We start from the raw sequence: 57,671 nt of genomic DNA, 5'->3' as shown, positions 1-57,671 counted from the left end.
TTTCTGAAATTATTTCTGGAATAAATTGCGCTGTATTCAAAGTCTAAAATTTGCATCAAAGATAAAACTATTTCTATGAAATTTATGCCAACTTTTTAAGTACATTTTCTTTGCAACACCATTATTAGTTGAAATTACTGTAAAAGAAAATAAGAGTGCATTATTAATTACGAAATGGGTATTTTTGCATTTATGAAAAATAAAGTTTTTTTATTATTAAATGGAGAAAAGCCAAAAGAACTGCCCAATTTATCTAATTACGATACAATTTGTGTAACCGATGGCGCTTATCAATATTTAAAAGTAAAAATATTACACCTAATTTTATTAGTGGCGATTTTGATTCTTTAGAAGAAATTCCAGAAGATATTGAGGCAATACAAACCTCGAATCAAGATTTTACAGATTTTGATAAAATGCTACAAATTCTTTCTGACAAGGGTTTTTATAAGATTGATGTTTTTGGCGCAAGTGGCAAAGAACAAGACCATTTTTTAGGAAATTTACACACAGCGCTTCAATGGAAAGAGAAATTAAAACTTACTTTTTTTGATAATCATGGCTATTATTTTTTAGCTGAACCCAATACCTTTATTAGTAATTGTTTGCACAAAACAGTTTCATTATTTCCTTTTCCAACAGCTACAAATATCACTACAAAAGGACTTCAATACCCTTTAAATAATGAAGATTTAGATTTTCGTAAAAGAATTGGAACTCGAAATAAAGCAATTGAAAACAATATAAACATTACTTTTAATAGTGGAGATTTGTTTATTTTTATCAATCATTAAAAATTATGGAAAGAAAAATAAAATTACTGTGGGATTTTAGAGGAGAAGATGCCAAAGAAACCGCAAAACATCATACCATTCATTTAAAAGAATTTGCGGAAGCAGAAAACTTCCTTTCTCAGAAATTAATATTATTGAAAAAAATCCCATGTTTTCTTCAGCATTTATTATTGTTAATGAAAGCAATATGAAAATTTACAGAGATGCTTTAAAACCACATCGTGGAGAAATTTCAGAATAATTTCTAGACATAAAAAATCTATCTTCGCAGTCACTTATTTTGGTATATCCAACAACCAACATTGTTTATTTTTCACAGATTTAAAGGTTAAAAACGAACCCTTACTTTTAAAAGACTCTTTAAATTAAAATCGAAGCAAATTTTATAATACCTTTGCCTTAGAAAGAAGTTCTTTTATTTAATTTCATCGTACGATATGGTTTTACTTAGCTGTAGATTAATAGGGAATCTGGTGCAAATCCAGAGCTGTCGCGCAACTGTAAGTAACATTTAAAGATTTTTATCCTTGTGGTCCACTGTTTTTAACGAAATGGGAAGGACGATAAAAATTGTTACAAGTCAGGAGACCTGCCATTATCGATATGACTTTGCTTTCGCGATTTGAAGTGATTTGTCTATTCTGATGCCTTTTAACATTTAGATGCTATTTTTTTTAGCTATCTATGTGTGTTTGTGCGCCATTATTTTTCGACTTATTATTTTTATTTCTCGACAAGCAAAAGAAGTTTTTAATAGAACTTTTAAGTAATTATTAATTCATTATTTAAAAGTAAAAAATGAAAACACACATTTTAGGCTATCCGCGAATTGGTAGCAAAAGAGAGTTAAAGAAAGCTTGCGAACAATATTGGGCAGGCAAAATTTCTGAAGAGGAGTTAGAAAAAGTAGGTAAAAGTATTAAAAACTACAATTGGAACCTACAACAAGAGGCAGGAATAGATCTAATTTCCAGCAACGATTTTTCTTTTTACGACCAAGTTTTAGACATGTCTCTTACTGTTAATGCTGTACCTGAAAGGTATAAAAAACTACATTTTAAATCGAAATTAGATTTATATTTCGCAATGGCACGAGGACATCAAAAAAACAATATAGATGTACCTGCAATGGAAATGACAAAATGGTTTGACACCAACTACCACTATATTGTTCCTGAATTTAAAAAAGACCAACAGTTTAGTCTTTTTTCAACAAAAGTTATAGACGAATACAAAGAAGCAAAAAAACAAGGAATTAATACAAAACCTGTTTTAATTGCACCTGTTTCTTACTTACTATTAGGTAAAGAAAAAGAACAAGGTTTCAATAGAATCGATTTAATAACAAACTTATTACCTATTTACTTTAAAATTTTAACTGAGTTGGAAGAATCTGGAGCCGAATGGATTCAATTTGACGAACCCTTTTTAGCTTTAGACTTAACAGAAAAAGAGCAACACACCGTAAAACAGGTTTATAAACAAATACAAGAAAAATTTCCAAAACTTAAAATTATTGTAGCCACCTATTTCGAAGGCTTGCAAGACAATTTAAACCTTGCAGTAAACCTTCCTGTTGAAACTTTACATATAGATTTGGTAAGAAACCCCAATCAACTAAAAGAAGTGTTAGATAATACTCCAAAAAAAGTATCTATTTCTTTAGGTATTGTTGATGGTAGAAATGTTTGGAAAAACGATTATCGAGAATCGTTAGCTACGATAAAAAAAGCAGTAAATGTATTAGGGCAAGAAAGAGTTTTTATAAGCACAAGCTGTTCTTTATTACATGTTCCTTGTGATTTAGATAGCGAAAATAACGAAGAAGTATTGACTTCAGAAATAAAAAATTGGCTTGCCTTTGCGAAACAAAAAATAACCGAAGTGGTTACTCTAAAACAATTATTTTTAGATGATAACAGTGAGAAAAACAAAAATACCATTCTAAAAAACCGCAAGGATATAGAAAGTAAAAAAACATCGCCTTTAATAAACGACCCAACAGTTAAAGATAGAGTGGCTAGTATTTCTAACAAACATACTAAGAGACTTAACCCTTTTCCATCTCGAAAAATATTGCAAAATAAAGCACTTAACCTTCCACTTTACCCTACAACAACCATTGGGTCTTTTCCGCAAACAAAAGAAGTGCGTTCTTGGAGAAATAAATTTAAAAAAGGAGAAATTAACCAAAAAGAATATGAAGAATTGCTAAAGAAAGAAACCGAAAAAGCAATAAATTGGCAAGAAGAAATTGGTATTGATGTTTTGGTTCACGGAGAGTTTGAACGTAATGACATGGTAGAATATTTTGGTGAAAAATTAAACGGATTTGTTTTTACAAAATTTGGCTGGGTACAAAGCTATGGCAGTAGATGTGTAAAACCACCTATTATTTTTGGAGATGTTTCTAGACCAAAACCCATGACCGTAAAATGGACACGTTACGCACAAAGTTTAACTTCTAAGTTGGTAAAAGGAATGCTTACAGGTCCAGTAACTATCTTGCAATGGAGTTTTGTAAGAAACGACCAAGATCGCGCAGTTACCTGCAACCAAATTGCACTGGCAATAAGAGATGAAGTTAAAGATTTAGAAAATGCAGGCATTCAAATAATTCAAATAGACGAACCTGCAATAAGAGAAGGGCTGCCACTAAGAAAAAATAATTGGCAAAACTACCTAAAATGGGCTATAAATGCTTTTAAAATTGCATCTTCAGGAATTAATGATGAAAGACAAATTCATACCCATATGTGTTATTCTGAATTTAATGATATTATACAAAACATTGCAGATATGGATGCAGATGTAATTACCATCGAATGTTCTCGCTCTCAAATGGAGTTATTAGATGCTTTTGCAGATTTTAATTACCCTAATGAAATAGGTCCTGGTGTTTACGACATTCATTCGCCAAGAGTACCTCATAAAGATGAAATGGTTTTACTGCTAAACAAAGCGAAAAAAGTGATTCCAGAAGAATTACTTTGGGTAAACCCAGATTGTGGCTTAAAAACAAGAGGTTGGGATGAAACAAAAAAAGCTTTAACAGAAATGGTTACAGCTGCCAAAATTTTAAGAGAAAAAACATTTAGTAATATCGTGTAATTTTAGAAACCCACTTTACTAAAAAAGCTGTAAAGTGGGTTTTGTACCATTTATTATTTAAAATTACTGTAAAAAAAAATGATAATTTAAAAACAAAATGACAACAAAAGAGAGAATTAAAAATTCTGAAACAAGGCAATTTAAAGCTGTTTTTCCGAACACCACAAACCATTACGACACACTTTTTGGTGGAACCGCTTTATCTTTAATGGACGAAGTTGCTTTTATTACTGCAACAAGGTTTAGCAGACAAAAAATGGTTACAGTAAGTAGCAATAGAATAGACTTTACCAAACCCATTCCTGCGGGAACGATAATAGAACTAATTGGTAAAGTATCGCACATTGGAAAAACCAGCTTAAAAGTAGAAGTAAATATTTATATAGAACAAATGTATAGTTACCAAAAAGAGCATGCAATTTTTGGAGAGTTTACCTTTGTAGCTATTGATGAAAATAAAGATCCTGTAAAAATTACACAGTAGCTGTAACTATTAACTAATTAAAAATTTACAAACCTCACTATAAAACTGTTTCGGATTTTCGGCATGCGCCCAATGACCTGCGTTTTTTATTTCTACAATTTTAGAATTCGGAAAATGAGCCTCAATAATGGGAGCTTCTTTGCCTGTAATATAATCCGATTTTTCACCTTTTAAAAACAAGGTTTCTTTTTCGAAAACAGTAAATGGCGGTAACGCTTCCCCAACTTCAGGATTGTTTTCTGTGAGCGATGGTAAATTAAAACGATAAGCCAACTGTCCTTTTTCTTTCCAGTAAATATTTTTCATCAAAAATTGTCGTACACCAACGTCAGGAATTCGTTTCGATAATTTTTCATCTACCAGTTTTCTAGAGTTTTCAACAGAAAAATCAACAGAATTTAACCCTGCTAAAATGGCATTGTGGTGTGGCTCGTACATTCTTGGCGAAATATCTACAACCACTAATTTATTTACCAAATTAGGGTATGTTACTGCAAATAACATTGCTGTTTTTCCGCCCATAGAATGTCCTATTAAAAAAACATTTTCTAATTGGTAATGCTGTATGTAATTGTGTAAATCTTCCACTAAAACCTCATAATTAAATTCGTCTTTATGAAAGCTACGTCCGTGATTTCTTTGATCTACTAAATGTACTTGAAAATCTTCTGAAAACTGGTTTCCTAAAGTCTTCCAGTTATCGCTCATTCCAAAATAACCATGTAGAATTAACAATGGCTTTCCTTCTCCTTTTATGGTTGAATGTAATATTGAGTTGTTTTTCATTTTTTATTGATTTTCTAGAAAACACGTAGTTTTTTTCTGCTACTGCTACTGCTACAAAATATTAGTAATTTTTAACCTCATAGAAATATAGAAATCATAGGTTTGTAAACTGTAATTGAAACTGTGACTGCCTACTAAAGACTGCCTACTGAAGACTGCTGACTGCTGACTGCCTACTAAAGACTGCTAACTATTTCAATCTGTGCAAATACATATTTACGACATTCTCTAATCCTAAATACAAGCTTTCTGCAATTAAGGCATGTCCTATAGAAACTTCTGCCAAATGCGGTATATTTTCTTTAAAAAATTGAATATTATCTAAACTCAAATCATGCCCTGCATTAATACCTAACCCTAATTTGTTTGCTAAAATAGCAGCTTCTGTATATGGTTTTACGGCATTTTTATTTCCCAATTCAAATTGAGAGGCAAATTCTTCTGTATATAACTCAATTCTATCGGTTTCTGTTTTTGCTGCAGCTTCAATTAATTTTAAATCAGTATCTATAAAAATAGACGTTCTTATTCCGTTTTGCTGAAATTCTTGAATTACTTCCTTTAAAAAATCTTGATATTTTATGGTGTCCCAACCAGCATTCGACGTAATTGCATCTACAGCATCTGGCACTAGAGTAACTTGTGTTGGTTTTGTTTCTAACACCAAATCTATAAAACTTTTAATAGGGTTTCCTTCGATATTAAATTCTGTAGTTACTATTTTTTTTAAATCTCTTGCATCTTGATAACGAATGTGTCGTTCATCTGGTCTTGGGTGAATGGTAATTCCTTCTGCACCAAAACCTTCGATATCTGTGGCCACTTTTAATAAATTTGGTACATTTCCGCCACGAGAATTTCTTAAAGTTGCAATTTTGTTAATATTTACGCTTAACTTTGTCATTATCTAAAATTAGTTAGCAAAGATAAACCATTAAATCATTTTATCCTATATTCGTAAAGAATGAACATTACAGATTACATATTAAATGAAACAAAAGCGTTGAGCTTGCAAAGTAGCGTAAAAGAGGCGAAAGATTTGTTTGATAATTTTCCTATTACACATTTTCCTGTGATAGAAAACCACAAATTATTGGGTTCTTTTGCAGAAGATGATATACACACTATCGAAAACAACAACAACGAATTAGTTGCTTACAGTTACTTACTAAATTCGTTTTTTGCAGATGAAAAAGCTACTGTTTTAGAACTTTTAAAAATTTTTGCAGATAACGATACCAATATTATTCCGGTTTTAAACAAAGAAAAAGAATACATTGGTTATTACGATTTATGTGACGTTTTAGATGTTTTTTCTACAAGTCCTTTTATGGTAGAAGACAGCGAAACGCTTATTATAGAAAAGGTAGAAAACGATTATTCTATGAGTGAAGTTTGCCAAATTGTAGAAACCAATGGGGCGAAATTGTTAGGCATTTATATCTCTGAAAGAAAAAACGATTTTGTACAAGTAACTTTAAAGATAATTACAGAAGATATTAACGAAATTATGCACACTTTTAGAAGATACGATTACAAAATAATATCTACACACGAGAATGATATTTATTTAGAAGATTTAAAAAACAGATCAGAATATCTTCAGAAATATTTAGAAATGTAATTTTAGAAGTTTAAGAAATAAAAATAAGAACTAAATTTTGAAGAAAGTAGCAGTTTACGGACAATCATATTCAATTTCGGCAGAAAAGGAAATTCAAATTTTACTTGAAGTTTTAGAAGAAAATAATATTGTTTGTTTTATTGAAAAGAAATTTTATGATTTATTAATTAAAGGAAACATTTTAGATAAAAAATACCCAACATTTTCTCATTTTTCTGATTTAAATAGTTCTTTCGAAACCATGTTTACTTTAGGTGGCGATGGTACTATATTAAGAGCCGTTACTTATATTCGAGACTTAGGAATTCCGCTTTTAGGAATTAATACTGGAAGGTTGGGTTTTTTGGCAACAATTAATAAAAAAACCATTAAAGAAAGTGTAGAATTAATTTTAAAAGGAGAATATTCGCTACAAGAAAGAACACTCTTATCTGTAAAAACAGCACCAAAAACAGAACAATTTTCTGAACTAAATTTTGCTTTAAACGAAGTTACCATTGCTCGCAAAAACACCACTTCTATGATTGGGGTTACCACCAATTTAAACAACGAATATTTAACCAATTACTGGGCAGATGGCTTAATAATTGCCACTCCAACAGGCTCTACCGGTTATTCTTTAAGTTGTAATGGTCCCGTAATTTCGCCAGATTCTAAAAATTTAGTAATCACCCCCATAGCACCTCATAACTTAAATGCAAGACCTATGGTTATTTCCGACGAAACCACAATCGAATTAGAAATAGATTCTAGAGAAAAAGAGTTTTTAATTTCTTTAGATTCTAGAATTACTTCTGTACCAGAAAACACGAAAGTTTTTATAGAAAAAGCAGCATTTACCATACAAAGTATTATACCAAAAAATCAATCTTTTTTACAAACTTTGCGTAGCAAATTATTATGGGGAGAAGATACCAGAAACGAGACCAACCTTTAACGGTTTTAAAACAATAAATTTTTAAAATAGTTGTTATTCAAAAAAGACTGAATATTAACTTTATAAAGCAAATTGATTTTCCTATATTTGCTCGCTATTTTTTAGAATGAAAAACAGTATATTATTTATCGTATTTGTAAGCTTTTCTTCCATACTTTTGGGGCAAGTGTATGAAATTGGAGTTTCTATAGGAGGCTCTAATTATGTAGGTGACATTGGCAGAACTAACTATATTTACCCAAATAAATTAGCTGGAGCTGCCTTATTTAAATACAATTACAACCCAAGAATAGCTTTAAGAGGTACTTATAGTTATTTACCTATTAAAGGAAATGATGTAGATGCAGATACCGATTTTAAACAAAACAGAGGATTAAATTTTAAAAACACAATTCACGAGTTGGCTGTAGGTATGGAATATAATTTTTACGAATTCGACATGAATTCAAATGATAAAACTTGGACACCATACATTTTAGTAGAATTGGCCGCGTTTAATTACAAAAGTGCCCAGTCAGAACCACAGCCACGCGAATATTTTTATACAAGCAAAACATCATATGCAGTTCCTATAGGAGTTGGTTTTAAGTCTAAACTATATGGTGCTTTAGCCTTTTCGGTTGAAGCAAAATTTAGATACACTTTTGTAGATGATTTAGATTACTCTACACCAAAAATACCCTCTTTAGATTTTGGAGGAACAGGAAACGACTGGTATATGTTTACAGGTTTTTCTTTAATATATACATTTGGGAGACCCGCTTGTTACACAGAAGGTTTATAAATATGGATAAAAAACTACGCATTAACCTACAAAGAGTACCAAAACACGTTGCCATTATTATGGATGGCAATGGACGCTGGGCTAAAAACCAAGGTATGAATAGGATTTTTGGACACAGAAATGCCCTAACAGCTGTAAGAGAATCTGTAAAAGCTGCTTCACAAATTGGCGTAGCTGCCATTACCTTATATGCATTTTCTACCGAAAACTGGAAAAGACCAAAGATGGAAGTAGATGCTTTAATGAGCCTATTAATCAACTCGTTAAAGAAAGAATTACCTGGTTTTCAAGAAAATAATGTAAAAGTAAATGCGATTGGAAATATCGAGACGCTTCCTAAGAAAGCTCAAAAAGTATTAAAAGATGTTATTTTTGAAACCAGAAATAACACCAAAATTATCTTAACCTTTGCCTTAAGCTACGGTTCAAGAGAAGAAATTGTTAATACTATCAAAAACATATCTAAAAAAGTTGTTAATAAAGAACTTTTAATTGAAGAAATTGACGAAAATACTATTAATAACCATTTATATACGTTTAATTTGCCAGAGGTAGATTTAATGATACGCACAAGTGGTGAACAACGTATTAGTAATTTCTTATTATGGCAAATGGCCTATGCCGAATTATATTTTACAAATATACTTTGGCCAGATTTTAGACAAGAGCATTTTTACGATGCTATTATAGAATATCAGAATAGAGAACGAAGATTTGGAAAAACAAGCGAACAAATTACAGAATAAATTTTTTATGAAATTATTTTCTGCCACAATAGTGTTAACCGCACTATTTTTTACTTATAGTGCAAGTGCACAAGTTAAAAAAGATAGTTTATCTGTAGTCAAAAAAGATACGATATCTAGCAATAACATAAGTTACGAAAAAGGAAAAGAATACATTCTTGGTGGTGTTTCTGTAACAGGTCTTCAAAAATTTAGCGAAGAAACTGTGCGTGTTTTTACCGGTTTAAGATATGGGCAACCGATTAAACTTCCTGGAGACAAGTTAACAAGCGCCATTAAAAAGTTATACGAAAGTAAACAATTTAGCGACGTAGATGTTTATTTAGCAAAAATAGATGGAAACACTGTTTACCTTCAGTTCGATGTTAAAGAACTACCGCAATTAAATCAAGTAACAATAAATGGTATAAAACGCTCTAAAGCAAAAGAACTTATTAAAGAAACCGATTTAAAATTGGGGGCAATGGTTACAGACAACTTACTTGTAACTACTAAAAATTACTTCGCAAAAAAATATACAGATAAAGGGTTTTTAAAAACTAAAGTTTCCATAGATGTACAAAAAGACACTTCCGACATTAATACCGTAAACATGTCTGTCTTTATCGATAAAGGAAAAAAAATAAAAATAAAAGACATTAATTTTACAGGGAACAAAGCCATTTCTGACAGAAAATTAAGAAAAGCAATGAAAAACACCAAAGAAAAATTCTTTGGTCGTTTCTGGAAAACATCTAAGTATATAGAAGAAGATTACCAAGAAGATTTAGAAAGTATTATCGATAAATATAGTAGATTGGGCTATAGAGATGCTCGTATTTTAAGCGAAAATATTACATGGAATAACGACAATACCATTAATATAAATATCGATTTAGAAGAAGGTAGGCAATATCGTTTTGGAGATATTTTATTTGTAGGAAATAAAGAATATACAGACGAACAATTGCATCAAATTTTAAGAATAGATAAAGGAGATATTTATAATGGAGCCGTTTTAAAAGAACGTGTAAAAGGCGACAACTCTCCAACTTCTTTCGACATCTCTACTACTTATCAAAATAATGGTTTTTTGTTTTCGCAAATAAACGCCGTAGAAACTAAGGTAGAAAACGATTCGATTACTGTAGAAATTAGAATTAGAGAAGACGAAAAAGCACGTATTAAAAAAGTTACAGTATCTGGAAACGATAAAACAAACGACCACGTACTTTTTAGAGAATTACGTGTAAAGCCAGGAAGTTTGTTTAGCAGACAAGAAATTATTAGATCTATTAGAGAAATTGGTCAATTAGGTTTCTTCGACCAAAATGTGGTTCCAGACATTCTTCCAGATTATCAAAATAAAACAACAGATATTAACTTTAATGTTGTCGAAAAAGGGGGAAGCCAAATCGAATTACAAGGTGGTTATGGTGGAGGCTCTTTTATAGGAACGTTAGGATTGTCTTTTAACAATTTCTCTATCAGAAATATTTTCAAAAAAGAAGCATACAAACCATTACCAATGGGAGATGGCCAAAAACTATCTTTAAGATTGCAATCTAGTAGAACTTTTAACACCTACAGCTTTTCGTTTACAGAACCGTGGTTGGGTGGTAAAAAGCCAAGATCTTTATCATTCTCTATATACTCTTCGAATCAGTTTCAGTTAGACCCTCGAACTTTTGATGTAGATAGAAGTAGAAGTTTAGGTATTATTGGAGCCTCTATAGGTTTAGGAGAACGTTTAAAATGGCCTGACGATTTTTTCCAATTATCGCAAACAGTTTCTTACCAAAGTTTTAAATTGAATAATTACGGATTTAGAGTTGGTGCAGATGTACTAAACAATGGTACCTTAAATAATTTATCTTACAATGCTACTCTAGCTAGAAACTCGGCTGGACCAAGTTTAATTTTCCCAACTTATGGTTCTGAATTCTCTTTTGGGGTAAAAGCAACCTTACCATATTCTCTTTTAAATAATAAAGATTATACAGGGTTAGCGCCTGCAGAAAAGTATAAATGGCTAGAATATTACAAATTAAATGCAAAAGGAAAATGGTACACTTCTTTTACCGATAAATTAGTACTAATGTCTAATGCAGAAATGGGGTATTTAGGCTTTTATAATGATGAGTTAGGACAATCTCCTTTCGAAAGATATTTTGTTGGTGGAGATGGAATTGCCGTTTTTCAGTTAGATGGAAGAGAAGTGGTAGGCTTAAGAGGTTATGAAAACAATAGATTATCATCTATTGACGGAGGTACCATTTATAATAAATTTCAGTTAGAACTAAGATACTCAATTACAGATTCGCCATCTGCCTCTATTTATACACTAGGTTTTTTAGAAGCAGGTAATTCGTACGACAATTTTAAAGAATTTAATCCGTTTAAACTAAAACGTTCAGCTGGTTTAGGTATAAGAATCTTTATGCCTGCATTTGGTTTGTTAGGAATCGACTTTGCACATGGATTTGACCCATTACCAGGACAATTCGAAAAATCTGGCTGGCAAACACATTTTATTATCGGAAGACAATTCTAAGAAAACTGTACATTTGTAATGTCAAAGTTTTTTTGGCACGGTTTTTTCTAACACTTTATACAAATGAAAAAAATATTTTTATCAATCGTTCTTTTACTTAGTGTAAGTATTTCTTGGGCACAAAGAAGCCAAATAATTGCTTATATAGATATGGAATACATTCTAGAAAATGTTCCAGAATATTTAGAAGCTCAAAACACTTTAGATGAAAAAGTTGTAAAATGGAGAAAAGTTTTAGATAAAGAAGCGAGACATATAGAAGTATTAAAAAGCGACTTAGCCAACGAAAAAGCAATTCTTACCAAAGATTTAATCGAAGAAAAAGAAGAAGAAATTGCTTTAAAACAAGACGAGCTTAGAAGATTAGAATCTTTGTACTTTGGTCCTAAAGGAGATTTGTTTTTATTAAGAAAACAATTAGTTAAGCCAATTCAAGACCAAGTTTACAACGCAATACAAAGTATTTCTGCAAGAAAAAAATACGACTTCGTTTTTGATAAATCTAGTGACTTAGTAATGCTATATTCAAATAAAAAATACGATATTAGCGACCTCGTTTTAGCAACTATAGATAGAACAAGATTAATAGATCAAAAAAACGCAAAAAAAGAAGAAAGAAAAAACACAAAAAAAGAGTTAACACCTCAGCAAAAAGAAGCCATAGCAAAGAAAGAGGCAATTGTTGCCAAAAAACTTTCAGATAGAGAGGCAAAGAAAAAAGCTGCAAAAGATCGCAGAAGAGAGTTACTAAAAAAAAGAGCCGAAAAAAAAGAACTATTACGTAAGAAAAAAGAAGCATTAAAAAAGAAAAAAGAAGACCAAAAGAAAGAACAAGAAAAAAAAGACGAGAATAATAATTAAATTAAAACAAGAATGAAAAATTTAAAAACGTTACTATTAATTGCTGTATTTACTTTAGGGGTAGCTGGTGTTGCAAATGCACAAAAAATAGGTCATATAGACTACCAAAGAGTAATCGACAACATGCCAGAAACTAGAGCTTTAAGTGTTACTTTAGAAAAATTAGGTAAATCTTACCAAAGCGAAATTGAAGGAATGAAGAAGAAATTGGAAGCAAAATATAAAAAGTATGATGCAGAGCAAGGAACTCAAACTCCAGAAACGAACAAAAAAAGAGCAGAAGAAATTCAATTAGATAGAGCTAGATACGAGCAAGCACAGCAAACTGCATATCAAGAAATGCAAAAAAAGCAAGCAGAAGAACTACAGCCTATTGTAAAGAAAGCAGAAAAAGCAATTGAAGAAGTGGCTGCTACAAAAGGAATTTTATATGTTTTTGATGCAAAATCTTTAATCGTAAAAAAAGGAGAAGATTTATACGATGCAGTAAAAGCAAAATTAGGCTTGTTAAAAGATAAACCAAAGCCACAAGCAACAAACTAACAATATCAATTCCAATGGTTACATTGTTCTAAACGCTTTAAGGTTTTATAAAAGGTACTAAACCAAAAAGTGTGTAAGTAAAGTTATTCTGAAATTTTTCTAGAGCAATATTTAAATTGCTCCATGAGGAAAAATTTCGGAAATAACTTTACGATTAAATAATCACTAAATTTATAAACACACTTTTATTATGAAACCAGAAGATTTATTAAACGAAGAATTTTTAAAACAATTTAAAACAGGTTCAGAACTAACCAGTTTTATAGAACAACTGCACAAACGTGGTGTAGAAAAGATTTTAGAAGGCGAATTAGATGCACATTTAGATTACGATAAGCATCAAAAAAGCAACAATCCTAATTCACGAAATGGCTATGGCACCAAGACCATAAAGACGCATTTAGGAGAAACTAAAATAAAAGTTCCAAGAGATCGCGATGCTACTTTCAATCCAATGCTTATTAAAAAGCGAGAAAGTACTGCAGATGGAGTTGAAAACCTGATTATTTCTTTGTATGCCAAAGGAATGAGTACTACAGATATCGAAGAACAAATACGAGAATTGTATGATTATAACATCTCTAGTTCAGCCATTTCTAGAATCACAGATAAAATTACAGCTGACATTATTGCTTGGAAAAATAGACCTTTAGAAGCTACTTATCTGATTGTATGGATGGATGGCATCGTTTTTAAGGTTCGTGAAAACTCCAAAGTCATCAATAAAACAATTTACATTGCTGTTGGTCTTAGAGTAGATGGTAAAAAAGAAGTTTTAGGACTTTGGTTAGGAAAAAACGAATCTTCCTCTTTTTGGATGAGCGTTTTAACCGACATAAAAGCCAGAGGAACACAAGACATTTTAATTACAGCAACTGATAATTTAAACGGATTTACAGACACCATTAAAACTATTTTTCCCAATTCAGTAACACAAATATGTGTGGTTCATCAAATCAGAAACTCTTGTAAATATGTAGTCTGGAAAGATAAAAAAGCCTTTACAAGAGATATGAAGCAAATCTATACAGCTCCTACAAAAGAAGCAGCAAAAGCAGCCTTAGAAGACTTTAAAAATAAATGGAACTCTAAATATTCTTATGCCATTAAATCATGGGAAAACAATTGGGATGAACTCACTGTTTTCTTCGATTTCCCATTAGAAATCAGAACCATTATTTATACCACAAATTTAATTGAAAACTTAAATGGGAAAATTAGAAAATACACTAAAAACAAACTCTCATATCCAACAGATGATGCTGTAATTAAATCCGTATTTTTAGCTTTGAGAGAATCAACAAAAAAATGGACATTGCCTATTAGAAATTGGGGTATCATTCTTAACCAATTTTTGGCTATATTTGAAAACAGGATTAAACTATGAAAAATTTAATCCTGTAATTTTTAACTTACACACTTTGTGGGAAAGTGTCTTATAAAACAAAAAGGCAGTAATTTTAAATTACTGCCTTTTTGTTTTAAATAAAGAATTTCTTAAAATCAACTAGTCTCAAGGCAAAGTCACAAAGGCATTTCGCTGGTTTTATTTTCACTTAAAAAAGGTAAAAACCAAAATACCTTATTTAGATGCCCGTTTTTGCGAGAATGGCAATTTCAACAGAAACTCCGAATTCTTTTTGATTAAGCTCTAATACCATTTCTTGTTTGAAATTACCAATACTTTTCGAAGCTTTTTATTTTGAACAACATTAGAAAATAAGTACCTTTATTTTATGAACACAGCAAAACATTTTTTATACCAAACTGTTGAAGATAAAACCATTGTTTGGTTTGAAAAAAGCAACGAGTACTTAGTCTTAGAAAACACAACTGCAGATATTCTAAAAAGAATAAACAAAGGCATTCCTGTAAACGATATTGCATTTGCATTAAGTAAAAAACTAGCAGTTCCTTTAGAAAAAGCAATTGATTTTGTTTTAGATTTAGAACGTAAAATTTATGCTCCAAAAACAGTTGAAAATTCAAATTTAATAAACGACTATAGAGATATTAAAAAACCAAAGAAATTTGAATACACAAAATTTTACAAAATAAATAATATTATTGTTAAGGTAAATTTTTCTACCGAATACGAACTGTATTTAGTACACCCAAAATTTAAGCATTTAGAAGTCAAAAGCACTTCCGATTATCATCATAACTTTATTGTTTTTATAAATAACAATTTTGTTTTCTTTTACAATGATAAAAAATTTATTGGAGCTTGGTCTAAGAAAGAAATTCATTTCTTTCAAGGAAAATTTTCTATGGAACTCATTCAAAAAATTCATCAAAAAGAAGAAAAAGAATGGTTGGGTGTTTTTCATGCATCTGCAGTTTCTAATGGAAAAAAAAGCATTTTATTTTGTGGTGATTCTGGCAACGGAAAAAGCACTTCTTTAGCACTGTTACAAGCAAACGGTTTTACTTGTTTGGCAGACGATTTTGTGCCTGTAGATGCAAAAAATACAGAAGTGTATAGTTTTCCTGCTGCTATTTCTATCAAAAAAAATAGTGTAAAAACATTGCTTCCAATATATCCTGAATTGGAAAATTCTGCTGAATATCATTTTAAAAGATTGAATAAAATAGTACGATACTTAAAACCCAATAACACCGATTTTTCGTCTCATAAACCTTGTAAAGATCTAGTATTTATTAAATATAAAGAAAACGCAGATTTACAACATCAAAAAATAGCCAAAATTGAAGCTTTTCAGCAATTAGTACCAGATGCTTGGCTCTCGCCAGTTAAAGAAAATGCAGATGCTTTTTTAAAATGGTTTACTGCATTAAATTGTCATCAAATAACCTATTCTAATAATCAAAAAATGGTAGCTACTGTTTCTAAAATATTTAAAAATGAATTATAAAGAAACCTTATTTTTTGTAGCTAAATGCTTAACAATCTCTTTGGAAGAAAAAAATAAACAAGAAGTTGAGCAACAATTAAAAACACAAAAAATAGACTGGGATGCTGTTGTAAAACTAAGTACGACTCATTATGTTTTTCCTGCTTTATACTGCAATTTAAAACGCGCTAACTTTCTTTCGTATTTACCTGAAGAATTGGTGGAATACATGCAACATATCACCGATTTAAACAGAGAAAGAAACGAACAAATAATATCGCAAGCAAAAGAAATAAACGAACTTCTAATGTCACACAACATTACAACCATTTTTTTAAAAGGAACTGGAAATTTGTTGGAAGGGTTGTATGAAGATATTGCAGAAAGAATGGTGGGAGATATCGATTTTATTTTCTCAAAAGAAGATTACCCTAAAGCAATTGAGGTGTTAACAGAGAACAATTATTCTAAAGTTGTAAAAAGCGATTACGATTTCCCTCAGTTTAAACATTACCCAAGACTTCAAAAAGAAAACAGAATTGCAGCAGTAGAAATTCATAAAGAACTCTTACTAGAAAAATATGCCCATGAATTTAATTATAATTTTGTAGAAAAAACAAAACAGAAAATTAATGGTATAAACGTAATGAGTTTTAACAATCAGTTGTCATTATCCATTATTGCTAAGCAAATTAATGACGATGGTTTTCATTTTAAAACAATTGCCTTAAGAAATGCGTACGATGTTTTTTTACTTTCTAAAAAAACAGTTGCAAAAGATGCATTTCAAAAATTTGACACTTTGCAAAACCCATTGAATTGTTTTTTAGCCATTTGCTACACAACTTTTAATAATATAAATTCTTTAAATTTCACTAAAACTTCAGAAACCGAAAAATATTTAGCTATTTATAACGATTACCTTTTAAATGAGTCTAAAAGAAATTCTACCCATAAAAAGAAATCGACAGAGCTTTTTATTAAAAAAAGAATGTCGATTATTTATAAATCTATTTTCGATAAAGAGTATAGAAATTGGTTGTTAAAAAGAATTACCGATAAAAAATGGCAACAAGAAAAATTAGTTCAGTTAAGGTTAAAAAAGGCTAAACCAAACGCTTAACCTCTTTAAAATCTAGCCCTCCATAATTACCAGAACTCATTAAAACGACTGCAGAATTTTCTAAATTTTTATTAAAAAGAAACTCTTTAAATTCTTGCGGATTCGTATAAATAATTAAATCTTCTCGCTCAAAAGCTTCTGAAATTTGTGTAGCAGTAACTTCTTCTAATTGCTTAATTTTTACGGCATCTGGTGAATAAAAAACGACGGCAACATCTGCTTTATCTAATGCGCCTTTGTATTCCTGTAAAAACGCTGCATTTAAACTAGAATAGGTATGCAACTCTAAACAGGCCAAAACAGTTCTATTAGAATATTGATTTTTAACGGCTTTTGTAGTAGCAGCGACTTTACTTGGCGAATGTGCAAAATCTTTAAAAATAACCGTTGTATTACTTTCTGCAATTTTCTCTAAACGTTTGCTGGCTCCTTTAAAACTGGCAATTGCTTCATAAAAATCATCTTCATCTATTCCCATATGTTGGCAAATCCATTTTGCACCTGCTAAATTTTGAAGATTGTGTTTTCCGAAGATTTCCAAAGGCAAATTCCCTTCTGGAGTTTCTAAATAAGTAATTCCGTTTTCAATAAAGTGTTTTGGAGTTGTGTATGGATATTTTTTAATATGATTTGTTGACGATTCTACTACGTTTTTTACTTCAAGATCTTCTTCATTATACACCATACTTCCTCCATTAATTAAAGAATTTGTGAAGGTTTTAAACTGATCTACATAATTTTTAAAAGTTGGAAAAACATTAATATGATCCCAAGCAATGCCACTTAGCAAAGCAATATTTGGTTTGTATAAATGAAATTTTGGAAGCATATCTATGGGCGAACTCAAATACTCATCTCCTTCTAAAACAATAAATTCGTTTTCTTTAGTTAAATGTACCATGGTTTCGAAACCTTCTAATTGTGCACCCACCATATAATCTACTTTTTTATCGTGATAATTTAGCACGTGCAAAATCATAGAGGTAATGGTTGTTTTTCCATGAGAACCCCCAATTACAACTCTTGTTTTGTTTTTAGATTGCTCGTATAAAAATGCTGGATACGAATAAATTTTTACTCCTAATTCTTGCGCTTTTAACAATTCTAAATTGTTTTTTTTAGCATGCATTCCTAAAATAATAACATCTAAATTAGGCGTTATTTTTTCAGGAAACCAACCCAACTCTTTTGGCAACAAACCGTATTTTTCTAAACGAGATTTAGACGGATTGTGAATTGCATCGTCACTTCCAGAAACTTGGTATCCTTTTTGGTGTAAAGCTATGGCAAGATTGTGCATTGCGCTTCCGCCAATCGCAATAAAATGAATGTTCATCTAACAAAATTTTAAAAAGTAAAAATACAAAAGCTTTCAACAAAAATGATTATTTTAGAGGTAAACTCAACTTAAAATTGGTTTTACTCGCTAAAAAGTAGCGTTTACTAATTTAGGCTTGTTTTAAAACCCGATTTATGTTTGCTTTGTTACGAAAAATCTTCGATTATGAAAAACACAACAATACCCTTTTTATTAATGATATTATTTTCTTTAACTACATACTCTCAAAATAATTACGACAAACTTTGGACAGAAGTCGAAAAATTAGAAGTTGATGGTTTGCCAAAATCAGCATTAAAAATGGTAGATAAAATCTACGATGCTGCAACAAAAGAAAACAGTGCGCCACAGATTATAAAATCGCTTTTTTACAAAAGTAAGTTTGCTTTAACGTTAGAAGAAGATGCGCAGTTAAAGGTAATTAATAATTTTAAAGAGCATATTTCTAAAAGTAATTTTCCTACCAAAAACGTATTACAAAATGTGTTGGCAAATTTATATTGGCAATATTATACTCAAAATAGATATAAGTTTTACAACCGAACCAATGTTTCTTCAAAATCTCAATTAGATCAAAAAGATTTTAGAACTTGGGATTTGAATACGCTTTTTAAAGAAATTCATACCTACTATAAAGCTTCTCTTTTAAATGAAAAAGAGTTGCAAAACATAAAAATTACTGAATTTGCAGACATTCTTCAAATAGAAAAAGATGCCAAAACAGTAAGACCCACATTGTTCGATTTTCTGGCAAATAATGCGTTAACATTTTATAAAACTTCAGAAAATTCGATCAACAAACCTGCATATCAATTCAAAATAGATGCTCCTTCTTATTTGGGTGATGCTTATCGTTTTTCCAATATAAAAATAACTTCGAAAGACAGTTTATCGCTTCAAATGAATGCTTTAAAAGTATATCAAAAATTAATTTGTTTTCATTTGAGCGAAAGTAACACTAATGCCTTGGCAGATATAGACATTCAAAGACTTCATTTTGTAAATAACAATGCTACTTTTAGTCATAAAGAAACCATTTTAATATCAACATTAAAAAATTCGAAAGAAAAATATAAAAATGTTGAAGCCAGTGGTTTGTATGGGTATGAGATTGCGAATATTTATAAAAATCAAGCAAATCGTTTTAAATCAGCAAAAGAAAACAGATTTAAAAATAAAGATGCCATTGCCATTTGTAATGAAGTTATTAACCAATTTCCAGAAAGTTTAGGAGCAAAAAAATGCAAGGTTTTAAAAGCTCAAATCGAAGAAAAAACAATTCGTATTCGTGCTGAAAAATACATTCCTATTGATAAAAATTCGAGGTTAGAAATTGATTATAAAAATATTGATACACTTTATTTTTCTATTTATAAAATAAGTAAAAATGATATTCTCAAATTAAATAAAACCTATAAAAGTGAAGATAAAATAGCTTTTATCAACAAATTAAAATCATCTGAAAATTGGAATAACAGCCTAAGAAACGAAAACGATTATTTACAACACACTACAGAAGTTATTGTACCGAAATTAAAAAACGGAATTTATTTAGTAGTCGCTTCCGAAGAAAAAGAATTGAGTAAAAACAACATTTTTGGAACAACTACAATTCAGGCTACAAATTTAACGTTGGTTCAGAATACGTTTAACAATACTCATAATTACCAAATTGTAGACAGAAATCATGGAGAACCAATTAAAAATGCTGAGATTCATTTAGAGAACGAAAAAAGGCAAAGAGGTGCTCATATCAATAAAAAACTCATAACAGATAAAAATGGGTTTGCTTCATTTAAAAGTTATAATTACTATCAAAATGTAGAAATTTCTGTAAAAACAAAAAATGATATTGCCACTTTTGGGAATCAGTATTTACGAGAAAATGATAGGAATTATAATAATCAGACAGCGAAAACATTTATAAAACCCTTTATTTTTACTGATAGAAGCATTTATAGACCTGGACAAACAGTTTATTTTAAAGCAATTGTTCTTAAAAAACAGGGAGAAAAATCTGAAATTTATAAAAATGAGTTTGTAAAAATTGTTTTAAAGGATGTAAATAATCAAGAAGTAAAAAAGTTGAATTTAAAACTGAATGAATTTGGTACTATTGCTGGTGAATTTATCTTACCAAACAATGGGCTAACAGGAAATTTTAGCATTTCTGTTGACGAAAGTTTAGAAGAAGATAGTAATGAGTATTACAGATTCGACTATCAAAATTCCATTACTATTTCTGTCGAAGAATACAAAAGACCAAAGTTCGAAACCGGTTTTAAACCTATAACAGAAACTTTTAAAATTAACGATTCTGTAACCATTAACGGATTTGCCAAAGCATTTTCTGGAGCCACAATTACAGATGCAAAAGTGGTTTACAGAGTGCATCGAAAAGTACAATATCCAAATTGGTATTATTGGCACAGACCAAGACCAACTTCGTCTTCACAAGAAATTACAAATGGAGAAACCACTACCAATACTTCTGGAAATTTTTCCATACAATTTAAAGCTTTGGCAGACGAAAGTATCTCCAAAGAAAATTTACCCGTTTTTACTTACGAAATTACAGCAGATGTAACTGACGTAAATGGCGAAACTCGCAGTGCAACAAGCATTGTAAAAGTTGGGTATCATGCTTTATTAGCTACAATTTCTATGGAAGATCAGTTAAATAAAAATTTACCAGAAAACAAATTAACCATCGAAACAAAAAACTTGAATGGCGAATTTGTACCTGCAAAAGGAACCCTTAAAATATACAAATTACAAGCACCCAAAAGCGTGCAAAGGCAAAGACCTTGGAATGTTCCATTTTATCAAGATATTTCTGAAAATACCTTTCGAAAATTATTTCCAAATGAAGCATATTCTAAAGAAGAAATGGAAGAGAAAAATTGGAAAAAAGGACAACTTGTTTTTAGCACTAATTTTAATACTGAAAACGAGAAAGAAATCAGCTTAAAAAATATAAATAAATGGGTTTCTGGAAAATATATGGCTGTTTTAGAAAGTGAAGACAAATTCGGACAAACAGTAAAAGACGAAAAAAAGTTTTCAATCTTTTCTAATGATGATAAAAAAGTAGCCGACAATAAATTATTCGTTATAAAAACCGATAAAACGATTTATAAAACCGGAGACGAAGTATTGCTTCAAGTAGGCTCTGCTTCAAAAGACATTACAGTTGTGGTTCAAATTGAAAAGCATCATAAAATTGTAAAAACACATTTAATGCATTTAAACAACAGCATAAAAACCTTAAAAATTCCTGTAGAAAAAGAAGATCTTGGCGGTTTTGCTATTAAATATCACTTTGTAAATTACAATTATTTCGAAAGTGGAAATTTGTTAGTTAATGTTACTGAAGTACTAAAAAACATAAAAATTGAAACCAATATTTTTAGAGACAAGCTACAACCTGGAGCAGAACAAACTTGGAGTTTTACCATTAAAGACGATAAAAATAATGCAGTCGCATCTGAAGTTTTAGCCTCTATGTACGATGCTTCTTTAGATCAATTTAAGCCTCATAACTGGTTTTTTAATCCGATTACTCCAAAGCAAACATATTATTCGTATCAAACAAGTTCGGCAAATTATAGTTTTGGAGTTAATAATTTTAATATTCAGAACAATAACAGGCCATATTATGGTTTTCCAAATATTAGTTACACAAGTTATAACTGGTTTGGCTTTAGTTTAAATAACAATAATTGGTTAAGTAGAAGTTATTTACGACAAATTGAAAGAAAGTTAAAAAGTTCTAGAAAAAATTTTGATGGAATTGTAAGTGGTTTTGTTGCAAACGAAAATGGAGAACCATTGCCTGGAGCTTCAATTATAATTAAAGGCACGACTTTTGGAACAGAAACCGATTTTGACGGAAATTATTCTCTAAAAATTAAAAAAGGAGATGTTTTAATTTTTAGTTATTTAGGCTATAAAACTGAAGAAATTACGGTAAATAATTACAAAAATTTAGATATTAAATTAACCCCAGACGAAAGTGCTTTAGACGAAGTTGTTGTAACAGGTTATGGAAGTCAAAAAATAAAATCGGCTACAAGCGCTGTTTCTATGATGAAGGTTGAAACAGAAAATGTAGAAATGGGTTCTTCTCTTCTTGAAGAAAAAGTTGCGGGTGTAACTGTATCAGAAAATTCTAAAATAAGAGGCTTATTTACTATTTCTGATGGTAAAACTCCTTTATATATTGTTGATGGAAAAGAAATTTTTGCAGAAGATGTTAAGAAATTAAACCCTGCAGATATTGCAGAAATAAATGTTTTAAAAAATGCTGAAGCCACTTCGCTTTATGGAGAAAAAGGTACAAATGGAGTGGTAATTATCACCACTAAAAACGCCATTAATAATCGATTATCGCAAGTAAAAGCAAGAACCAATTTTAACGAAACCGCTTTCTTTTATCCGCAATTAAGAACCAATAAAAACGGAAAAGTGAGTTTTACATTTACCATGCCAGAAGCTTTAACAAGATGGAAATTGCAATTATTAGCCCATACAAAAGGATTAAAATGGGCGACAAAAACCATGCAAACAGTTACTCAAAAAGAGTTAATGCTGGTACCCAATGCACCCCGTTTTTTACGTGAAGGAGATAAAATTACTTTATCTGCAAAAATTACAAATCTTACCAATAACAAACTGTCTGGTTTTGCAAAATTAATCTTAACAGATGCCATTACTGGAAAAGACATAAATATTGAATTAAAAAATACAAATTCCAATAAAAAATTTACAGTCGATAAAGATGGAAATACTAGTGTTTCTTGGAATTTATCAATTCCGGAAACTGCACAAGCAGTTCAATATAAAATGGTGGCAAAAGCAGGCGATTTTTCTGACGGAGAACAAAATGTTTTACCTGTTTTATCGAACAGAATGTTGGTTACAGAAACGCTTCCTATGTGGATTCGCGCGAACCAAACCAAAACATTTACGTTAGATAAATTAAAGAAAAATGCATCATCAACCTTAAAAAACCACAAATTAACGCTAGAATTTACTTCGAATCCTGTTTGGTATGCGATACAATCTTTGCCTTATTTAATGGAATATCCTTACGAATGTGCAGAGCAAACATTTTCGAGATATTACGCAAATACCTTGGCGAGTTTTGTGGCAAATTCGAACCCACGAATACAGGAAGTTTTTAATGCTTGGAAAAACTCGGATGCTTTGTTGTCTAATTTAGAGAAAAATCAAGCGTTAAAATCATTAATTATTCAAGAAACACCGTGGTTAAGAGATGCGCAGTCAGAAACCGAACAAAAGAAACGAATTGCATTGTTATTCGACTTGAATAAAATGAAGAACGAGCAGGAAAAAGCCCTCAATAAATTACAAGACATTCAAATGAATTCTGGCGGATTTCCTTGGTTTAAAGGAAGCAGATACGAAAACACTTACATCACACAACACATTGCTTCAGGTTTTGGGCATTTGCAAAAATTAGGCGTTACCAATTTTAATGCTTCCACCCAAAAAATGATTGAAAAGGCCGTTTTATTTTTAGATAAAGAGCTTTTAGAGAATTATAAAAAATTGTTGGAAAGAGCAGATATCATTAGACAGAAAGCTAAAACGAAAAAAGAAGGAGAAAAACAATACAATGCCTATTTAGCAAAGAATCATTTGAGTTATTTTACGATTCAGTATTTGTATATGAGAAGTTTTTATGATGCTATTTCTATGAATTCGAATACTAAAAAAGCGAACGACTATTATATAAATCAGTCTGTAAAATATTGGAAAGACTATAATTTATATGCAAAAGGGCAAATTGCACTATCACTTTTTAGAAATGATAAAAAAATAGCTTCTAGCAAAATTTTGGCTTCTTTAAAAGAAACAAGCATTACTTCCAACGAATTAGGCATGTATTGGAAAGAAAACACTGCTGGTTACTACTATTATCAAGCGCCTGTGGAAACACAAGCGTTAATGATTGAAGTGTTTTCTGAAGCTGGTGTCATTTCGACAGAGCCTAAAAGTGCGACGAGAAATCTCCATAATATTGATAACTTAAAAATTTGGTTGCTAAAAAATAAGCAAACGAATCGTTGGAAAACCACAAAAGCAACTACAGAAGCTGTTTATGCGTTGTTGTTAAATGGAAGTGATTGGGTGTCAGTAACCGAAATGGCAGCCATTAAAGTCGGTAATAAAACGATTGACCCAACAAAAATGGACGATGCAAAAGTAGAAGCTGGAACTGGTTATTTTAAAACTTCGTGGAATGGTGAAGAAATTACGCCTGAAATGTGCGAAGTTACTATTAACAAAAAAGGAAACGGAATAGCTTGGGGAGGCTTATATTGGCAGTATTTTGAGGATTTAGATAAAATTACTTCCGCAGAAACTCCATTAAAACTAAACAAGAAACTCTTTAAAAAAGTAAATTCTAACACAGGAAAAAAATTGATAGAAATTACAAATAAAACCAAATTAGAAGTAGGTGATTTAATAACTGTAAGAATAGAATTGCGTTCGGATAGAAATATGGAATTTATTCATATGAAAGACATGAGAGCTGCTGGTGTAGAGCCAATAAATGTACTTTCTAAATACAAATGGCAAGATAATTTAGGCTATTACGAAAGTACAAAAGACGCAGCTACCAACTTCTTTTTTGACAGGCTACCAAAAGGAGTGTATGTTTTCGAATACGATGTAAGAGTAAACAATGCTGGTAACTTTAGCAATGGAATTACCACTATACAAAGCATGTACGCACCTGAGTTTAGTAGTCATTCTAAAGGTGTTCGTATAAGCGTTCAAAAATAAAATTCATTTGTAGTAATGAAACATTGAAATGAGTTCATTTTTATTGAATAATAAGTTTATTTTTGTCGCTCAATCACATATAAAATATAAATTATGAAAAAAACACTTTTAATTATTGGTCTTTTAGTTGCTGGAGCATTTTCGGCAAACGCACAAAGTATTTCTAAAAACGCAATTGGTTTACGTATCGGGGATAACGATGGTTTTGGAGGAGAAATTTCTTACCAAAGAGCCTTAGGAAGTAATAACCGATTAGAAATTGATTTAGGTTTAAGAGACAACAAAAATTACGACGGTTTTAAAGCTACTGGTATTTACCAATGGGTTTGGAACATAGATGGTGGGTTTAACTGGTACGCAGGTGTTGGTGGTGGTTTAGGAAACTACAGTGGTAAAGGAAATAACGATTTTTCTGAAACATTTGTTTTTGCTGCTGGTGATATTGGTATTGAGTACAACTTTCCAACTGCACCAATTTTACTTTCTTTAGATTTAAGACCTGAATTTGGTTTTGGAAACAATTTTAACGATTACGATAATGATATCGCTTTTAGTATTAGATATCAATTTTAAGAATAACTATTAAAAACACTAAGAGGCTGTCTCGAAAGTATTAAAATTTGTCATTTCGACTGTAATTTTGTCATTTCGACTGTAATAGAGAAATCTTATTTATTGAATTTCAGTGTTTTATGTTTTTCGATAACTTCGTTAGCTACTTTCAATCAAAATATATTTTGATTTTAGTAATGCTCAAAACGACAATTAAATTTACTTTTGAGACAGCCTCTTTTTTTTTTGCTTACACCAATTTATTATTTTGGCGGATATTTTGCTAAAATTTTCTGAATTGCCTTCGATAAATACAACTCTCTTTCTTCTGGTTTTCTGCTTTCTTTTATGGTTGAAATTAAAGAAGCTTCCCAAAAAAGCTCGTTGGTTGTTGCATTTACAAATTCAATAATAATTTCTTCATTTAGTTTTTTCCCACCAATTGGAATACCTCCAGAGATACCAAATCCGCCATTTCTACCTCCACTGCCAATACCAATGCCAATAGTATTTCTATTTTGCGCCTCTGTAACTTTTGCTTTTATATTGATAAAAAAATCTGGATTTTCAACTTTTGTTAAACCCAATTTCGATAATTCACTTTCTAAAATTGCAGTTGCTCTTTTTACATCAAACTCATTTAAGCCATTGCCAACATCTTCAAAAAAATGAAAACTTTTAAATTGAGAGAAATCTATTTTTTTATCATAATCATAAATAACTTTAGAAGTTCCGCAACTCATCAACAATAACAAAAAGAAATATTTTACAGCTTTCATTGTTATTTTTTAATTACAACTCTTGTTGGTGTATCTTTTCCATTAATAATACTTTCAGTTCCTTTCGCAACTGCTTGTATGGTTTGTGTAATTACTGTCATATTCAAAGTTTCTGCTTCATCTGAAACCTGGTGATAATCTTTATCTACATCAATAGGCGTTGTCGAAAAAGTATGCGATGGAACCCCTAAACGTGCCAAAGAAGCGTTATCGGATCTAAAAAATAAATTGTATTTTTTATAAGGGTCTGGAAATAATTGATACCCTGTTCCTTCTAAATTCTTTTGAATAATTTTTCCAAAATCACTTCTTTCAAAACCAGTTAACCAAGCTGTGTTTGGTCCAAAACTTGGCGTTTTTCCTATCATCTCTAAATTAATTCCTGCAACAAATTTGCTGGCATCAATACCTTTTCCAAAATGTGTAGAACCAATTAAACCCATTTCTTCTGCAGTAAAAGCAACAAAAACAATCGTTCTTTCGTTACCAACTTCTTTAAAATATTTTGCCAAAGCCAAAACACCAGTAACCCCAGAAGCATCGTCGTTTGCACCATTATAAATTAAGTCTCCTTCTCCACTCTTTTTCACTCCTAAGTGATCGTAATGTGCAGAAACAATTACATATTCGTTTTTTTTACTTTTTCCTTCTAAAACACCAATTATGTTGCATGTTGTAATATCTTTTCCAGTTCTTCTGTTTTTAAAAGTAAACGTTTGCCTGTAATTTTCTAAGTCTCCAAACGTAGATAAACCTAATTTTTGAAACTCATTTTCTATATAAACCGCGGCTTTTTCTATGCCTGGAGTTCCAGTTTTTCTTCCTTCCATATCGTCGGAAGCCAAAGTATATAAATGCTTTCTAACCAAATTAGAGTCTATAAAAACGGTAGCATCTGCAGATTTAGAACTATTTGTTTTTGGGGTTGCTTTCTTAGAAACATTACAAGAAGTAAAAAATACTAAAGCTAAAACTAAGGTTACTATTTTTTTCATTTTATTGGGTTTTAAAAGCATAAATATAGCGAATTTAATTAGAAAGCGATAAAACTTATCAATCGAAACTTGCGCAGGCTTTACTCGTTTCAGCATTTCAGAATCTAAAAATCTAGCGTTTTAAAACGCTTAATTTTTGCGTATTTTTGTAAAAAATTATATCAAATGGATTTATCTTTAATACCCAATATAAAACACACAAATTCTAATAACTTCTTTTTGTTGGCTGGTCCTTGCGCTATTGAAGGAGAAGAAATGGCATTAAGAATTGCAGAAAAAGTAATTACAATTACCCATAAATTAGAAATTCCGTACATTTTTAAAGGAAGTTTTAAAAAAGCCAACAGAAGTAGAATTGATAGTTTTACTGGAATTGGAGACGAAAAAGCATTAAAAATCCTAAGAAAAGTTTCAGAAACCTTTCATGTGCCAACTGTAACAGATATTCACGAAGTTTCGGATGCTGTAAAAGCGGCTGAATATGTAGATGTTTTACAAATTCCTGCTTTTTTGGTTCGTCAAACAGATTTGGTGGTGGCTGCAGCAAAAACAGGCAAGGTGGTCAACCTAAAAAAAGGACAATTTATGAGTCCTACTGCGATGAAACACGCTGTGCAAAAAGTAAAAGATGCAGGTTCAAATAAAGCGTGGATTACAGACAGAGGCACCATGTTTGGCTACCAAGACATGATTGTAGATTTTAGAGGAATTCCGGAAATGCGCGAATTTGCGCCCACCATTTTAGATGTTACACATTCTTTACAACAGCCAAACCAAACTGCTGGAGTTACAGGCGGAAGACCAGAAATGATAGAGACCATTGCCAGAGCTGGAGTTGTAAATAATGTAGATGGTTTGTTTATAGAAACCCATTTCGACCCTACAAACGCAAAAAGCGATGGTGCAAATATGTTGCACTTAGATAATTTAGAAAATTTGTTAACGAATTTAGTTGCCATTCGTAAAACGATAAATAACTTATAGAAAATTTATTTTAATTATTATTTGGGCGTTCGAGCGGGCTTTCCATTATATCTTTTTAGTTTTGTTCTCGATACAAATTTGTTCATTCTTCACAAATTTACTCGAACCGACAACTAAAAAGGATGCCATTTCAATCCCTAACGCACTTACTCAAACCCAATAAAAAATACTTTTTCAGATTCTTCAGATTTTCAAAAATTAAAGGGTTTCTTTTTGTAGAAACCTCACAAAGACAAAAAAAGGCACAATAATTGTTTCTATAAAATTGTTTACGTTTTATAAATATGAAATATCTTTTTACTCTCTTTTTATTGATTTCAATTTCTGCAAATTCTCAAGATTTTGCAACTGTAGATGCGAAAGTTTCAACATATCCTCGTTTTTCTAAAGTAGAAGATTTGGCCAATCAAATCGATAAAGATTTTACCGAAGACCAAGAAAAAGCAAGAGCTGCGTTTTTTTGGTTGGCAAAAAACATTCGGTATAATTTAAAAGAATTTTACAATCCTAAACAAAGAAGCATTCGTTTTAGGTATGCATCTAAAACCGAGAAGCAACAAAAACTACAAGCTGCAAAAGACAATTTGGTTGCTACAACCTTTAAAACAAAACAGGGTGTTTGCGAAGAATATGCACAATCTTTTAAGAAAATATGCGATTTATTAGGTTTAGAAGCCGAAGTTATAAAAGGTTATACAAGAAATTCACCTAATGAAATTGGAAGACCTGTAAACACAACAAACCATGCTTGGAACGCTGTAAAACTAAATGGAGAGTGGCTTCTTCTAGATGCAACCTGGGCTGCAGGTTACGAATATAATGGAAAATGGATTCGTAAATTTAACGACTACTTTTACAACATTGCGAAAGAAAAAATATTTAAAACTCATTTTCCTGATGATTCTTTGTGGGTTTTACGTTTTGGTAGAATGTCGCTTTTAGAGTTTTACAATCAGCCTATTTATGGACACAATTTTTTAAGCTCAAATACTAAATTAATCTCACCGCAAACAGGAATTATTAAAGTCGAAAGTGGTAAAAACATCATTTTAAAATTTAAAAATTTAGCTGTAAACTCTTCAATCATTTATAATTTTAAAGGTTATAAATATGCACAAAAACCTATTTCAAAAACAGAAAACGGAATTACTATTTTATCAATTCCTAACCCCAAAAAAAATTCTGAATTGTATTTATACTTGAATAATGAGGTTGCGCTTCAGTTTAAGACGAAGTAGTTTGGGTTTCTCTCAAAGGCGAGAAGGTTTAGATTCAAAGTTCGGTTCTAAATTCTTAACACCAATTTGTTATTTCGTAGAAATCTTAACACAGTGTTTTGCATCCTTGCCTGAGACGCTTACAGCGTGACAAACTGCGTGGAGAAAACAGTCCCAAAAAACTGAATGATTATTTATTTTCCTCGTAAATATGTAAAACCACAAAGTTTAAGGTTTAGAATTTGGTTTTAAATTCTTACCACCAATTTGTTATTGCGTAGAAATCTTAACACTGTATTTTCTCACTCTTGCCTGAGAGGCTTACAGCGTGACAAACTGCGTGGAGAAAACAGTCCCAAAAAACTGAATGATTATTTATTTTCCTCGTAAATATGTAAAAACACCAAGTTTAAGGTTTAGAATTTGGTTCTAAATTCTTACCACCAATTTGTTATTGCGTAAAAATCTTAACACTGTATTTTCTCACTCTTGCCTGAGACGCTTACAGCGTGACAAACTGCGTGGAGAAAACAGTCCCAAAAAACTGAATGATTATTTATTTTCCTCGTAAATATGCAAAAACACCAAGTTTAAGGTTTAGAATTTGGTTTTAAATTCTTACCACCAATTTGTTATTGCGTAAAAATCTTAACACTGTATTTTCTCACTCTTGCCTGAGACGCTTACAGCGTGACAAACTGCGTGGAGAAAACAGTCCCAAAAAACTGAATGATTATTTATTTTCCTCGTAAATATGCAAAAACACCAAGTTTAAGGTTTAGAATTTGGTTTTAAATTCTTACCACCAATTTGTTATTGCGTAAAAATCTTAACACTGTATTTTCTCACTCTTGCCTGAGACGCTTACAGCGTGACAAACTGCGTGGAGAAAACAGTCCCAAAAACTGAATGATTATTTATTTTCCTCGTAAATATGCAAAAACACCAAGTTTAAGGTTTAGAATTTGGTTTTAAATTCTTACCACCAATTTGTTATTGCGTAGAAATCTTAACACAGTGTTTTGCATCCTTGCCTGAGATGCTTACAGCGTGACAAATTGTGTGGAAAAAACTGTTTGACAAATTTGGTAAATAACCTCAACTTCTTTTGTAAAACCCTTTGTCTTTTAATTGATGTGCTTCTTCTAAAACTGTTAATAAAACCTCTTCATTAATATCATCAATACTTTTATAACGTAACGATTTTACAACTTTTCTGTTTTCTGAAATTAGCAACTCATTATATTTTGTTAAATGTGCAGACACCCAAAAAGCTACATCTACGTACCCTTTTTTCTTAGATGGATTTAAATAACAAAAAGGTTTATCATCTAAATAATAAAAAGGTATTTTCCATTTAAACTGTAAATTTGCATTTGGAAAACTACTTTCTATTAGTATTTGTAAATGCGACAAAATAGATTTGTAAGGTTCTGGTTGTTTTAAAATATATTCTTCTGCTGGTTTCATATCTTACAACTTAGGAATCATTTTTTGTATATTTACGAAAGTTATAAAAATTTTGAATATTAATTCTCTTATGCACGATAATTTCTCTGTAAACTTTTCTCTAAAAGGAATTACAAGTATTTTAATTGGTTTATACATTTTTATAGCTAGTTATGCCATAAAATTTATTTTAGATGGTTTTCTTATAGATAATAGTACAGTAGGAATGTTATCTATTGAATTGATAGAAATGATTGTTTTTTTCTTAGCTTTTTTCGTTTTTTTATTTTCTTCTTTGGCTTTTTTCTTTAGAGGAAAAAGATTGGCTAAAAGATTTCGATATACATTGTGGAATCAAAAAACAAAAGTTGCTTTTTGGAAATATATTATTTCTATTGTTGCTATCTTTTTAGTTTTATTTCTTCTAAAACAACAAGGATATATCGATTTTATTACGCCTATTTTTTTAATTCTTTATGCGGTTTTACTTTTTTTATTCCGAAACAAAGAAAACAAAAATTACCTTATTTTACCTGCACTTTGCCTTGTTTTAGGAACATTGTGTTTCTTAATACCGAGTTATTGGTATGCTTCACTTAACATTCTTGGAATTGCACATATTACTTACGGAGTTGTAGTTCGTAATTAATTTTATGACATTTTTATTGCATAAATGAATTTTTATATTTTACTTTGTATTTCAAAGTTCTTTAAAAATGAGTTCAGAAAATTATTTAAGAGACATATCCGAAATTAAGCATCTAATGAATAAATCGTCGAAATTTATTTCGTTAAGTGGTTTGTCTGGTATTTTAGCAGGTATTTATGCGCTAATTGGTGCAGGATTTGCCTATTGGTTGGTTGCCCAAAGTGAAAGCGGATATTTAATTTTAGACGGAAAAGTTTTTCGTTTGATTCTTTTAGACCTTATTTTAGTAGGTTTTTTTAGCATCGGAACCGCCATTTATTTGACGACTAAAAAAGCAAAAAAGAACAATCAGAAAATTTGGGATTCTTTAACCAAAAGATTGTTAACCAGTTTTATTGTACCACTTTTAGCGGGAGGAATTTACATTGTTATTATTCTGAATCAGCAACGTTATGGACAAACTGGTGCATTAATGCTTCTTTTTTATGGGTTGGCTTTGTTAAGTGCCTCTAAATATACTTTGGGAGACGTAAAATATTTAGGCTATACACAAATAATAATCGGACTAATTTGTGCCATTTTCCCAGTGTATGGATTTTGGTTTTGGGTGCTTGGTTTTGGAATTATGCATATTGTTTACGGAACAGTTATGTATTTTAAGTATGATAAGAAATAGCTGTAATTTAGCAACGAAAAATTTTCTATTTGAAAAACATCATCTTACATATAAACAAGGCTTTCGACCATAGAATTAGATTGGGAATTATGTCTATTTTAATGGTAAACGAATATGCCGATTTTAACACACTTAAAGAGCTATTAGGCGCTACAGATGGGAATTTGGCTAGCCATACAAAATCACTCGAAAAAGTAGATTTTATAAAAGTAGAAAAGCAATTTATTGGCAGAAAACCAAACACAAAATATTATGCTACAGAATTAGGAAAACAAGAATTTAAAAAGCATATAGAAGCACTCGAAAAATTAATTAAAAACAAATAAACTTTTTTTTACTCACTTACTTTGTATTTCAAAGTTCTTTTAAAAATAAAATGAGAAAAAAATTAATTTACTGGTTATTTGAGCATTCACAAAGAATGTATATCAAATTTAAAAACAAAAAACCTTGGGGAATTACCAGTAGCCAGCTACTAAAATATCCAGAGGGAACTTTTGGAAACGAACTTGGCTCCTTTCTTAACAAAAACGGATTCGAATTATTACCAAAAGTAGAAAGACACGATGCATACCGTTTAATTACGGGTTATGGAACAAACGTAGAAGATGAAATTGCCTTACAATATCTATGTTTTGGCAATGGTAAAAGAAGTTTATATCTCTTTGGAGTTGTAATTATTGGCACTCTCATTTTACCAGAATTTGCAAACTATTATTTAAAATCTTACAAATTGGGTAAAAAATGTAACCCATTTCATCATTTAGATTATCAAAAACTTTTAAATCATCCTTTGGAAGATTTAAGAGAAATTATATTCAATAAACAACAAATTTTACAAATACAATAACTATGGACACAAACAACAATCAACAAGGAAAATTTGGCAAATGGGCAAAAACATCCATTACTGCAAGAATGATTATCGTAGGAATTTTAGTACTCGTTTTAATGATTCCATTATCATTTATCGAAAGTTTAATTACAGAACGTAAATTTAGGCAACAGGAAGTTGTGGGAGAAATTAACCAAAAATGGGGAGAAGAAGTTTTACTTTATGGTCCTATATTAAAAGTTCCTTATAAAGTTTATCATACAAAATATGTAATGAATACTGACACTAAAAAATCAGAAAAAATTACTTCTTCAAGTACAAAATATGCTTATTTTTTTCCAGAAAAACTAAAAATTAATTCAACAATAAACCCAGAAGAAAAAGAGAGAGGGATTTACAAAACTGCCGTTTATAAAAGTAAAATTGATATAAATGGTAGTTTTTCTACACCAAATTTCTCTGAAAAAGAGATAAAAAATGAAGATGTTTTATGGGATAAAATACATTTGGTGGTTCAAACTTCGAACCTAAAAGGAGCAATTAGTTTGTTCGAAATAAAAATGAATAAAAACCAATATCCTTTAACGTCTAAAAACTTTAAAACCAAGAAAAAATACAGATCAAATGTAATTAACCTAAATGAATTAGAAAGTAATAACATTTTAGAAACGGATACTCCAAAAGAAAAAGAAGTTTCTTTTTCTATGACTGTAGAAATGAAAGGAAGCAAACAAATTCAGTTTATTCCGATTGGAAAAGACACTGATGTAAATATAAAATCCGATTGGAAGGACGCTAATTTTATAGGAGAATTTCTCCCTTATAATTCAGATAAAATTATTGAGGATGGTTTTGATGCAAAATGGAAAATTTTAGATATCAATAGACCTTTTTCTCAACAATATTTTAGTGGAATTCCAGATTTAACTGAATTTGCTTCTGGAGTAAACTTCTTGATTCCTGTTGATGAATATCAAAAAAGTGAACGTTCAGCCAAATACGGATTTTTAGTCATCGGTTTAACTTTCTTAATCTTCTTTCTAATACAAACCATGAGTAAAATAAACATTCACCCATTTCAATATTTAATGATTGGAATTGCACTAACAATGTTTTATACTTTATTAATTTCAATTTCCGAGCATAGTAGTTTTTTTAAAGCTTATATAATTGCAGGAACTGCTGTTGTTTTATTAATTACAGCCTATTCTAAATCAATTTTAAAAACACTAAAATTTCCGCTTTTTATAGGAATTTCTTTAGCAGCTTTATACACCTTTATTTTTGTAATTATTCAGTTAGAAAATTATGCATTATTGGTTGGTAGTATTGGTTTATTCCTGATATTGGCTGGGGTTATGTACACTTCAAGAAAAATCGATTGGGAGAATAATTAATAGTTAGTTGGTTGATTAGAGCAAAACCCCTACTTCATCTTTTTGAGGTTTTGCTCTTTTTTTTTAAAAAAATATTATGAAATTTAATAAAAATTACTTTCTAATTTTTACCTTATTGCTCCTATCAGAAATCGTAATTGCCACATATGCTCATGGTTTTATAAGGCATACTTTTGGTGATTTTTTAGCGGTGATACTTCTTTACGCTTTTGTAAAAAGTTTTATAAACATTTCTGCAAATAAGGCAGCTATAATCGTTTTAGTTATTTCTTTTGGAATTGAATTTTTACAACTTACGAGTCTGCAAAATTATTATCCGTTTGAATACCAAAAACTTTGGAAACTGGTCTTAGGAACTTCTTTTAGTGTTGGAGATTTAGTGGCTTATTTCTTTGGATTCTTGACAATAGTTATAGTTGAAAACAACTTAAAATAGTGTTATGAAGTATCTTAAAAAAATATCCAATATTCACTTTTTAATCTTGTTTTGCTTGTTTCTATTTATAGTTCGAGTAAAACTAACGGGTTCTTTATTTTTTGGCTTCTTACTTTGGAATCTTTTTTTAGCAATGGTTCCTTATCTAATTTCTTTAAAAATTAAAAGGCTAAATTTCGAGAAAATCACTAAGCCCAAATTGATTTCCCTATTGTTTATTTGGTTGATATTCTTACCAAATGCACCTTACATTATTACCGATTTTATTCATTTACATCATATAAAATCGACTTTAGTATGGTTAGATCTTTTTATCATATTCGCATATGCATCAACAGGATTATGTATTACAATACTCTCATTATTTGATGTTTACAAAATAATTAAACAAAAATGGAATTTAAAATACGCAAATTACTTTTCTTATGCAGTTACTTTTTTATGCGGATTTGGTATTTATTTAGGCCGATTTTTACGCTTGAATTCTTGGGATATTTTTACAAACCCAATTACCGTTCTCAAAAAAAGCATGTATAGTTTTAACGATGCCAAAACTTGGTTGGTAACTTTTGGTTTTGGAACGTTTATTTACTTACTTTTTTCCATTTGGAAAACGCAAGCAAACGCTCATTCTTAAAAAATTTACTTACTTAATTTTACGAATCAAACCTTCTAAACCATTCATTTTCAATTCGTAAACCAAATGCATTTGTTTCCCCAACTTTCCTTTCGGAAAACCTTTACTATGATACCAAACGATGTAATGTTCTGGTAAATCGATTAATAATGTGCCTTTGTATTTTCCAAAAGGCATTTTCATTTTTGCTAAATCTAACAAAAATTGCCTGTTTTGAAGATTATTCTCTTCCATATATTTTTTAAAATAAAAAAATGTTTTAGGTTTTTAATTTCAGGTTTCAAGTCCTGCGTAGTTTTGTCTTATGTCAAACAGTCTTATATCAATTTTAAAAACTATTCTTTCCCATCTACATAATCTTGTAAATACGAAAAACGTGCTGTTAATTTTCCGTTTTCTGTTATTTTTGCACGTTCTAAAACCCCATCTTTATCGTTATTGAAAAAAGCCGGAATTACATTTTTTAAAAACATTTCTCCAAAACCTTCGCTGGCATCTTTTGGCAATTCGCAAGGTAAATTATCTACAGCCATTACAACAATGGCATTATTGTCTTTAAAATTTACTTCGGTTTCTGTGCTTGGATTATAACCATAAATTGGTTCTGCAATTGTAGATGCTCTTATGGTAGAAGCGACTGGACCATCGATATCGCAAGAAATATCTGCCACAAATTTAATGTTAAAGTCTGCAGATTTTGCATCTTCTCTTGTAAATAAATAAGGTGCGCCATCTCCGTAAAAATGCCCAGCTATAAAAAAGTCTGTTACTTTTGCGAATCGCATAAAATTAGATTCGTATTTTTCTGGATGGTTATAAAAATCGAAATTGTCTATAATTTTACCATCTGTACGTTTGTTATAATCTAAAACATCTGCCAAACAATAGACAGGTTCTTGATAAGTATTGTTTAAATACTCTTCTACTGTAACTTGTAAAATATGCATTGCATCTAACATTTCTTTGGCTCCGTAAGCTACTTTACCATTTCCTGTTAACAATATTTTTAGGTTATTAAGTTTAATATTTTGAAGCTGTTCTATTAATTCTTGCTGGTTGTATAAAGTTGTTGCTTTTGGCAACTGAAAATTACCTGTTTTTAAACCCATGGCTCTAAAACCGTTGTAAGCACCAACGATTCCTGCATAACGCCCGAAACCAATTAAACGTGCTCCGTTTTCTTTTACAATGGTTTCGTGGTCGAATAATTCGATGTTTTTATCTAAAATCGCTTTTAATAAAGCTCTGTTATAAGGTTGTTTTTTTATGGTATGACTAAAGAAAAAATATTTTTTATTCGGAATTAAATGTTCAATGGGTACTTCTTTTACTCCCAACAGTACATCACAATCTTCTATATTTTTAGAGACTGGTATTCCTTCTAGTTTATATGCTTCGTCTGAAAACACACGAATATCTGAACTTTCTACTTTTAATTTTGCTTCAGGGAATTTTTCTTGAATTTTTTTTAATTTTTGTGGAGAAAATACAACTCTTCTATCTGGTGGATTTTTGCGTTCTTTAATAATACCAAATTTCATATTTATTATTTTAATTGGTTCGAAGATATTTGTTTTTTAAGGGGCTTGCAACAATATTTTAAGAATCTACCTTGTTTACTTCACTTTCGAGTTTTAAAACATAATCACCATCATTCTGTTGAACATATAAGGCTTTATTTCCTTCTTCTCCTTTTCTAGTAACTTCTGTTCCTTTAATGGTTTTAGTGGTTTCTTTTGTATAGGTTTCTTTTACTTTACCTTCTGCTGTTCCTCTACCCCATTCCCAGCTTACTTTTGTTCCTTTTTTAATCATAATTTTTTATTTTTTTTTGACGTTTAAAGTTAATCATTTTATCTGTGTTTTTGTCTTAATTATTCTTTAAAACTAGGTTGTTAAAGTTATAACTTTTTGTACTTTTGCAAACCGCGTTAAGGATAGAGCGACCTGTTTGAGTTCTTTTGTGAAATGATAATGGAACAAAAAACGAGTAGCGAAAGCCTGCCTTTAGTTTTAAATGCTTTTAAAACAAAGGAACGCCCAAATTATTGGTATTATTTTTGATGTGAATAATTGTGTTCTTTGAAAAAATAAAATGGATGTTGAAAAGTTCCTGAAACAAGTTCTGGGTTTGTTCAATTACGCAAAATAAGTTTTGCTATTTCATTAAGGGGACGACTGGTTTTGACAGCAAGGTCAGTGAATTGGTAAGCATATCGAGTTATGAAATAACACTCGTTAAACCTAATTTCAACTTTTTAAACGGCGAAGATAACTACGCTTTAGCTGCATAATCTGAATTAATAGTAAGATTAGCCTCGGCACACAAGGTGTGCAAGCTTTATGTCCACGAAAAGCCTTGGTTTATGGCGTTTCATTTTTGGGCATCGTAAAAATAAACATAGAAAATCTGTAGCTTTGGCAGGTTTTTGAAACTAAAGAAGCTAAGTTTAAGGTAGGTTGTTCTTAATCAGCCTTAAATCGAAAACCAAGTAAGAACTAAATATGTAGAAAGCTAATTTGTTGCTTGTTTGGACCCGAGTTCGATTCTCGGCGTCTCCACAAATAACCCTGTAAACATTTGATTTATAGGGTTTTATTTTTTTATGTAAATTTAGATGTAAGTAGCATTGATTTTAAGAACACTTTTATTCCTCTTTATACATTTCAACTGATACCGCATTTCTCAATTCTTTTAATTCGTTTTTAACTTTTTCATTTAAACGAAAACTATGCTCTACATTTTCAAGGCTGTCGTTTGCTCTGTCAATAAAAATAAGGCCGCATTTTTTACCTGCTAAAGCACATTCTCTAAAAAACTGAAAACGATTTCTTAAAATGGTTAAAGCATCGAAACTGTTTTCATTTTCAAAATCCAACATCCATTCCAAAAATTGTAATCCGTTTTGTATTAAAGTGATTCCTTGCAATAACATTAATTTGTTTTCTGTGTCCAAATTGTCTTTACTCATAATTTTAAAATTTTTAAGGTTTATACTAAATTGAAATACTTTAACTTTTCTTCTTCACAAAGTGAGGTAACTAATTTTTTATATGTATCCGTTAGGTTTTCTAAAATATTTTCTAACTTTTTTTAAGTTTCTCCAAGATTTGTAAACTTTCATATCGTTAGAATACTCAAAAAAATATCCGTTGCATTGACGTTTCTTGCTATTTTATTTGCTCTTTCATGTGATATTGATTTTATTATTATAGTATCACTAATTAATCACCCTACAAATATAAGCAACATTATAACAATATACAAATATTACTATAATTTTATTTAAAATAAATTAGTGTTGTTATAATTTTATTATATTTGTAAAAAATAAAAACTGATAAAACAATGAATGTTTTAAGATTAAAAGAGGTACTAAAAGAGAAAGGAATTTCAGGCAAAGGGTTATCTGAAAAAGTAGGTGTAACTCAAGCAACAATTTCAAATATCAGTAATGGTAATCATTTCCCAAAACCAGATTTATTATTACAAATTGCAGAAACGTTAGATGTAGATGTAAAAGACTTATTTAATAGTACTAAAACTAACAAAGACCCCAAGGCAGAAATGCAAAGTATTATCAATCAGTTAGAAACTTTAAAGGCTAAATTGTAATGAGAAAATATGCTGAATTAGATGTTTTAAAAGACCATTTGAATGAATATCGTAAAAACGAACATCAAAAAGTAACAAAGGCTTTAGAGATTGAATATACTTATGAAAGTAACAAAATTGAGGGCAATACTTTAACGCTTCAAGAAACCGCTTTGGTTATTGAAAAAGGTTTGACTGTTGGAGGTAAAACTTTGAATGAACATTTAGAAGTAATTAACCATACTCAAGCAATAGACTATATTAAAGAACTCGCTCAAACCAAAAATACAATTACTGAAAGAGATATTTTACAAATTCATAGTTTAATATTACAAGGAATTGACAAGCCGAATGCTGGAGTTTATAGAAAAGTACCCGTTATAATAAGTGGTGCAAAACACAAACCACCTCAACCCTTTTTAGTTCCAAAACAAATGGAAGATTTAATGCTATGGTACAACGAAAATAAAACGGTATTGCATCCTGTTGAGTTATCTGCTGAAATGCATGAAAGACTGGCTACTATTCATCCTTTTATTGACGGTAATGGTAGAACGTCAAGACTATTAATGAATTTAATTTTGCTTCAAAATGGTTACCCTATTGCTATTCTAAAAGGCGACGACAAAAGTAGATTAGAATATTACAACGCTCTTGAAATAGCACAAACAGAAAACAACAAAAAAGTATTTATTGAATTGATTGCTAAAAATATAAAAGATACTATTGAGCGTATTTTATCAATATTTGAATAGTATTACAATCTTTTAACCTTGACAAACCTTAACATTAAGTTGAGGTTTTTTTTTAATTTATCTTTGCAATTTATCTACCTGAACTATCTAATAAATTTGAAAGACCTCCTGTTTCATAGCCTTTAATCCAATTGCCTATGGTGGTTGGACCTATGCCAAGCTTCTTTGCGATTGCATTACGATAGATATACTTCCCGGACTTTATGTAGTATAATTTTTAAACGATCTCTTCGTAATTCTGTAGTATTGTACTTATATAGTTTCCGCAATTCAATAGATTCTTCTTTAATAGATAAAGTGATTTTCTTTGGCATATTGAAAGACAATAAATATTACCTCGAATTCAAAGTTTAAATAGTGTCAGTTAATTACTTTAAAAAATAACTTTTGCCCTAGGTATAAAATTACTATCTAGTGCTAACATAATTCCTTATTTTGAACAAATTAAAAATAAATCAATAGATAAAGTTCGTCAAGATGGGGTTAGACGTAGGGATAAGAAATATTGAAATATAAGAAGCGTATTACTCGGCGTCTCCACATCATAAAAACCTCAATTCGTATTGAACGAATTGAGGTTTTTAATTTGTAACTATTTTAAGGAAAGTCGCTGTAAAATTTAAATATTTTTTCTAATATTCTTTAGCCAACAAACTTCTTTTCTCGTTATAAATCTTTAAAATAAGTTCGCCAAATAAGGTATTTGCCCAAGCAAACCAATCTCTGGAATAATTATTTGGATTATCTTTATCGAAACCTTCGTGCATAAACCCTTTTCCTGCATGCGTAGCTTTTAGCATTTTTAGGCATTTCTTTATTTCTGCATCATTTGTACTTGTCATCGCTCTTAAAATAATACCCATAGGCCAAATTTTGTTTTTACCTGTATGCGGACTCGCTTGTCCTTCTGCCAAAGCGCCTTTTAAGAAATACGGATTGTTATCGCTTAACAAAAACTTTCTTGTTCTTTTGTAAATCGCATCTGTATTTTTATGAGCTCCTAAGTACGCCAAAGACATTAACGAAGGCACATTGGCATCGTCCATAAATAATTTATTGCCAAAACCATCTACTTCGTACGCGTATATTTTTCCAAAATCTAAATGCTCTGTTACTGCATATTTTTGGATAGCACTCTCTACTTCATCTGCTAATTTTTTACACGCATTTGCAAATTTTTTATCATTAAAAGCAGTGCTATAAATATCGTGTAATTGCCTTAAAGATACAACTGCAAAAATATTAGACGGAATTAAATAAGGATACATTGTAGCATCATCCGAAGGTCGAAACATAGAACAAATTAACCCATTTGGTTTTACTGGTCTTCCTGTTCCATTAAAAGGTGGAGCATCTATTACAGAGGTGGTTTCTCTGCTAAATACATATTCCGATTGATTGTTTTTTCGCTGTTCGGTCTTAAAAGTTTTTACAATCGACCTCATTGCTTTATCCCAATTTGCATCGAAAATACTTGTGTCTTTTGTAATTTGATAATATTCGTTTGCCAAACGCACTACATAACATAAAGAATCTATTTCCCACTTGCGTTCGTGAACTCCAGGAAGCATTTGTGTAATATCTGATTTCCAGTGAGATATTCTCGTTTTATCTTTAAAAAAAGCATTTGCGTAAGGGTCTAACAACACACATTTTACTTGCCTGTTTATTAAACCTTTAATTAGTTCTTTTAACTTTTTATCTTTTTTGATTAATGGCATATAAGGCCAAACTTGGGCTGTTGAATCTCGCAACCACATTGCATCTATATCTCCTGTGATAACAAATGTATCTGGTTTGCCATCAATAATTTCAAAATCTATGGTCGTGTCTAAAGTATTGGGAAAACAGTTTTCAAAAAGCCATGCTAATTCTTTATCTTTTATCTCAGATTTTACTTCTGTAATTACGTTTTCTACGGCTTTACTTACAAATTTTCTGTCTGCTAATTTTGGTCGCAGACTTATGAATTCTTTTTGAGTTGTAAAGATGTTTTGTGGCAATAAGGTGGTTCCTGCTAATAGTAGAGAAGTGTTTGATATAAAATTTCTACGTTTCATGTTTTTATGGCTTTTTTTAATTTGAAAAGTATCTTACATCATCTATAAATTGAACTTACCACACTAAAACGTCTTTTTTTACTTACTACAAAAAACAATTGTTTTCTTTTATTGTAAATTCAAAAAAGTAATGGTATTATTTCAACATAATTTTTAGAATATTTCCGTTCACTAATTTATCATGGGAAATAAAATAACTTTTATGTCTTTTTTCATTGATGTAAATACGTTTTATATGTTTTGTGTTTTTATCGTTTTCTGAAGCATTGGAGATAATTACCAACCGGTTATTTTTGTAGTATCGGTTATCTAAATGAATGGTTATTTTATCGAAAACAGGTCTTGTAATCGCGTACAATGGTTCTGCTGGCGAACTCGGATAAATGCCCATCATGCTATAAATTAACCATGCAGACATGGTTCCTGTATCGTCGTTTCCTGGCAAACCAGCTGGTTTATTCGTAAAATATTCTTTAATTAATGAGGTTACACGATCTTGTGTTTTCCATTCGTATCCTTTCGTGTAATTGTACAAATAAGGGTAAATAATATCGGGCTCATTCGCCATATCGTATTGTTTGTTCTCAAATACCTTATCTAATTGTTTTACGAACGGTTTTTTACCTCCCATAAGTTTTATGAGTGCTTTCACATCGTGCGAAACCATAAATGTATATTGCCACGAATTGCCTTCGATAAATCCTAAATTTTTTTCAAAATTTGCTCCTGTATCTGGGTTAAATGGCGCAAACCAAGAGCCATCATGGTTTTTAGGTCTTAATAAATTAAACTCTTTATCAAACAAATTTCTGTAAGATGTAGCACGTTTTAAAAACAGTTTATAATCTGCTGTTTTACCCAATTCTTTGGCCAATTGCGCAATTGCAAAATCGGTTATATTGTATTCTTGTGTTGTGGAAACCGAACCACTTTTTGTGGTGGTCGTGGTTAAATATCCTTTCTCTACATAATCTTTAATTCCAGGACGAAGTGGATTATCTTTTAACTGTGTCGCACTTTTTCGCATAGCTTCGTATGCTTTTTCGATATCGAAATCTTTAATTCCGCGTAAATAAGTATCTGCCAATATAATTCCTGCTGGATCGCCAACCATGGTTGTGGTTTCTGTGGCATTTAACTCCCACTTTGGTAACCAACCGCTTTCATCATAAATATTTAGCATGCTTTTTACCATATCTGATTGTTGTTTCGGATAAATTAAAGACATTAAAGAATGTAAACTTCTATAAGTATCCCAAAGAGAAAATACCGTAAATCGTGTACCTTGGGTGGTTTGTGTTTCTCTTTTTGCCATACTTGGGTATTCTCCATTGTAATCGTTTAAAGTATTCGGATGAATTAAAGTATGATACAAAGCTGTGTAAAAAATAGTTTTATCGTCTTTTGTTCCACCTTCCACTTCAATTTTAGATAATAAATGATTCCATTGGGCATTTGTAGTGTTGTAAATGGTCTCAAAAGAAGAATTTTGAGTTTCTTTTTCTAAGTTTTCTCTGGCATTTTTAATACTAGTATAAGACACCCCAATTTTAACTTCTACAGTTGTAGGTTTTTTAAATCGATAGGTAAAATAACTTCCAATACTATCTCCAAGCACTTCTTTTCTGTAATTTTTATACAAACGTGTTTTTCCATTGTACCCCATCCATTGGCCTTCTAAACCCTCGTATTTTTTGGGTTTTTTCCAAATTCCAGATTCGTTTGCAGGTTTGCTAAATTTTGCTACGAAATATACTGGATATGCTTCTTCTGGCTTGTAGTAACAGAACGAACCTACATTTCGAATTCCTTCAATTTCGGTATCCGATACAATTTTTAGCATGCCTCCTTCTTCATTTGTTAAGCCAACACCTAAATTGATTAATATATTTGATTGTCCTGCTGGAAAATGGTATTTAGAAATTCCTGTTCTTGTAGAAGCTGTGGTTTCGACTTTTACATTGTATTTATCAATTGTATTGCTGTAATATCCTGCTTTTGCAACTTCATTTGAATAGGTAGAGCCGTATTTTAAATAGTCTGTTTCTAATGCTCCAGTGGTTGGCATGGTTAAAATAACTCCTAAATCTGGGCAACCAACGCCGCTTAAATTTACATGAGAAAAGCCTGTTAAAAACGTATTCTCGTGAACATAAGGGTTAGAAAGCCATCTGCTATCTTTTTCATGTGGCAAATTAGGAGCGCCAGCAACATTAAAAGGCGACACACTAACCATACCTCTTGGTGCGATGGCGCCAGGATTTGTTGCTCCGTAGTTAGAGGTTCCAATAAACGGATTTACATATTGTATAGGTTGTTGTGCTTGCACCAAACAAGACCACATAATAAATAATACTGTAAATATAGGTGGTCTTAATTTAATTAAAGAGCTGTTTTTATTCAATTTATTTGTTAAATCCATTTATTAAAAATTCTACTTTGTTAGCAATTTAGGTTCTCCAATAGTTTTAACCTCTATGATGATTTCCGATTTATCGTCACTTAAAAAATCGCAATCAACCGTTAACGAATGGCTTCCTTTCGAAACATTAACATTTTTAATATCTAAATCTATTGTTTTAATCACATTCCAATTTTTATCAAATAAAGTACCTTGTTTACCCCCTTCGTATCTAAATATTTGTTGGTTAGTAAGTGTTATGGGCAATTTTATTTTTTTATAATTGTCTAATTCTATAATAATATTTCGACACTTAGTTGCTTCTGCTAACTTAATCGTAAACACTAATGGTTGTTTTTTTGACGTATTTTTAAAATTAAAAGTTGAGTATAAAGGTTCTCCTGGTTGTCTTACTTTTTTAGAATGCTTAAATATGTCGATTGCAATTGGAAATAAATTCCATGAGTTTTCTGAAACAGGTGCTAAATGATACTCGTTTTTTAAATCTTCCATTTCTTTCTTTAATTCTGAAGGAAAAACACCTGCCAATCTGGCACGTTCCCATTGTTTTACCAGTTCTAGAATCGCGTTAGATTGCCCGTGTTTTTTTAATGTTTCTTTAGAGGTTATAAAGGCATAACCTGCATCAAAAGCAGCAGTTCTAGAGAGCATCCACTCCATATCTTCGAGACTAATTTCTGGTGTCATTCTAAACCAACCTAACATACCTGGCATATAGTTTCTTCTAAAATATGCTTGATTTTTCATACGGTATTGGGTTTGACTTTCTCGAAAATTTGCATACCAAGGTTCGCCCCAATTCATTCGTGTGTATAAGTGCCAAAAAAAATGAGTGGTTCTACTAGCATCGATTATTAAGCCATCTTTTAAATCTTCGGATAAATTATTATACCATTCGTAAGGCATCATGGTTTCTCCATAATTACCTAGTCCTGTAGATTTGTTACCTTCTAGACCATCAAAAGAAATTTGTTTCATCCCAGTTTTATTATACAGGTTTGCGATGTTTTTAGAAAGTTCTTTTGTTAAACTTGTATTCGATAAAAATACTTTGTACGGATGGTCTAACAATTTTGCAATTGGTGTATTAGATTTGTGTTGAAGTATTTGGGTATTAAATGCCCCTCTTTGGCAATCTAATAGCTTCCAAGGTTTTTTCTCTGTTACACTTCCGTATCTAATTAATTCGTTACCAATTCGAACAGTTCTTAAATTATTGTTTTTAAATTGATTAAAAAAGTCTGGAGATTCGATGGCTATTTCTGTTTGTTTTTTATCGATATCGCTTGTAATTATTGAACGCCCTACTTCTGCCAGTCGTTTATCGGGTATAGGTGTTACATAAGGATCGTTGGTTGTAATAAAGTTAGAAAGGGTATGACCTCCTATAGAAATTCCTTCTTTTTTAGCTTTTTCTACACAGGCTTTCATGCCATCATATCCATTAGGAAATGCTTCTTTGAATAACTGAAAATGCCCCCAGCTTTCAAATGTTTTTCCATAATGGTATAAATGTTTTAGCCCGGCTTTTTTTGTAACTTCAATAGCATCATCAATAGTTTCTTCATTAAAATTCATTATAATATATGCTGCAGCAGCCTCTGGTGCTGTTTTCATCCATTGGCCATTTATGGTTGGATGTGGAAGCCCTTCTGCAACTTCGATAGCACCTATGGTTTGCAAAGCCTCTTCTGTAGGCACCCCAAAAAATGCTATTTTAGAACCTATTACTCCTCCATCATCATATTTAGGAGCAACAAATTTGGTATGCCCTAAGTTTTCGATAATTCTATCTTTATCTCTATTTCTACAATAAGTTTGCAAACTCGACCCTGTTTTGGTTGGTTTTGCTGCTTCTATTCGATACAATACATGGCTTTTTCCTTCTTGGCCCATATCTGTAACATCTTCTTGTGTAAAAATGTCGAATTCTGGCATACAATCATTTTCATTATAAGGAAAACCGCCTAGAGTTTTTATATTTAGTGCTTGAACTCCTAGGGCAAATTTATCGTTTCTAACAACTCCAATAGTTTCTCCAATAGTTTTATTAATGGTGGTATAATAAGGCCCCCAGGTTATTAAATCTACCTCTTTGCTTCCATTTATACCAACTAATTCGAAAGTAAAATACCTCTCTTTTCTAATGTATTTAATTTGGGCCTGAGTGTTTGAAGGATATTTTAAAGTAATTAGATCTTCATTTATTTCCATCGATATTGGATGCTCGAATACATCGTTAATTCTTATGGACATTAAATAAGTTGGGTTACTGGTATCTAAATAATTTTCGCTTTTCGTTTGATCGAAAATTCCTATAAAACTTCCGTTTTTATGAAATTCGAATTGTATTAAATTATTTTTTGATGTTAGTTTTATATTATTTTCTGTGCAAGAAGTAATGATAAGAGCAAAACCTAACAGAAATAAACAGGTGAGTTTTAAAGAAATTTTCATTTTTAATTTTATTTATCTATTGCATCAATTTTAAATGTCCATGCATATTTTGATGTTGGGTTTCTTCTTAACGATCTTGGAATAAAAACTTTAAAGCCTTCGTTTTGTTTTACCCATTTTAATCTTTTTTTAGAACCTAACATGCTAATTTTTGTTCCTTTTTTAGGGTTGATAGATTTTACCACGATTTCTGATGGCATTTCGTGTTCTTCTTCTGCCGCCAAATAAAATAAAAACACGTTTCCTTTTTTGTTTTGAGTCATGCAAATATTATTCTCTTTAAAAGGTGCAATTGGTGTTGTTCCGTAAATTGCAGTACTGTTTACTTTCATCCAGTCGCCATATTCTTTTAATAAATCGTAAGCTCCTTGTTGCCACTCGCCTTCTGGACTTGGCGCAACATTTAATAGTAAATTACCTCCTTTAGCCACAACATCTACAAGTGTATGTATGCCTTTTCTACCACTCATATATTTTGCATCTGGTGTGTAAGACCAGCCACCTCCAGAAATAATACAAGATTCCCAAGGGTAAGGCAATGTTTTTTCTGGCACTCTATTTTCTGGAGTTAAATAGTTTTGATTTTTTCCATGAACGGCTCTATCTACAACAATTAAACCCGGTTGTTTTTTGCGAGCTTTTACCACCAACTCATCCATTTTAATGTCTTGATTTACAACACGGTGCTTAATAAATCCATTTCCTGATTTATTTTCGATAAACTTCGCTTTGTAAGCCTTTTTAATTTCTTCTTTTGTTACTTTCGCAACCCAACCACCATCTAACCATAAAATATCTACTTTTCCGTAATCGGTCATTAATTCTAAAATTTGATTGTGTGTAAAGTCGATAAATTTTTGCCATTTTTCTGGATATTCTGCAGGATTGTAGTTTACGTTTCTATCTTGAGGAGGAAAATAAGGGCTCCAATAATTTTCGGTATGCCAATCTGGTTTAGAGAAATAAGCACCAATCCACATATCTTCGTTTCTAAATGCGTTAAAAATTTCTTTTGTAATGTTTGCTTTTGGGTTTGTACTAAAAGCACATTCTGGGTCTGTTACTTTATAATTTGTATATTTCGAATCGAACATCGAAAATCCGTCATGGTGTTTTGTGGTAAAAACCATGTATTTCATTCCTGCATATTTCGCTGCTTTTGCCCATTTTTCTGGGTCGAATTTTACAGGATTAAAAGTTTTTTTTAAGCCTTCATATTCTTTTTTATATTCGAAATAATTTTGAGGATTCTTTCCTTTTTTTCTTTCGCACCAACCATAATCTTCTGGACAAAGCGACCAAGATTCTACAATACCCCATTGGCTATATGTACCCCAATGCATTAAAAGACCAAACTTTTTATCTTGCCATTTGTTTAATTTTTTTAAGACCAAAGGATCTGTTTCTGGAACATAACGTTCGTCTTCATAAATAGCCTGAGCCAGTAAACCGTTTTGCATTAAAACGAATGCTATTATTAATTTTAGAACTCTTTGTTTCGCTTTTTTCATCTGTTTTTAATTTATTCTTTAGTTCGTTAGTTGCTTTTGATTACTTAATGAGTAAGGAACAGCCTTATTATTGATTGCTCTTTTTTTGTTTGGAGTGGCATTCATCTTAAACTCTAATTGTCCTCCATTTTTAATGTCTTTATAATTGATGTAATTGAGGTTCCACTCTGCTCCATTTAACAAGATCTTTTCTATAAATACATTTTTCTTGGAGTTGTTGGAAGCAGAAATTACAAACTCATTTCCGTTCTCTAACTTTAAAGTTGCTTTTTTAAACAACGGACTTCCAATAACATATTCGTTAACCCCTGGAGTAACAGGGTAAAACCCTAATGAGCTAAAGACATACCATGCAGATGTTTGCCCATTATCTTCGTCTCCACAATAACCATCTGGTGTGGCACTGTATAATTTTGTTAAAACATCTCTTATTTTTTCTTGTGCTTTATAAGCTGCATTTGTGTAATTATACAAATAAATCATGTGTTGAATTGGTTGATTACCATGTGCATAATTTCCCATATTTGCAATTTGCATTTCACGGATTTCATGGATGGTAAAACCGTAGTAAGAAGCATCGAAATTTGGTGGCATTGAGAAAACTTCATCTAATTTTTTTTCGAAATTTTCTTTTCCGCCCATTAAATTAAGCAAACCTTGTATGTCATGAAAAACCGACCAAGTATAATGCAAACTATTTCCTTCTGTAAAGGCATCGCCCCATTTTAAGGGGTTGAATGGTGTTTGAAAGGTTCCGTCTTTATTTTTACCACGCATTAAATTGGTAGAAGCATCAAAAAGATTTTTATAATTATTGGACTGCTTGTAATATTTTTTAGCAATTTGTGTTTTTCCCATTTTTTTTGCCATTTCTGCAATGGTAAAATCGGCAAAAGCATATTCTAAAGTTCTGGCTGCATTCTCATTAATACCAACATTATAAGGCACATAACCTAATGTATTGTAATAATCTACTCCTGCTCTACCTACCGAATTTACAGGTCTTCCCTCATTTACAGTTGCGTTTTTTAGAACCGCTTCAAATAAAATATCGACGTCTTTTTCTTTGATATTTCCTTTTAAAAAGGCATCTGCAATAATGGTTGCAGAATTAGAACCCACCATACAATCGCGATGTCCTGGACTTGCCCATTCTGGCAACCAACCCGATTCTTTATAAGCATTTGCCAAACCTTCCATAATATGGCTATTTAGTGTTGGGTACATTAAATTAAAAAATGGAAAAACCGCTCTAAACGTATCCCAAAAACCATTATCTGTAAACATATAACCTGCTAAAACCTTTCCATTATAAGGGCTATAATGCACAATATTTTCTGCGACATCGTATTCATAAAATTTTCTCGGAAATAGTAAAACTCGATATAAACAAGAGTAAAAGGTTCTAATATTATCTATATTATTATCTTCAATTTTAATTCTACTTAATTCTTTTTGCCACACTATTCTTGCTTTTTCTTTGGTATTTTTAAACGAATTATCGCCAATTTCTCTTTTTAAATTTAAAGCCGCTTGCTCGTGACTTATAAACGATGAAGCTACTTTTACGTGCACTTCTTCTCCTTTTTTGGTTTTAAAACCAATAATTGCGCCTACATGTTTTCCTTGGCTATTTGTTGAATTCTTGTTCAAAACCCAATCGTCTTTCCATGTATGATTTATTTCAAAATCTTTATCAAATTCAGCAACAAAATAATTATGAAAATTATCTGGAACTCCTCCACTATTATTTCTACAGTACCCAATAATTTTTCTTTCTTTCGGAAGAATTTTCACCATAGATCCTTTATAAAAAGCGTCTAACATAATGTATGAAGAATCTGATTTTGGGAATGTAAATTTAAAATGAGCTGCTCTTTCGGTTGGCGAAACTTGTACTGTTACATCGTAATCTGCTAAATAAACACTATAATGGTTGGGTTTTACAATTTCTGCTTTGTGCGAAAAATAAGAAGCCCTTTCTTCTTCTTTATATTTTAACTTACCAGTAACAGCCATTAAAGAAAACGCAGCATAATCGTTAATCCACGGACTTGGTTGATGTGTTTGTTTGATGCCTCTAATGGTTTTATCGTCGTATTTATACGCCCAACCATCGCCCATTTTTGCAGTTTGTGGTGTCCAAAAATTCATTGCCCAAGGTGTTGCAATTGCAGGATAGGTATTTCCATTAGACAAACTAAAATCGGAATCTGTTCCCATTAAAGGATTTACCAAATCTACCAAATTGGCGGTTTGTATATGATTGACTGTCTTATTGTTATTTTTTGCGCGATTACAAGACAGTAATAACAATCCAATAAAAAATATGTAGCACTTACTGCATTTCATACATAAGTTTTATTTAATTGCTTTCTATAACTTGCCCTTTTTCTCTGTACAAATCTACTTTACCATCTAATAAAACCGCAATTACAGTAACGTCTTTATCTTGTACACTTTCAGGTAAATCGATATACAACAATCCTGGAACGTGGCTCCAATACTGTTTTCCAACAACTTTTGTTTTTAGTTTAGTGCCATTGCCTACTACCCAAGCTCGATTTACTTTGTTTTTTAAACCTTTAATTAATAACGGACCATTGGGTTTATTATCTACATAAAGATAAAGTATTGTACTATCTTTTGATAACGCAGTATAACCATTAAAATGCCCAAAAGGAATTCCTGCGCGTGTTCCGTAAATAGCAGATTCGTGTTTTTTGGTCCATCTTCCTAAATCTTTTAAAATATTTATTTGTTCTTGAGGAATGGTTCCATCTGGTTTGGGACCAATATCTAACAATAAATTTCCGCCCATACTAATACAATCTACCAGAATACGAATCAGTTGATTTGAAGTTTTATAATTGTTATCATTGGGTTGAAAACCCCAAGAATTGTTCATTGTTAAACATAGTTCCCAAAACGGATTATCTGGTTTTGTAATTGGTACACCTTGCTCTGGAGTTGCATAGTCTCCATAACCTTGCAATCGAGAATTGATAATTGTTGTAGGAGTTCTGTCTAATAAAAGTTCGCGAATTTCTTTGGCTTTCCATTTTTCGGCAGATTGCTCCCAATCGCCATCGAACCAATATAAATCTGGGTTGTATTTTGTTAATTCTTCTATTTGTGCGAAATTAAATTTGGTAAAAGCTTTCCATTTTTTAGCATCGTTTATATAACGTTTTTCTTTTCTTGTAAAGTTCGGATAATCTGGATTGGACCAATCTAATAAAGAATAATAGATGCCTAATTTTAAATTTTCTTTGCGAACAGCATTTACAAATGGCGTAAGCACATCTTTTTTTGCAGGAGTTTTATCAACAACATTTAAATCGCTATATTTTGTATCCCAAAGTGCAACACCATCGTGATGTTTTGCTGTAATTACAGTGTATTTTGCACCACTTTCTTTAATTAGTTTTGCCCAATATTCTGGGTCGTATTTTTTTGCAGTAAAACCATTTAACTGCTTCATATAATTTGAATATGATAGGTAATTATTGTAAAACGACCAAGACTCGTCTATTCCATTAACGCTGTAAATGCCCCAATGAATAAAAATACCCAATTTTGCATCTTTAAACCATGCCAAACGCTCTTCTTTACTTCGTTCTTTTTGCTGAGCAATGCTTAAACTACTCACAAAACAACCTACCAATAGTGCTATTATACTTTTTTTCATCTTACTACTGTATTATTTATGTATTTAAAATTTATCTACAAAAAATCGACCTTTTGTGCCCTTGTATTTATGCCCGATCTAGAAGAATAGACGCTGTGTTTTTTACTTTAATGCTTTACTTTTTTGGGCTACATTCTTCAGGCATTTTTGCTATTACCCATCGATTTCTTTAATTCTATAAAATAATCAAAAAAAATCGACAGGTAAGAATTTCTGTATGGGCTAGGTTGTTTCGATTACTCAACAACAATCTCATCTACAAACAACCAAGCTCCACCTCCAGTTGGTGCTTTTTTAACACTTGTTGCAATTACCTTTATGTGGGTCGCTTTCTGACTTTTAAAATTAATCGAAAAATCTTTAATTTCGATATTTGGGTTTACTTTTACAGCTCTATCAATTGCCCCTACACTTTTAAATGTTTTTCCGTCGTTAGAGAGAAATACTTCTACTTTTGTAGGGTAATAAATACCTGGACCTTGGTTATCCATGGTTCCTACGCTTACTTTACTAATTTCTGTAGGTGTTTCTAAATCGATTATAAGTTCCATATCATTACCTATCCACGCTTGCCATTGACCATCATGAAAGTTTTTAGAACCCCTAAGAATATTGGTCATGTTACTAGCACCTGCACCTTTATAGCTATCGCTATATTTCGATAGATAAGTTACTTTTTTACCAACGGCTTTATGGTAATTAAATGTTTTTTCAAATACTTTACCTACTGGTTTATCGTCTTTAAATAAAGCGGCTTTTATGGTTGTGGTTTCTTTTAATTCTATAGGTTTTTTATAAGGAATTGCTTCTTTGTTTAAATCGGAATTGTTTAATGTATAACGAATATCTGAATTCGGAAATTCGTTTTTAAGTGCGATAGAAATTACATTGGTTGTGTCGTTAACTTGTGTTTTCGCTGTAATTGTATAGGCACTTTTAGCGTAGTTAATTCCTTGAAAATCGTAACGCGTAAACATTGCTTGTAAGCGTGGGTAAAACTCGTTCCAACTTCTATTTGTTTTCGGGCTCCAAAGTACTTCAGATAAGGCAGCTATTCTTGGAAAAATCATATACTCTGATTGCGATGTTGTTGGAATGTATTCTGCCCATAAATTGGCTTGCCCTCCTAAAACATGTTTCGCTTGATCTTCTGTCATAGATGCTACAACAGGATCGAACTCATAGACTTTGCTAACTGGAGTATAACCACCCCAAGCAATAGGTTCTGTATCCATAGGTCCTTGATAATGGTCGAAATAACAGTGGCTTCCTGGAGTCATTACCACATCATGGCCTTGTTTTGAAGCTTCTAAACCACCTTTTACACCTCGCCAACTCATTACTGTTGCTCCTGGTGCTAAACCGCCTTCTAATATTTCGTCCCAACCAATTAAAACGCGTCCTTTAGAGCTTATAAAGCGTTCCATACGTTTTATAAAATAGCTTTGCAACTCTTCTACATCGTGCAAGCCTTCTGTTTTCATTCTCTTTTTACAGTGCTCACATGTTTTCCAATTGGTTTTGGTTGCTTCATCTCCGCCAACATGAATATATTTTGATGGAAATAAATCCATCACTTCTGTTAAAACATCTTGTAAAAATTCGAAGGTGGACTCTTTTCCTGCACAATAAATGTCTGTAATTGGCCATAATCCACCAGAAGGAACTGTAACGGGTTTTTCTAAACAAGAAAACTCTGGATAAGAAGCAATTGCACTGGTAACATGTGCTGGCATTTCTATTTCTGGCACTACATTAACTCCTCTAGTTTTCGCATACGCCACTATTTCTTTGATATCTTCTTGTGTGTAAAACCCACCATAAGTTGCTTTTTCGCCCAATTTTGGTGTATATCTACCATTCCAAGGTTTGTTTTCTTGATCTACTCTCCACGCACCAACTTCTGTTAGTTTTGGGTATTTCTTAATTTCTATACGCCATCCTTGGTCATCTACTAAGTGTAAATGAAGTGTATTCATTTTTAAATAAGCCAAACGATCTATGGTTTTTAAAACGTATTCTTTTTCGAAAAAATGTCTAGAAACATCTAACATTAAACCACGCCATTTAAAACGAGGAGCATCTGTAATTGTTAGGTTTGGTATTTCCCAAGTTTTATTTTTAACGAGCTTATTGCTTTCAATTTCTGCTGGTAATAATTGACGAATTGTTTCTATAGCATATAAAAAACCTGAAAAATTACTTGCTTCAATTTTAATTACATCGCTATTTACGTTTAGTTTGTATGCTTCTTTCGCTAAATCTTTATTGAGTGTTAATTGAATATAATTAGAAGAAGGCGCTTTTTTTACGGCTTCTAAATTCCAATTTGCAACTGTGTTAAACCTACTTGCTAACATTTCTGTAGCTTGTAATTGCTCGTCGTTATTAATAAAAAATTTTGTGTTTTTATTAAATTGAAAACTTCCATTCTCTAGCTTTAATTCTGCTGGTTTAGGAATTAGCTGAATATCTTCTATAGAAAAAACCTTTTCTTTCTCGCAAGACATTAAGGTAATTACTAAGGCTAAAACGATGTGTTTAAATATAAACTTCATTTGGTTGGGTTTTTTAATTATTTTATTAGTGGTGTTATTTTAAATGTACAAGTATAAGATTTTTCGGAAAGCCTGTATTTTTCCAATGGTAAAGCTCCCCAACTATCGATTCCTCCTAAGCCCATTTGCTTATAGTCTAACTGCAAATTGGTTAAGTTTCTTTCTTTGATGTCTGCAGCATTTCTTTGTTCTTTTTCAAGTCCGTCGTCTAAATCGGATGTTAAATAATGAAGTGCTGTTGCGCCAAAAAGCGTGTTTGATGTGATTTTAATATTTGTTGTTTTTCCATCGGATAAACGCCACCATCGAATATCTGTTTTGTGCCCTGTTTCTTGTGGACGAATGTATGGGTAGTATTGCTCTGAAACGGTTTGATTGTATAGCCCCACTTTAGAACTGTAATTTCTATCGATATAATTTTCGTGAGGACCTCTACCATAATAAGCAATTGTATTAAACTTTTTAGGCAATACCATTTCGATGCCAAATCTTGGTAAAACAGCCACTTTTTTTGAGGCATCAATCGCAATAGATTGCTCGATATGAATTACACCATTGCTATTTATTTCGTAAGTTAATGCAAGTTTAGAATGTACTGTTGGTAACGTATAATTTGCTTTTACAACTACTTTATAATCTTCGGTTACAGAATAATTCCAATTGGTAAGTTTTGCTTCTTTCATAGGGTTTTTCCATGCTACGAATTTCTTTTGAAAACCTCCACCCATATCATTATCGTTAGGTGCTCTCCAGAAATTTGGATGTATCTGTGTGTTTTCTTTTAATATATTTTGATTGTTAAATGTATATCCAGAAATTAAACCTGTATTTTTGTTGAAAGTAATACTGGCTTTATCGCTTTTAAAAGTAATTTCTGAAGTACCTTTTTCAACATGCATTTTACTAACACCTTTTACAGTTACATCGTTTTTCCAACTTCCTTTTAAACTTAATTGTTCTGATGCTATTTTATAATCTTTAGGTAAAAAAGGTACTGCTTTTTTTAGATGATATGTAACGTTTATCAACGCTTCGTTGTATTGTTTATCTGCTAAATTTATAGGCAAATTATACGTTTTAGATTGTTGTGGATTTACCTCTAAATTTTCGATTGTTCCTTTTTGCGAAACTACGCCATCTAATAACAATTCCCATTTTAAAGATACATTGCTTAAATCTTTAAAAAAGAATTCGTTAAATACTTTTATAGTAGCCGTATTTTTATCTGCCCACGAAGTTAATACATCTTGGTACACATTTTTTACTTCAAAAGCATGCGGATTGGGTTTTCTTTCTGGATTAAAAACACCGTTATTTAAAAAGTTATTAGAACTTGGAACGTCTTTTGGTCCAAAATCGCCCCCATAAGCAAAAATTACAGTTCCATCTTTTCGTTTTTTGTACACAGATTGGTCTATCATATCCCAAATAAAACCACCTTGTAGCGTTTTATATTTTCTAATAACATTCCAATAATCTTTAAAATTTCCCATGGAATTTCCCATCGCATGTGCATATTCAGATTGAATAAAAGGTCTGTTTGCATTTGGATGCGCTTCTGCATATTCGACCATAGATTCTGGAGAATTGTACATAGGTACCATAAGATCAGAGTCCCAATCGAATCGCAACCCTTTTCCTGACCATCTTCCTACAGAAGCTCTTTCGTACTGAACTGGTCTTGATGCATCTAACTCTTTAATTCTTAAATACGACCTGTAAAAGTTATAGCCATGTCCTGATTCATTTCCCATACTCCAAATAATAACGGAAGGATGATTTTTATCTCTTTTTACCATTCTTTCTACACGCTCTAGGTGCGCCAATTCCCAGTTGGGCTTATTCGCCAATGTTTCTGTAATGCTATATCTCATTCCATGAGATTCTATATTGGCTTCGTCCACCACATAAATGCCGTATTTATCGCATAAATCGTAAAAATAAGAATCGTTTGGATAGTGCGAAGTTCGAACTGCATTGATATTAAATTCTTTTAATACTTTTATGTCTTGCTCCATTCTTTCCTTAGAAATGGTTTGGCCAGTAGTTGGGTCTGTTTCATGGCGATTTACCCCTTTTATATAAACAGGCTCGCCGTTTATTAATAATTGTCCGTTTTTAATTTCTGAGGTTCTAAAGCCTATTTTTTTGGAAATAAATTCGACAGTTTGCCCTTTTTTATTTTTAAGAATAAAATTTACCGTGTAAAGATTTGGAATTTCTGCACTCCAATTTTTGGTGTTTTTTACTGAAAAATTAAAAGTTGCTTTCGCCGTTAATTGCTTTTTGTTTAGCTCTTTTTTGTCTAGAATTTTATCGCCATCTTTTAACTGAACCTCTAAAGCATAGTTGTTTTTTTTATTAAAGTTTGAAATCGAAGTTGTTACTTTTAAAAATCCGTTTTTATAGGAAGCATCTAAACTTGGTAAAATTTCAAAATCTACCACGTGTGTTCTATTACGAGCGTATAAATATGTTTCTCTAGTAATACCGCTCATTCTCCAAAAATCTTGGCATTCTAAATACGAGCCATCACTCCAACGCATTACTTTAAAAACAAGGGTGTTTTTTCCTGATTTTAAATAGTTTGTTAAGTTGAATTCCTGTGGTAATTTTCCGTCTTCGCCATAGCCAACATATGTACCATTTGCCCAAACTGTTAAGTTCGATTTTGCAGCGC

The 57,671-nt window shown here is 31.2% G+C and carries 46 protein-coding genes, 1 other RNA gene, 1 pseudogene and 1 riboswitch (2 of these 49 cut by a window edge); of the genes and pseudogenes, 28 read left to right on the top strand and 20 right to left on the bottom strand.

The window, feature by feature from the left end; translation table 11 throughout:
• Positions 1-40, bottom strand: the 5' portion of a protein-coding gene (locus JL193_RS13275; RefSeq protein ID WP_207971256.1) for a diphosphomevalonate decarboxylase. It extends 1,061 nt beyond the left edge of the window; only the first 40 of its 1,101 coding nucleotides appear in the window; its start codon is at positions 38-40; the stop codon falls past the left edge of the window.
• 229 nt (positions 41-269) lie between these two features.
• Here JL193_RS13275 and JL193_RS13270 point away from each other — a divergent pair, with 229 nt between their 5' ends.
• From JL193_RS13270 to JL193_RS13255, 4 genes and pseudogenes are all read left to right on the top strand, one after another.
• Positions 270-794: a thiamine diphosphokinase gene (locus JL193_RS13270; RefSeq protein WP_243456756.1), complete on the top strand. Its 525-nt coding sequence runs from the start codon at positions 270-272 to the stop codon at positions 792-794.
• A gap of 5 nt (positions 795-799) precedes the next feature.
• Positions 800-1,035: pseudogene (locus tag JL193_RS13265) on the top strand (hypothetical protein).
• 180 nt (positions 1,036-1,215) lie between these two features.
• Positions 1,216-1,405, top strand: a riboswitch (cobalamin riboswitch).
• 187 nt (positions 1,406-1,592) lie between these two features.
• The gene (gene metE, locus JL193_RS13260) at positions 1,593-3,905 is read left to right on the top strand and encodes a 5-methyltetrahydropteroyltriglutamate--homocysteine S-methyltransferase (RefSeq protein ID WP_207971255.1); all 2,313 of its coding nucleotides are present in this window, start codon (positions 1,593-1,595) and stop codon (positions 3,903-3,905) included.
• Between the two features lie 97 nt (positions 3,906-4,002).
• The gene (locus JL193_RS13255) at positions 4,003-4,389 is read left to right on the top strand and encodes an acyl-CoA thioesterase (RefSeq protein ID WP_207971254.1); all 387 of its coding nucleotides are present in this window, start codon (positions 4,003-4,005) and stop codon (positions 4,387-4,389) included.
• A gap of 9 nt (positions 4,390-4,398) precedes the next feature.
• On the opposite strand, the gene JL193_RS13250 is transcribed toward JL193_RS13255, so the two are convergent.
• Together JL193_RS13250 and JL193_RS13245 are read right to left on the bottom strand one after the other, a co-directional pair.
• Positions 4,399-5,175, bottom strand: coding sequence for an alpha/beta fold hydrolase (locus JL193_RS13250; RefSeq protein WP_207971253.1), 777 nt, complete (start codon positions 5,173-5,175; stop codon positions 4,399-4,401).
• A gap of 190 nt (positions 5,176-5,365) precedes the next feature.
• Positions 5,366-6,079 (bottom strand): pyridoxine 5'-phosphate synthase, encoded by a 714-nt coding sequence (locus JL193_RS13245; RefSeq protein ID WP_207971252.1) that lies wholly within the window; start codon positions 6,077-6,079, stop codon positions 5,366-5,368.
• Between the two features lie 60 nt (positions 6,080-6,139).
• On the opposite strand from JL193_RS13245, the gene JL193_RS13240 reads away from it, so the two are divergent.
• The 10 genes from JL193_RS13240 to JL193_RS13195 all read left to right on the top strand — a co-directional run bounded on the left by JL193_RS13240 (position 6,140) and on the right by JL193_RS13195 (position 17,181).
• Positions 6,140-6,799: a CBS domain-containing protein gene (locus JL193_RS13240; RefSeq protein WP_207971251.1), complete on the top strand. Its 660-nt coding sequence runs from the start codon at positions 6,140-6,142 to the stop codon at positions 6,797-6,799.
• A gap of 37 nt (positions 6,800-6,836) precedes the next feature.
• Entirely contained in the window at positions 6,837-7,736 is a 900-nt protein-coding gene (locus tag JL193_RS13235; protein WP_207971250.1) for an NAD kinase, read from the top strand.
• 106 nt (positions 7,737-7,842) lie between these two features.
• The gene (gene porG / locus JL193_RS13230) at positions 7,843-8,520 is read left to right on the top strand and encodes a type IX secretion system protein PorG (protein ID WP_207971249.1); all 678 of its coding nucleotides are present in this window, start codon (positions 7,843-7,845) and stop codon (positions 8,518-8,520) included.
• Positions 8,521-8,522: 2 nt separating this feature from the next.
• Positions 8,523-9,266 (top strand): undecaprenyl pyrophosphate synthase, encoded by a 744-nt coding sequence (gene uppS, locus JL193_RS13225; RefSeq protein ID WP_207971248.1) that lies wholly within the window; start codon positions 8,523-8,525, stop codon positions 9,264-9,266.
• Positions 9,267-9,273: 7 nt separating this feature from the next.
• Complete coding sequence (gene bamA / locus JL193_RS13220) at positions 9,274-11,799, top strand: outer membrane protein assembly factor BamA (protein WP_207971247.1); 2,526 nt, start codon at positions 9,274-9,276, stop codon at positions 11,797-11,799.
• 63 nt (positions 11,800-11,862) lie between these two features.
• Entirely contained in the window at positions 11,863-12,660 is a 798-nt protein-coding gene (locus tag JL193_RS13215; RefSeq protein WP_207971246.1) for an OmpH/Skp family outer membrane protein, read from the top strand.
• A gap of 12 nt (positions 12,661-12,672) precedes the next feature.
• Complete coding sequence (locus JL193_RS13210; RefSeq protein WP_207971245.1) at positions 12,673-13,203, top strand: OmpH/Skp family outer membrane protein; 531 nt, start codon at positions 12,673-12,675, stop codon at positions 13,201-13,203.
• Positions 13,204-13,393: 190 nt separating this feature from the next.
• Complete coding sequence (locus JL193_RS13205) at positions 13,394-14,590, top strand: IS256 family transposase (protein ID WP_207970621.1); 1,197 nt, start codon at positions 13,394-13,396, stop codon at positions 14,588-14,590.
• 349 nt (positions 14,591-14,939) lie between these two features.
• On the top strand, positions 14,940-16,079 hold the full coding sequence (locus JL193_RS13200) for a phosphoenolpyruvate carboxykinase (ATP) (RefSeq protein WP_207971244.1): 1,140 nt from the start codon (positions 14,940-14,942) through the stop codon (positions 16,077-16,079).
• Positions 16,069-17,181, top strand: coding sequence for a nucleotidyltransferase domain-containing protein (locus JL193_RS13195; protein WP_207971243.1), 1,113 nt, complete (start codon positions 16,069-16,071; stop codon positions 17,179-17,181). Before JL193_RS13200 ends, JL193_RS13195 begins: the two co-directional genes overlap by 11 nt.
• Here the strand turns inward: JL193_RS13195 and JL193_RS13190 are convergent.
• Positions 17,165-18,517: a UDP-N-acetylmuramate--L-alanine ligase gene (locus JL193_RS13190; protein ID WP_207971242.1), complete on the bottom strand. Its 1,353-nt coding sequence runs from the start codon at positions 18,515-18,517 to the stop codon at positions 17,165-17,167. The two genes, JL193_RS13195 and JL193_RS13190, sit on opposite strands and share 17 nt — an antisense overlap.
• A gap of 168 nt (positions 18,518-18,685) precedes the next feature.
• On the opposite strand from JL193_RS13190, the gene JL193_RS13185 reads away from it, so the two are divergent.
• The gene (locus JL193_RS13185; RefSeq protein ID WP_207971241.1) at positions 18,686-25,336 is read left to right on the top strand and encodes an alpha-2-macroglobulin family protein; all 6,651 of its coding nucleotides are present in this window, start codon (positions 18,686-18,688) and stop codon (positions 25,334-25,336) included.
• Positions 25,337-25,429: 93 nt separating this feature from the next.
• Entirely contained in the window at positions 25,430-25,909 is a 480-nt protein-coding gene (locus JL193_RS13180) for a hypothetical protein (protein WP_207971240.1), read from the top strand.
• Positions 25,910-26,151: 242 nt separating this feature from the next.
• Here the strand turns inward: JL193_RS13180 and JL193_RS13175 are convergent, their stop codons facing one another.
• Complete coding sequence (locus JL193_RS13175) at positions 26,152-26,667, bottom strand: DUF4136 domain-containing protein (protein ID WP_207971239.1); 516 nt, start codon at positions 26,665-26,667, stop codon at positions 26,152-26,154.
• Positions 26,668-26,669: 2 nt separating this feature from the next.
• The gene (locus JL193_RS13170) at positions 26,670-27,662 is read right to left on the bottom strand and encodes a M28 family peptidase (RefSeq protein WP_207971238.1); all 993 of its coding nucleotides are present in this window, start codon (positions 27,660-27,662) and stop codon (positions 26,670-26,672) included.
• A gap of 165 nt (positions 27,663-27,827) precedes the next feature.
• Between JL193_RS13170 and kdsA the strand changes: the two genes are divergently transcribed.
• Together kdsA and JL193_RS13160 are read left to right on the top strand one after the other, a co-directional pair.
• Entirely contained in the window at positions 27,828-28,646 is an 819-nt protein-coding gene (gene kdsA, locus JL193_RS13165) for a 3-deoxy-8-phosphooctulonate synthase (RefSeq protein ID WP_207971237.1), read from the top strand.
• A 284-nt stretch (positions 28,647-28,930) separates the two neighbouring features.
• Complete coding sequence (locus JL193_RS13160; protein ID WP_207971236.1) at positions 28,931-29,884, top strand: transglutaminase domain-containing protein; 954 nt, start codon at positions 28,931-28,933, stop codon at positions 29,882-29,884.
• Positions 29,885-30,961: 1,077 nt separating this feature from the next.
• Here the strand turns inward: JL193_RS13160 and JL193_RS13155 are convergent.
• Positions 30,962-31,333 carry a DUF1801 domain-containing protein gene (locus JL193_RS13155; RefSeq protein WP_207971235.1) on the bottom strand — a complete coding sequence of 124 codons (372 nt, stop codon included), beginning with the start codon at positions 31,331-31,333 and terminating at the stop codon, positions 30,962-30,964.
• Positions 31,334-31,385: 52 nt separating this feature from the next.
• Between JL193_RS13155 and JL193_RS13150 the strand changes: the two genes are divergently transcribed.
• The 7 genes from JL193_RS13150 to JL193_RS13120 all read left to right on the top strand — a co-directional run bounded on the left by JL193_RS13150 (position 31,386) and on the right by JL193_RS13120 (position 35,942).
• Positions 31,386-31,961: a hypothetical protein gene (locus JL193_RS13150; protein ID WP_207971234.1), complete on the top strand. Its 576-nt coding sequence runs from the start codon at positions 31,386-31,388 to the stop codon at positions 31,959-31,961.
• Positions 31,962-32,028: 67 nt separating this feature from the next.
• Positions 32,029-32,637, top strand: coding sequence for a hypothetical protein (locus JL193_RS13145; protein ID WP_207971233.1), 609 nt, complete (start codon positions 32,029-32,031; stop codon positions 32,635-32,637).
• Positions 32,638-32,666: 29 nt separating this feature from the next.
• Positions 32,667-32,963 carry a winged helix-turn-helix domain-containing protein gene (locus tag JL193_RS13140; protein ID WP_138536230.1) on the top strand — a complete coding sequence of 99 codons (297 nt, stop codon included), beginning with the start codon at positions 32,667-32,669 and terminating at the stop codon, positions 32,961-32,963.
• A 50-nt stretch (positions 32,964-33,013) separates the two neighbouring features.
• On the top strand, positions 33,014-33,487 hold the full coding sequence (locus tag JL193_RS13135; protein ID WP_207971232.1) for a Coq4 family protein: 474 nt from the start codon (positions 33,014-33,016) through the stop codon (positions 33,485-33,487).
• Between the two features lie 2 nt (positions 33,488-33,489).
• A complete protein-coding gene (creD, locus tag JL193_RS13130) occupies positions 33,490-34,869 on the top strand; it encodes a cell envelope integrity protein CreD (RefSeq protein ID WP_207971231.1) in 1,380 nt (459 codons plus the stop codon).
• 76 nt (positions 34,870-34,945) lie between these two features.
• Positions 34,946-35,305: a ribosomal maturation YjgA family protein gene (locus JL193_RS13125; protein WP_207971230.1), complete on the top strand. Its 360-nt coding sequence runs from the start codon at positions 34,946-34,948 to the stop codon at positions 35,303-35,305.
• 4 nt (positions 35,306-35,309) lie between these two features.
• The gene (locus JL193_RS13120; RefSeq protein ID WP_207971229.1) at positions 35,310-35,942 is read left to right on the top strand and encodes a DUF1361 domain-containing protein; all 633 of its coding nucleotides are present in this window, start codon (positions 35,310-35,312) and stop codon (positions 35,940-35,942) included.
• A gap of 9 nt (positions 35,943-35,951) precedes the next feature.
• Here the strand turns inward: JL193_RS13120 and JL193_RS13115 are convergent, their stop codons facing one another.
• From JL193_RS13115 to JL193_RS13105, 3 genes are all read right to left on the bottom strand, one after another.
• The gene (locus tag JL193_RS13115) at positions 35,952-36,176 is read right to left on the bottom strand and encodes a DUF3820 family protein (RefSeq protein ID WP_207971228.1); all 225 of its coding nucleotides are present in this window, start codon (positions 36,174-36,176) and stop codon (positions 35,952-35,954) included.
• A 101-nt stretch (positions 36,177-36,277) separates the two neighbouring features.
• Complete coding sequence (locus tag JL193_RS13110) at positions 36,278-37,483, bottom strand: NAD(P)-dependent oxidoreductase (protein WP_207971227.1); 1,206 nt, start codon at positions 37,481-37,483, stop codon at positions 36,278-36,280.
• A gap of 58 nt (positions 37,484-37,541) precedes the next feature.
• On the bottom strand, positions 37,542-37,757 hold the full coding sequence (locus tag JL193_RS13105) for a hypervirulence associated TUDOR domain-containing protein (protein WP_207971226.1): 216 nt from the start codon (positions 37,755-37,757) through the stop codon (positions 37,542-37,544).
• Between the two features lie 355 nt (positions 37,758-38,112).
• Here JL193_RS13105 and ssrA point away from each other — a divergent pair.
• Positions 38,113-38,507, top strand: a transfer-messenger RNA (tmRNA) gene (gene ssrA, locus JL193_RS13100).
• Between the two features lie 83 nt (positions 38,508-38,590).
• On the opposite strand, the gene JL193_RS13095 is transcribed toward ssrA, so the two are convergent.
• Positions 38,591-38,914, bottom strand: coding sequence for a hypothetical protein (locus JL193_RS13095; protein WP_207971225.1), 324 nt, complete (start codon positions 38,912-38,914; stop codon positions 38,591-38,593).
• Between the two features lie 377 nt (positions 38,915-39,291).
• Here JL193_RS13095 and JL193_RS13090 point away from each other — a divergent pair, with 377 nt between their 5' ends.
• On the top strand, positions 39,292-39,558 hold the full coding sequence (locus tag JL193_RS13090; RefSeq protein WP_207971224.1) for a helix-turn-helix domain-containing protein: 267 nt from the start codon (positions 39,292-39,294) through the stop codon (positions 39,556-39,558).
• Positions 39,558-40,292, top strand: a complete 735-nt coding sequence (locus tag JL193_RS13085) for a Fic family protein (RefSeq protein WP_207971223.1) — start codon at positions 39,558-39,560, stop codon at positions 40,290-40,292. Before JL193_RS13090 ends, JL193_RS13085 begins: the two co-directional genes overlap by 1 nt.
• A gap of 70 nt (positions 40,293-40,362) precedes the next feature.
• Here JL193_RS13085 and JL193_RS17520 read toward each other — a convergent pair whose 3' ends face one another.
• The 9 genes from JL193_RS17520 to lacZ form a co-directional block, all read right to left on the bottom strand.
• Positions 40,363-40,464 (bottom strand): helix-turn-helix domain-containing protein, encoded by a 102-nt coding sequence (locus tag JL193_RS17520; protein ID WP_367890046.1) that lies wholly within the window; start codon positions 40,462-40,464, stop codon positions 40,363-40,365.
• Between the two features lie 460 nt (positions 40,465-40,924).
• Positions 40,925-42,352: a glycoside hydrolase family 125 protein gene (locus tag JL193_RS13075; protein ID WP_207971222.1), complete on the bottom strand. Its 1,428-nt coding sequence runs from the start codon at positions 42,350-42,352 to the stop codon at positions 40,925-40,927.
• 136 nt (positions 42,353-42,488) lie between these two features.
• Positions 42,489-44,696: a GH92 family glycosyl hydrolase gene (locus JL193_RS13070; RefSeq protein ID WP_243456902.1), complete on the bottom strand. Its 2,208-nt coding sequence runs from the start codon at positions 44,694-44,696 to the stop codon at positions 42,489-42,491.
• A 90-nt stretch (positions 44,697-44,786) separates the two neighbouring features.
• Positions 44,787-47,231: a hypothetical protein gene (locus JL193_RS13065; RefSeq protein ID WP_207971220.1), complete on the bottom strand. Its 2,445-nt coding sequence runs from the start codon at positions 47,229-47,231 to the stop codon at positions 44,787-44,789.
• Between the two features lie 8 nt (positions 47,232-47,239).
• Positions 47,240-48,742 (bottom strand): alpha-L-fucosidase, encoded by a 1,503-nt coding sequence (locus tag JL193_RS13060; RefSeq protein WP_243456755.1) that lies wholly within the window; start codon positions 48,740-48,742, stop codon positions 47,240-47,242.
• A gap of 18 nt (positions 48,743-48,760) precedes the next feature.
• Complete coding sequence (locus JL193_RS13055) at positions 48,761-51,094, bottom strand: GH92 family glycosyl hydrolase (RefSeq protein WP_207971219.1); 2,334 nt, start codon at positions 51,092-51,094, stop codon at positions 48,761-48,763.
• Between the two features lie 13 nt (positions 51,095-51,107).
• Positions 51,108-52,433 (bottom strand): alpha-L-fucosidase, encoded by a 1,326-nt coding sequence (locus tag JL193_RS13050; protein ID WP_207971218.1) that lies wholly within the window; start codon positions 52,431-52,433, stop codon positions 51,108-51,110.
• A 236-nt stretch (positions 52,434-52,669) separates the two neighbouring features.
• Positions 52,670-54,991, bottom strand: a complete 2,322-nt coding sequence (locus JL193_RS13045; protein WP_207971217.1) for a glycoside hydrolase family 20 protein — start codon at positions 54,989-54,991, stop codon at positions 52,670-52,672.
• 17 nt (positions 54,992-55,008) lie between these two features.
• Positions 55,009-57,671 carry the 3' portion of a beta-galactosidase, LacZ type gene (lacZ, locus tag JL193_RS13040; RefSeq protein WP_207971216.1) on the bottom strand. Its footprint extends 484 nt past the window's final position, so only the last 2,663 of its 3,147 coding nucleotides appear in the window; its start codon lies off the right edge, out of view; the stop codon is at positions 55,009-55,011.

Source organism: Polaribacter batillariae (genome assembly GCF_017498485.1).
Lineage (GTDB): Bacteria > Bacteroidota > Bacteroidia > Flavobacteriales > Flavobacteriaceae > Polaribacter > Polaribacter batillariae.
The sequence above is the reverse complement of the archived record's forward strand: the minus strand, read 5'-3'. Positions and strand labels throughout refer to the sequence as shown.

Bases quoted from the DNA above. Each gene is read 5' to 3' on its own strand.
- JL193_RS13070 (WP_243456902.1), bottom strand. From the start codon at position 44,696: ATGTGGTCTTGTTTGGTGCAAGCACAACAACCTATACAATATGTAAAT.
- JL193_RS13060 (WP_243456755.1), bottom strand. From the start codon at position 48,742: ATGAAAAAAGCGAAACAAAGAGTTCTAAAATTAATAATAGCATTCGTT.
- JL193_RS13120 (WP_207971229.1), top strand. From the start codon at position 35,310: ATGAAGTATCTTAAAAAAATATCCAATATTCACTTTTTAATCTTGTTT.
- porG (WP_207971249.1), top strand. From the start codon at position 7,843: ATGAAAAACAGTATATTATTTATCGTATTTGTAAGCTTTTCTTCCATA.
- JL193_RS13250 (WP_207971253.1), bottom strand. From the start codon at position 5,175: ATGAAAAACAACTCAATATTACATTCAACCATAAAAGGAGAAGGAAAG.
- JL193_RS13065 (WP_207971220.1), bottom strand. From the start codon at position 47,231: ATGAAAATTTCTTTAAAACTCACCTGTTTATTTCTGTTAGGTTTTGCT.
- JL193_RS13135 (WP_207971232.1), top strand. From the start codon at position 33,014: ATGAGAAAAAAATTAATTTACTGGTTATTTGAGCATTCACAAAGAATG.
- JL193_RS13170 (WP_207971238.1), bottom strand. From the start codon at position 27,662: ATGAAAAAAATAGTAACCTTAGTTTTAGCTTTAGTATTTTTTACTTCT.
- JL193_RS13045 (WP_207971217.1), bottom strand. From the start codon at position 54,991: ATGAAGTTTATATTTAAACACATCGTTTTAGCCTTAGTAATTACCTTA.
- JL193_RS13105 (WP_207971226.1), bottom strand. From the start codon at position 37,757: ATGATTAAAAAAGGAACAAAAGTAAGCTGGGAATGGGGTAGAGGAACA.
- JL193_RS13085 (WP_207971223.1), top strand. From the start codon at position 39,558: ATGAGAAAATATGCTGAATTAGATGTTTTAAAAGACCATTTGAATGAA.
- JL193_RS13090 (WP_207971224.1), top strand. From the start codon at position 39,292: ATGAATGTTTTAAGATTAAAAGAGGTACTAAAAGAGAAAGGAATTTCA.
- JL193_RS13175 (WP_207971239.1), bottom strand. From the start codon at position 26,667: ATGAAAGCTGTAAAATATTTCTTTTTGTTATTGTTGATGAGTTGCGGA.
- JL193_RS13095 (WP_207971225.1), bottom strand. From the start codon at position 38,914: ATGAGTAAAGACAATTTGGACACAGAAAACAAATTAATGTTATTGCAA.
- JL193_RS13205 (WP_207970621.1), top strand. From the start codon at position 13,394: ATGAAACCAGAAGATTTATTAAACGAAGAATTTTTAAAACAATTTAAA.
- JL193_RS13180 (WP_207971240.1), top strand. From the start codon at position 25,430: ATGAAAAAAACACTTTTAATTATTGGTCTTTTAGTTGCTGGAGCATTT.
- JL193_RS13215 (WP_207971246.1), top strand. From the start codon at position 11,863: ATGAAAAAAATATTTTTATCAATCGTTCTTTTACTTAGTGTAAGTATT.
- JL193_RS13245 (WP_207971252.1), bottom strand. From the start codon at position 6,079: ATGACAAAGTTAAGCGTAAATATTAACAAAATTGCAACTTTAAGAAAT.
- JL193_RS13155 (WP_207971235.1), bottom strand. From the start codon at position 31,333: ATGAAACCAGCAGAAGAATATATTTTAAAACAACCAGAACCTTACAAA.
- metE (WP_207971255.1), top strand. From the start codon at position 1,593: ATGAAAACACACATTTTAGGCTATCCGCGAATTGGTAGCAAAAGAGAG.
- JL193_RS13145 (WP_207971233.1), top strand. From the start codon at position 32,029: ATGAGTTCAGAAAATTATTTAAGAGACATATCCGAAATTAAGCATCTA.
- uppS (WP_207971248.1), top strand. From the start codon at position 8,523: ATGGATAAAAAACTACGCATTAACCTACAAAGAGTACCAAAACACGTT.
- JL193_RS13240 (WP_207971251.1), top strand. From the start codon at position 6,140: ATGAACATTACAGATTACATATTAAATGAAACAAAAGCGTTGAGCTTG.
- JL193_RS13115 (WP_207971228.1), bottom strand. From the start codon at position 36,176: ATGGAAGAGAATAATCTTCAAAACAGGCAATTTTTGTTAGATTTAGCA.
- JL193_RS13190 (WP_207971242.1), bottom strand. From the start codon at position 18,517: ATGAACATTCATTTTATTGCGATTGGCGGAAGCGCAATGCACAATCTT.
- JL193_RS13125 (WP_207971230.1), top strand. From the start codon at position 34,946: ATGAAATTTAATAAAAATTACTTTCTAATTTTTACCTTATTGCTCCTA.
- JL193_RS13055 (WP_207971219.1), bottom strand. From the start codon at position 51,094: ATGAAATGCAGTAAGTGCTACATATTTTTTATTGGATTGTTATTACTG.
- JL193_RS13050 (WP_207971218.1), bottom strand. From the start codon at position 52,433: ATGAAAAAAAGTATAATAGCACTATTGGTAGGTTGTTTTGTGAGTAGT.
- JL193_RS13210 (WP_207971245.1), top strand. From the start codon at position 12,673: ATGAAAAATTTAAAAACGTTACTATTAATTGCTGTATTTACTTTAGGG.
- JL193_RS13255 (WP_207971254.1), top strand. From the start codon at position 4,003: ATGACAACAAAAGAGAGAATTAAAAATTCTGAAACAAGGCAATTTAAA.
- kdsA (WP_207971237.1), top strand. From the start codon at position 27,828: ATGGATTTATCTTTAATACCCAATATAAAACACACAAATTCTAATAAC.
- JL193_RS13075 (WP_207971222.1), bottom strand. From the start codon at position 42,352: ATGAAACGTAGAAATTTTATATCAAACACTTCTCTACTATTAGCAGGA.
- JL193_RS13160 (WP_207971236.1), top strand. From the start codon at position 28,931: ATGAAATATCTTTTTACTCTCTTTTTATTGATTTCAATTTCTGCAAAT.
- JL193_RS13195 (WP_207971243.1), top strand. From the start codon at position 16,069: ATGAATTATAAAGAAACCTTATTTTTTGTAGCTAAATGCTTAACAATC.
- JL193_RS13110 (WP_207971227.1), bottom strand. From the start codon at position 37,483: ATGAAATTTGGTATTATTAAAGAACGCAAAAATCCACCAGATAGAAGA.
- bamA (WP_207971247.1), top strand. From the start codon at position 9,274: ATGAAATTATTTTCTGCCACAATAGTGTTAACCGCACTATTTTTTACT.
- JL193_RS13185 (WP_207971241.1), top strand. From the start codon at position 18,686: ATGAAAAACACAACAATACCCTTTTTATTAATGATATTATTTTCTTTA.
- creD (WP_207971231.1), top strand. From the start codon at position 33,490: ATGGACACAAACAACAATCAACAAGGAAAATTTGGCAAATGGGCAAAA.
- JL193_RS13200 (WP_207971244.1), top strand. From the start codon at position 14,940: ATGAACACAGCAAAACATTTTTTATACCAAACTGTTGAAGATAAAACC.